56 protein-coding genes, 1 tRNA gene and 1 rRNA gene (1 of these 58 running past the window's edge) are annotated in these 56,288 nt (G+C 63.4%); 32 read left to right on the forward strand and 26 right to left on the reverse strand.

The window, feature by feature from the left end; translation table 11 throughout:
- Positions 1-6 precede the first annotated feature (6 nt).
- The 19 genes from rrf (at position 7) to der (ending at position 17,247) form a co-directional block, all read left to right on the forward strand.
- Positions 7-124: ribosomal RNA gene (gene rrf / locus HMA55_RS02945) — 5S ribosomal RNA — on the forward strand.
- Positions 125-991: 867 nt separating this feature from the next.
- Positions 992-1,483 carry a hypothetical protein gene (locus HMA55_RS11530; RefSeq protein ID WP_181191601.1) on the forward strand — a complete coding sequence of 164 codons (492 nt, stop codon included), beginning with the start codon at positions 992-994 and terminating at the stop codon, positions 1,481-1,483.
- Entirely contained in the window at positions 1,402-2,076 is a 675-nt protein-coding gene (locus HMA55_RS11535; RefSeq protein ID WP_181191602.1) for a tetratricopeptide repeat protein, read from the forward strand. The genes HMA55_RS11530 and HMA55_RS11535 overlap by 82 nt, the downstream gene beginning before the upstream one ends.
- A gap of 4 nt (positions 2,077-2,080) precedes the next feature.
- Complete coding sequence (locus tag HMA55_RS02960) at positions 2,081-3,064, forward strand: HAD-IIA family hydrolase (RefSeq protein WP_181191603.1); 984 nt, start codon at positions 2,081-2,083, stop codon at positions 3,062-3,064.
- A gap of 5 nt (positions 3,065-3,069) precedes the next feature.
- Complete coding sequence (locus HMA55_RS02965; RefSeq protein ID WP_181191604.1) at positions 3,070-3,240, forward strand: hypothetical protein; 171 nt, start codon at positions 3,070-3,072, stop codon at positions 3,238-3,240.
- Between the two features lie 35 nt (positions 3,241-3,275).
- Positions 3,276-4,100, forward strand: a complete 825-nt coding sequence (locus HMA55_RS02970; RefSeq protein ID WP_181191605.1) for a TlyA family RNA methyltransferase — start codon at positions 3,276-3,278, stop codon at positions 4,098-4,100.
- The gene (locus HMA55_RS02975) at positions 4,101-5,021 is read left to right on the forward strand and encodes an NAD kinase (RefSeq protein WP_181191606.1); all 921 of its coding nucleotides are present in this window, start codon (positions 4,101-4,103) and stop codon (positions 5,019-5,021) included.
- Between the two features lie 29 nt (positions 5,022-5,050).
- The gene (gene recN, locus HMA55_RS02980) at positions 5,051-6,787 is read left to right on the forward strand and encodes a DNA repair protein RecN (protein ID WP_181191607.1); all 1,737 of its coding nucleotides are present in this window, start codon (positions 5,051-5,053) and stop codon (positions 6,785-6,787) included.
- 52 nt (positions 6,788-6,839) lie between these two features.
- Positions 6,840-8,072, forward strand: a complete 1,233-nt coding sequence (gene steA, locus HMA55_RS02985) for a putative cytokinetic ring protein SteA (protein ID WP_181191608.1) — start codon at positions 6,840-6,842, stop codon at positions 8,070-8,072.
- A gap of 9 nt (positions 8,073-8,081) precedes the next feature.
- Complete coding sequence (locus tag HMA55_RS02990; RefSeq protein ID WP_181191609.1) at positions 8,082-8,924, forward strand: copper transporter; 843 nt, start codon at positions 8,082-8,084, stop codon at positions 8,922-8,924.
- Between the two features lie 19 nt (positions 8,925-8,943).
- A complete protein-coding gene (locus HMA55_RS02995) occupies positions 8,944-9,606 on the forward strand; it encodes an NUDIX domain-containing protein (protein WP_181191610.1) in 663 nt (220 codons plus the stop codon).
- Positions 9,596-10,516 carry a site-specific tyrosine recombinase XerD gene (xerD, locus tag HMA55_RS03000; protein ID WP_181191611.1) on the forward strand — a complete coding sequence of 307 codons (921 nt, stop codon included), beginning with the start codon at positions 9,596-9,598 and terminating at the stop codon, positions 10,514-10,516. Before HMA55_RS02995 ends, xerD begins: the two co-directional genes overlap by 11 nt.
- Positions 10,517-10,579: 63 nt before the next feature.
- Complete coding sequence (locus HMA55_RS03005) at positions 10,580-11,632, forward strand: hypothetical protein (protein WP_235961707.1); 1,053 nt, start codon at positions 10,580-10,582, stop codon at positions 11,630-11,632.
- Between the two features lie 62 nt (positions 11,633-11,694).
- A complete protein-coding gene (locus HMA55_RS03010) occupies positions 11,695-12,564 on the forward strand; it encodes a ParA family protein (RefSeq protein WP_181191612.1) in 870 nt (289 codons plus the stop codon).
- Positions 12,564-13,385, forward strand: a complete 822-nt coding sequence (locus HMA55_RS03015) for a segregation and condensation protein A (protein ID WP_181191613.1) — start codon at positions 12,564-12,566, stop codon at positions 13,383-13,385. Before HMA55_RS03010 ends, HMA55_RS03015 begins: the two co-directional genes overlap by 1 nt.
- 22 nt (positions 13,386-13,407) lie before the next feature.
- A complete protein-coding gene (gene scpB, locus HMA55_RS03020; RefSeq protein WP_235961709.1) occupies positions 13,408-13,980 on the forward strand; it encodes an SMC-Scp complex subunit ScpB in 573 nt (190 codons plus the stop codon).
- An 11-nt stretch (positions 13,981-13,991) separates the two neighbouring features.
- On the forward strand, positions 13,992-14,921 hold the full coding sequence (locus HMA55_RS03025; RefSeq protein ID WP_181191614.1) for a pseudouridine synthase: 930 nt from the start codon (positions 13,992-13,994) through the stop codon (positions 14,919-14,921).
- Positions 14,921-15,622 carry a (d)CMP kinase gene (cmk, locus tag HMA55_RS03030; RefSeq protein ID WP_181191615.1) on the forward strand — a complete coding sequence of 234 codons (702 nt, stop codon included), beginning with the start codon at positions 14,921-14,923 and terminating at the stop codon, positions 15,620-15,622. Before HMA55_RS03025 ends, cmk begins: the two co-directional genes overlap by 1 nt.
- On the forward strand, positions 15,619-17,247 hold the full coding sequence (der, locus tag HMA55_RS03035; RefSeq protein ID WP_374680584.1) for a ribosome biogenesis GTPase Der: 1,629 nt from the start codon (positions 15,619-15,621) through the stop codon (positions 17,245-17,247). Before cmk ends, der begins: the two co-directional genes overlap by 4 nt.
- Before the next feature lie 48 nt (positions 17,248-17,295).
- On the opposite strand, the gene HMA55_RS03040 is transcribed toward der, so the two are convergent.
- Positions 17,296-18,096, reverse strand: coding sequence for a class I SAM-dependent methyltransferase (locus tag HMA55_RS03040; protein WP_181191616.1), 801 nt, complete (start codon positions 18,094-18,096; stop codon positions 17,296-17,298).
- A 20-nt stretch (positions 18,097-18,116) separates the two neighbouring features.
- On the opposite strand from HMA55_RS03040, the gene HMA55_RS03045 reads away from it, so the two are divergent.
- Genes HMA55_RS03045 through HMA55_RS03060 form a run of 4 tightly spaced genes read left to right on the forward strand, consistent with a single transcriptional unit; the run spans position 18,117 to position 21,588 of the window.
- Entirely contained in the window at positions 18,117-19,055 is a 939-nt protein-coding gene (locus tag HMA55_RS03045; RefSeq protein WP_181191617.1) for an alpha/beta hydrolase family esterase, read from the forward strand.
- Between the two features lie 35 nt (positions 19,056-19,090).
- Positions 19,091-20,056: a diacylglycerol/lipid kinase family protein gene (locus HMA55_RS11490; protein WP_181191618.1), complete on the forward strand. Its 966-nt coding sequence runs from the start codon at positions 19,091-19,093 to the stop codon at positions 20,054-20,056.
- A gap of 60 nt (positions 20,057-20,116) precedes the next feature.
- Complete coding sequence (locus tag HMA55_RS03055; protein ID WP_181191619.1) at positions 20,117-20,653, forward strand: gamma carbonic anhydrase family protein; 537 nt, start codon at positions 20,117-20,119, stop codon at positions 20,651-20,653.
- 53 nt (positions 20,654-20,706) lie between these two features.
- A complete protein-coding gene (locus HMA55_RS03060) occupies positions 20,707-21,588 on the forward strand; it encodes a 3-hydroxyacyl-CoA dehydrogenase (protein ID WP_181191620.1) in 882 nt (293 codons plus the stop codon).
- A 31-nt stretch (positions 21,589-21,619) separates the two neighbouring features.
- On the opposite strand, the gene HMA55_RS03065 is transcribed toward HMA55_RS03060, so the two are convergent.
- From HMA55_RS03065 to HMA55_RS03075, 3 genes are all read right to left on the reverse strand, one after another.
- Positions 21,620-21,693, reverse strand: a tRNA-Pro gene (locus HMA55_RS03065).
- A 78-nt stretch (positions 21,694-21,771) separates the two neighbouring features.
- On the reverse strand, positions 21,772-22,170 hold the full coding sequence (locus HMA55_RS03070) for a YchJ family protein (protein ID WP_257802257.1): 399 nt from the start codon (positions 22,168-22,170) through the stop codon (positions 21,772-21,774).
- A gap of 2 nt (positions 22,171-22,172) precedes the next feature.
- The gene (locus tag HMA55_RS03075) at positions 22,173-23,399 is read right to left on the reverse strand and encodes a bifunctional alpha/beta hydrolase/OsmC family protein (RefSeq protein WP_181191621.1); all 1,227 of its coding nucleotides are present in this window, start codon (positions 23,397-23,399) and stop codon (positions 22,173-22,175) included.
- Positions 23,400-23,509: 110 nt separating this feature from the next.
- Here HMA55_RS03075 and secA2 point away from each other — a divergent pair, with 110 nt between their 5' ends.
- The 5 genes from secA2 to HMA55_RS03100 all read left to right on the forward strand — a co-directional run bounded on the left by secA2 (position 23,510) and on the right by HMA55_RS03100 (position 28,331).
- Positions 23,510-25,801 (forward strand): accessory Sec system translocase SecA2, encoded by a 2,292-nt coding sequence (gene secA2 / locus HMA55_RS03080; protein WP_181191622.1) that lies wholly within the window; start codon positions 23,510-23,512, stop codon positions 25,799-25,801.
- A gap of 87 nt (positions 25,802-25,888) precedes the next feature.
- Positions 25,889-26,314, forward strand: coding sequence for an oxoglutarate dehydrogenase inhibitor Odhl (odhI, locus tag HMA55_RS03085; protein ID WP_181191623.1), 426 nt, complete (start codon positions 25,889-25,891; stop codon positions 26,312-26,314).
- A 20-nt stretch (positions 26,315-26,334) separates the two neighbouring features.
- Positions 26,335-27,087, forward strand: a complete 753-nt coding sequence (gene ftsR, locus HMA55_RS03090) for a transcriptional regulator FtsR (protein ID WP_181191624.1) — start codon at positions 26,335-26,337, stop codon at positions 27,085-27,087.
- Positions 27,087-27,647: a bifunctional nuclease domain-containing protein gene (locus HMA55_RS03095; RefSeq protein ID WP_181191625.1), complete on the forward strand. Its 561-nt coding sequence runs from the start codon at positions 27,087-27,089 to the stop codon at positions 27,645-27,647. The genes ftsR and HMA55_RS03095 overlap by 1 nt, the downstream gene beginning before the upstream one ends.
- Before the next feature lie 117 nt (positions 27,648-27,764).
- Positions 27,765-28,331, forward strand: a complete 567-nt coding sequence (locus tag HMA55_RS03100; protein WP_374680585.1) for a MerR family transcriptional regulator — start codon at positions 27,765-27,767, stop codon at positions 28,329-28,331.
- A gap of 78 nt (positions 28,332-28,409) precedes the next feature.
- Here HMA55_RS03100 and HMA55_RS03105 read toward each other — a convergent pair whose 3' ends face one another.
- Genes HMA55_RS03105 through gndA form a run of 6 tightly spaced genes read right to left on the reverse strand, consistent with a single transcriptional unit; the run spans position 28,410 to position 35,996 of the window.
- Positions 28,410-29,834, reverse strand: a complete 1,425-nt coding sequence (locus HMA55_RS03105; protein ID WP_181191626.1) for a VWA domain-containing protein — start codon at positions 29,832-29,834, stop codon at positions 28,410-28,412.
- Between the two features lie 48 nt (positions 29,835-29,882).
- Entirely contained in the window at positions 29,883-30,743 is an 861-nt protein-coding gene (locus HMA55_RS03110) for a 3-methyladenine DNA glycosylase (protein ID WP_181191627.1), read from the reverse strand.
- The gene (locus HMA55_RS03115; RefSeq protein ID WP_181191628.1) at positions 30,743-31,795 is read right to left on the reverse strand and encodes a hemolysin family protein; all 1,053 of its coding nucleotides are present in this window, start codon (positions 31,793-31,795) and stop codon (positions 30,743-30,745) included. Before HMA55_RS03115 ends, HMA55_RS03110 begins: the two co-directional genes overlap by 1 nt.
- Positions 31,792-33,162 carry a hemolysin family protein gene (locus HMA55_RS03120; RefSeq protein WP_181191629.1) on the reverse strand — a complete coding sequence of 457 codons (1,371 nt, stop codon included), beginning with the start codon at positions 33,160-33,162 and terminating at the stop codon, positions 31,792-31,794. The genes HMA55_RS03115 and HMA55_RS03120 overlap by 4 nt, the downstream gene beginning before the upstream one ends.
- 17 nt (positions 33,163-33,179) lie before the next feature.
- Positions 33,180-34,484 carry a DEAD/DEAH box helicase gene (locus HMA55_RS03125; protein WP_181191630.1) on the reverse strand — a complete coding sequence of 435 codons (1,305 nt, stop codon included), beginning with the start codon at positions 34,482-34,484 and terminating at the stop codon, positions 33,180-33,182.
- A 42-nt stretch (positions 34,485-34,526) separates the two neighbouring features.
- Positions 34,527-35,996, reverse strand: a complete 1,470-nt coding sequence (gene gndA / locus HMA55_RS03130) for an NADP-dependent phosphogluconate dehydrogenase (RefSeq protein ID WP_181191631.1) — start codon at positions 35,994-35,996, stop codon at positions 34,527-34,529.
- A gap of 52 nt (positions 35,997-36,048) precedes the next feature.
- On the opposite strand from gndA, the gene HMA55_RS03135 reads away from it, so the two are divergent.
- Entirely contained in the window at positions 36,049-36,498 is a 450-nt protein-coding gene (locus HMA55_RS03135; RefSeq protein ID WP_181191632.1) for a PaaI family thioesterase, read from the forward strand.
- Here the strand turns inward: HMA55_RS03135 and HMA55_RS03140 are convergent.
- The 5 genes from HMA55_RS03140 to HMA55_RS03160 all read right to left on the reverse strand — a co-directional run bounded on the left by HMA55_RS03140 (position 36,495) and on the right by HMA55_RS03160 (position 42,610).
- Positions 36,495-37,565 (reverse strand): magnesium and cobalt transport protein CorA, encoded by a 1,071-nt coding sequence (locus tag HMA55_RS03140; RefSeq protein ID WP_181191633.1) that lies wholly within the window; start codon positions 37,563-37,565, stop codon positions 36,495-36,497. The two genes, HMA55_RS03135 and HMA55_RS03140, sit on opposite strands and share 4 nt — an antisense overlap.
- A 184-nt stretch (positions 37,566-37,749) precedes the next feature.
- Complete coding sequence (gene pflA, locus HMA55_RS03145) at positions 37,750-38,625, reverse strand: pyruvate formate-lyase-activating protein (RefSeq protein ID WP_181191634.1); 876 nt, start codon at positions 38,623-38,625, stop codon at positions 37,750-37,752.
- A 3-nt stretch (positions 38,626-38,628) separates the two neighbouring features.
- The gene (gene grcA2 / locus HMA55_RS03150) at positions 38,629-38,880 is read right to left on the reverse strand and encodes an autonomous glycyl radical cofactor GrcA2 (RefSeq protein WP_181191635.1); all 252 of its coding nucleotides are present in this window, start codon (positions 38,878-38,880) and stop codon (positions 38,629-38,631) included.
- 42 nt (positions 38,881-38,922) lie between these two features.
- A complete protein-coding gene (locus tag HMA55_RS03155) occupies positions 38,923-40,974 on the reverse strand; it encodes a pyruvate formate lyase family protein (protein WP_181192028.1) in 2,052 nt (683 codons plus the stop codon).
- Positions 40,975-41,272: 298 nt separating this feature from the next.
- Complete coding sequence (locus HMA55_RS03160) at positions 41,273-42,610, reverse strand: NAD(P)/FAD-dependent oxidoreductase (RefSeq protein WP_181191636.1); 1,338 nt, start codon at positions 42,608-42,610, stop codon at positions 41,273-41,275.
- 134 nt (positions 42,611-42,744) lie between these two features.
- Here HMA55_RS03160 and HMA55_RS03165 point away from each other — a divergent pair, with 134 nt between their 5' ends.
- The gene (locus HMA55_RS03165) at positions 42,745-44,073 is read left to right on the forward strand and encodes a class I SAM-dependent methyltransferase (protein WP_181191637.1); all 1,329 of its coding nucleotides are present in this window, start codon (positions 42,745-42,747) and stop codon (positions 44,071-44,073) included.
- 135 nt (positions 44,074-44,208) lie between these two features.
- Here HMA55_RS03165 and HMA55_RS03170 read toward each other — a convergent pair whose 3' ends face one another.
- Positions 44,209-44,919 (reverse strand): YceI family protein, encoded by a 711-nt coding sequence (locus tag HMA55_RS03170; protein ID WP_257802258.1) that lies wholly within the window; start codon positions 44,917-44,919, stop codon positions 44,209-44,211.
- A 7-nt stretch (positions 44,920-44,926) separates the two neighbouring features.
- A complete protein-coding gene (locus HMA55_RS03175) occupies positions 44,927-45,274 on the reverse strand; it encodes a hypothetical protein (protein ID WP_257802259.1) in 348 nt (115 codons plus the stop codon).
- A gap of 119 nt (positions 45,275-45,393) precedes the next feature.
- Here HMA55_RS03175 and HMA55_RS03180 point away from each other — a divergent pair, with 119 nt between their 5' ends.
- Positions 45,394-45,771 (forward strand): RNA polymerase-binding protein RbpA, encoded by a 378-nt coding sequence (locus HMA55_RS03180; protein WP_181191638.1) that lies wholly within the window; start codon positions 45,394-45,396, stop codon positions 45,769-45,771.
- Between the two features lie 82 nt (positions 45,772-45,853).
- On the opposite strand, the gene HMA55_RS03185 is transcribed toward HMA55_RS03180, so the two are convergent.
- From HMA55_RS03185 to HMA55_RS03205, 5 genes are read right to left on the reverse strand one after another with little or no spacing between them, the layout of a single operon-like run.
- Positions 45,854-46,894, reverse strand: a complete 1,041-nt coding sequence (locus HMA55_RS03185; RefSeq protein ID WP_181191639.1) for a polyprenol monophosphomannose synthase — start codon at positions 46,892-46,894, stop codon at positions 45,854-45,856.
- Positions 46,851-48,428 carry an apolipoprotein N-acyltransferase gene (gene lnt, locus HMA55_RS03190; protein WP_181191640.1) on the reverse strand — a complete coding sequence of 526 codons (1,578 nt, stop codon included), beginning with the start codon at positions 48,426-48,428 and terminating at the stop codon, positions 46,851-46,853. The genes HMA55_RS03185 and lnt overlap by 44 nt, the downstream gene beginning before the upstream one ends.
- Positions 48,429-48,965, reverse strand: coding sequence for an FxsA family protein (locus tag HMA55_RS03195; RefSeq protein ID WP_181191641.1), 537 nt, complete (start codon positions 48,963-48,965; stop codon positions 48,429-48,431).
- A 26-nt stretch (positions 48,966-48,991) separates the two neighbouring features.
- On the reverse strand, positions 48,992-49,726 hold the full coding sequence (locus tag HMA55_RS03200; RefSeq protein ID WP_181191642.1) for an SDR family oxidoreductase: 735 nt from the start codon (positions 49,724-49,726) through the stop codon (positions 48,992-48,994).
- Positions 49,719-50,834 (reverse strand): M24 family metallopeptidase, encoded by a 1,116-nt coding sequence (locus HMA55_RS03205; RefSeq protein WP_374680586.1) that lies wholly within the window; start codon positions 50,832-50,834, stop codon positions 49,719-49,721. The genes HMA55_RS03200 and HMA55_RS03205 overlap by 8 nt, the downstream gene beginning before the upstream one ends.
- A gap of 23 nt (positions 50,835-50,857) precedes the next feature.
- Here HMA55_RS03205 and HMA55_RS03210 point away from each other — a divergent pair, with 23 nt between their 5' ends.
- On the forward strand, positions 50,858-51,427 hold the full coding sequence (locus tag HMA55_RS03210) for a trypsin-like serine peptidase (protein WP_181191644.1): 570 nt from the start codon (positions 50,858-50,860) through the stop codon (positions 51,425-51,427).
- Here the strand turns inward: HMA55_RS03210 and HMA55_RS03215 are convergent, their stop codons facing one another.
- The 4 genes in view from HMA55_RS03215 to HMA55_RS03230 are tightly spaced (at most 36 nt apart) and all read right to left on the reverse strand, a layout consistent with a single transcriptional unit that may run on beyond the window.
- Entirely contained in the window at positions 51,428-54,190 is a 2,763-nt protein-coding gene (locus HMA55_RS03215) for a DEAD/DEAH box helicase (protein ID WP_181191645.1), read from the reverse strand.
- 5 nt (positions 54,191-54,195) lie between these two features.
- Positions 54,196-55,197 (reverse strand): twin-arginine translocase subunit TatC, encoded by a 1,002-nt coding sequence (gene tatC, locus HMA55_RS03220; protein ID WP_235961715.1) that lies wholly within the window; start codon positions 55,195-55,197, stop codon positions 54,196-54,198.
- Positions 55,198-55,206: 9 nt separating this feature from the next.
- Positions 55,207-55,470 carry a Sec-independent protein translocase subunit TatA gene (gene tatA, locus HMA55_RS03225; RefSeq protein WP_181191646.1) on the reverse strand — a complete coding sequence of 88 codons (264 nt, stop codon included), beginning with the start codon at positions 55,468-55,470 and terminating at the stop codon, positions 55,207-55,209.
- Between the two features lie 36 nt (positions 55,471-55,506).
- Positions 55,507-56,288 carry the 3' portion of a helix-turn-helix transcriptional regulator gene (locus HMA55_RS03230; RefSeq protein ID WP_181191647.1) on the reverse strand. 187 nt of this gene lie beyond the right edge of the window, so 782 of the gene's 969 nt are visible here — the last part of the coding sequence; its start codon lies off the right edge, out of view; it ends in the stop codon at positions 55,507-55,509.

Consider the following 56,288-nt stretch of genomic DNA (forward strand, 5'->3'; position numbering starts at 1 on the left):
AGGTGTGTCGGTGGTTGATAGCGGCGGGGAAACGCCCGGTCCCATTCCGAACCCGGAAGCTAAGCCCGCCCGCGCCGATGGTACTGCCCCCGGGAGGGAGTGGGAGAGTAGGTTACCGCCGACCCAATAACTTCACACTTATGCACCCGCCCACACCATGTGGGCGGGTGCTTTTTCATTTGCGTGCAACCGCAACCGGGTCACCCCGCAAGCAATCAGCAGCCAGTAATGGGCTGCGTGTGCGGCGGCGCTGATTGTGTGGTGAACGTCGAGTACCCCAGGTCGAGCACACGCGTGGTCCGGGCCGTACTCGACCACCACGCGACGCGGCGGGCCCGCACCACCCCGCCCGCGCACGATCTGACACTGGGCCCAGAATCAGGCCGTGTTCCCCCAGGACAGCATTGGTGACATGCCACATCATGCGCACACCCATCATGACGGTGCTTCCTGGAAGTCGAGTACCCCACGTCGAACACACCCCACCACCCGTGCCCTACTCGACAAGCATAACCCGCACCACCACACCGCAATCAACAGCGGGACTCTGCCTATCGACAGGAGGCCACATACGCCGCGGTGGCAGGATCCGCACCTACGATGACGCCTGCTGTGGCGAAAGTCGAGTACCCCGGGTCGAGCACACCCCCGTACAGCCACGGACTCGACCACCACCACTCGACCTCCGCACCCGACACAGCGGCCCGCACCACCCCGCCCGCGCACGATCTGACACTGGGCCCAGAATCAGGCCGTGTTCCCCCTGGTCGCCATAGGTGATATGTCAGATCATGCGCACACCACCCGGACAACCGCACTGCGTCCAACCACCGTTTATTGCTGGAGGTTGAGTACCCCAAGCCGAACACACCCCCAAAACCCGGATGAGCTCGACCACCCGCACCCGAACACCCGAACACCCGGACACTAACCGGGACATATCCGCGGGGATGCGGGACGGGTCTGACTCGCGGTGGAAGGCTTTCCTATAATGATCGAGATTGGAAACGGAGGTCCCTTATGTCAGGAGTGGACGAAGGAGTCGGTCAGGAGCGTTCGTTCGGAGACGGAGCGCAACGTGACTCTGGTAGCCGCGGCGAGAAGACCGCGCGGGGTCACCGCGAAAACGCCGCCCGCGAAGAGCGCGACCCCCGCGGGCGCGCAGGCCACCGCCGAGATGGTGGCCGTGGTGACGGGCGAGGTCGTGGGGAGGGACGCTCTGAGGGCCGAGGTGGCCGTGACCGGCGTGGCGATAGTCGTGCGCGAACTGGTGGTCAAAATGGTGGTCGAGGTGGCGGCCGCCATGGTGAAGACCACGGTCAGGGCGGCGATCGGCGCGGTCGCGGTGGCGTGCGGCACGATCGTTCCAACCCACGCCGGGAAGGCTTCCGCGAGGACCGGATGGCGCAGAAGGAGCTGGAGCCGGATCTGCCCCAGGACTTGGAGGTCTCGGATTTGGATCCGTCGGTCCTTCAGGATTTGAAGGTGCTGTCGAAGGACAACGCGGAGCGCGTCGCTAAGCATATGTTGATGGCGACTGACCTGCTTTACGACGACCCGCAGCTGGCCCTGCGACATGCGCGCGCGGCGAAGAACCGTGCTGGTCGTGTCGGTGTCGTGCGTGAGACGAATGGCGTGGTGGCGTACCACGCGGGGGAGTGGAAGGAGGCGCTCTCGGAGCTTCGCGCGGCGCGTCGAATCTCTGGCGGGCCTGGATTGCTCGCTGTTATGGCGGATTCAGAACGTGGCTTGGGCCGCCCGGAGAAGGCTCTTGAATTGGGCCGCAGCCCGGAGGCCCGGGACCTGGACCGAGACGCGCAGATCGAGCTTGCGATTGTTCTCGCTGGTGCCCGCCATGATTTGGGTCAGCACGAATCGGCTGTGGCGCAGCTGCAGCGTTTGAACCCGTCCCTGGACTCGGAGGGTTTTGCGCAGGCGCGTTTGAGTTACGCGTACGCGGATGCGCTGCTGGCTACGGGTGATCGGGCCGAGGCGAAGCGGTGGTTTGAGCACGCGGCGAAGATTGACGTCGACGGCATGACAGACGCGGCCGAGCGTGTGTCCGAGCTGGGTTAAACGGATGCGCCTGACGGACGAACACGACGGTCTGCTGCTGGATTTGGACGGAACTGTCTGGTCCGGCGGCGAAGGCATAGCTCATGCAGTGGACGCCATCCAGGCCTCCGGGCTGCCCGCCATGTACGTGACCAACAATGCCTCCCGCAGTGCATCCGATGTTGCGGAGATGCTGCGCAACATCGGGCTTACCGCGCACGAGAGCGATGTGCTGACCTCGGCCATGGCGGCGGTAACTATGGCGGGCCGCTATCTTGAGCACGGCGACGCGGTCTACGTGGTTGGCGCGCCGTCGTTGCGTAAGTTGGTCAGGGATGCTGGCTACGAGCTCGTGGAAAGCGCCGACGGTGATCCGAAGGTAGTGCTGCATGGTCACAACCCGGATACCGGGTGGCGTGAGCTTTCGGAAGCAGCGTTGAGTCTGCAGCGTGGCGCCAAGTATTTGGCCACCAACCTCGATACTTCTTTGCCGATGGAACGCGGGCTGATGGTCGGCAACGGTTCGATGGTCGCGGCTGTGACGTCGGCCACCGGTGTGGTCCCGGAGGCCGCGGGAAAGCCGGAGCCGGCGATGTTTGAGCAAGCTGCTTCTTTGCGCGGGATGCGGCGGCCTTTGGCGGTCGGAGACAGACTTGACACGGATATTGCCGGTGGTGTGGCTGCGGGGATGCCCACACTTCATGTGCTCACGGGTGTCTCCGGGCCGCTCGCGCTACTAGAGGCGCCGCCCGCGCACCGTCCCACGTACATCGGCGCCGACATGCGCGCCCTTGCTGAGGATCCGGATGCGCTTGTCCCCGGTGCCCAGGAGGGCTTCGTGGCTCGTCTCGACGGCTCCGCGGTTGTTCTCACCGGCGGTGCTGCTGGCGCCTCGAGTGTGGGGGCGTTGCGCACTGTGCTCGAGGTGGGGTGGGCGGGAGCAGACGCTCCGGTAGAGGTTCGAGCTGAATCCGAGGCCGCGGAAGCAGCAGTCTCGGCGTGGCGGTGATGCGCGTGGCTCCCGCTCCCATTCCACGCGATCCCCGGGCGGCGAAGATCAGTGCAGACGAAGTCTCTCGGCGTGTCGAGTCCATCCTGGCTGAGCCCGTTGAAGACCTTGCGGCCGAAGTTGATGCGCTGGCCCGTGCCCATTCGGTGCTGCGCGAGGCCCTCACCGATAACTAGCTATCCCGACAACGCAGGAAAGGGGACACACCTCAGTGGCTCCGAAACGTACGCGGCTCGACGCCGAGTTAGTCCGCCGGAAGATCGCCCGTTCGCGCGATCAGGCACAGACGTGGATCAAGGAGGGCCGCGTTCAAGTCGGCGGTTTCGTGGCTACTAAGCCTGCGACGGTGGTGGAGCCGGAAGCGTCCATCAAGGTCAACACCGAGGATGTGGACAACTGGGCGTCGCGTGGCGCTCACAAGCTGTTGGGAGCACTCGAGGTGTTCGCAGCGGGTGGGCTCGTGGTGGAAAAGCGCAAGGCGCTCGATGCTGGCGCGTCCACGGGCGGTTTTACGGATGTGCTGCTCAGCCGCGGCGCCAGCGAGGTGGTGGCCGTGGATGTCGGGTATGGCCAACTGGTGTGGCGGCTGCAAAACGACGAGCGGGTGCGGGTGCTCGACCGCACAAACATCCGCCACCTCACTCCGGAGATGATGGGCGGGCCTGCAGACCTTATGGTGGGGGATCTGTCGTTTATTTCATTGCAGCTGGTGCTTCCTACTCTCGTGGAGTGCATGGAGGACGGGGCGGACATGTTGCCGATGGTGAAGCCGCAATTCGAGGTGGGCAAGGATCGCCTCGGTAGCGGCGGGGTGGTTCGTTCACCGGAATTACGCGCCGAAGTTACGTTGGATGTCGCTCGCTTCGCTCAGTCCCTGGGCTTATCGGTGCGCGGTGCGACCGCCTCCCCGCTTCCAGGGCCGAGTGGAAACGTGGAATACTTTTTGTGGCTGGTGAAAGACGGCGGGGCGCAGAGGCTCGATGACGGCGCGCTGACCGATCTGGTGAACCGGGCGATTGAGGAAGGACCGAAGTAGATGGGTGGATCGACACACCGCGAGATCTTGCTGGTGCCCCACCTGTTCAGGGCCTCAAATATCGACTCGGCGGCGCGCGCGACTGAGCTTCTGCAGGACGCCGGCATCGCGGTTCGGCTCTTAGAACAAGAGCAGATGGACGTTATCGAAACCAACCCGGTGCTTTGCGGGCTATCCCGGGCGGCCTCGAACGGCGATGCCGCGGCTGGCTGCGAATTGGTGCTGGTCCTCGGCGGCGACGGAACTTTCCTGCGCGCGGCGGGTTTCGCTCGCGCGCAGGACATTCCGGTCCTGGGAATAAACCTGGGGCACGTTGGATTCCTGGCGGAGGGGGAGGCCGCGAGCTTGGAGAAGGTCATCGGGCAGGTCATCGACCGCTCCTACCGGGTTGTCGAGCGTATGACGCTGGACATAGCGGTTATCGGGGAACATGGAGATGTGCTGGGGCGCGGGTGGGCGCTCAACGAGTGCAGCATTGAAAACTCGGACCGCTCCCGGGTGTTGGATGCGACGCTGGAGGTGGATTTCCGCCCGGTGTCCTCTTTCGGCTGCGACGGCGTGCTCATTTCTACCCCGACGGGCTCAACCGCATACGCGTTTTCTGCCGGCGGGCCGGTGATGTGGCCGCAACTCGACGCGATTTTAGTGGTCCCGAACAATGCCCACGCCTTGTTTGCGAAGCCTTTGGTGGTTGCTCCGACCTCCACCGTGGCGGTTGAGTCGGAGCGGCAAACCACCCAGGCGACGGCGGTGATGGACGGCCAGCGGCGCTTGACCGTCCCGTCCGGGTCGCGTGTCGAGGTGGTGCGGGGCGAACGTCCGGTTCGCTGGGTACGCTTGGACGACAGGCCGTTTACAGACCGGTTGGTGGACAAGTTCCAGCTTCCGGTTTCCGGGTGGCGCGGCCCGCGCGGCTCGTAACAAGCCAACGAACACAGGGAGGCACGTTTTTGCTCGCTGAGATCTCTATCTCCAACCTTGGCGTAATTCGCCACGCCTCCGCGGAACTTTCCCCTGGGTTGACGGTGCTCACCGGCGAAACGGGCGCGGGTAAGACGATGGTGGTCACCGGGTTGCGCTTGCTTACGGGTGGGCGCGCTGACGCATCTCGGGTCCGATCTGGGGCCGATGGTGCGGTTGTGGAAGGCGCGTTTGGTACGCAGGCACTGTCTGAGGAGGCGCGGAATGCCGTGTCCGGAATCGCTTCCGGCGCGGGCGCGGACGCGGACGAGAACGGCGAGTATGTTGTGTCGCGCTCGGTGAAGGCGACCGGTCGCTCTAGTGCACATCTTGGAGGACGGAAGGTGCCTGCGGCGACACTCGGCGATCTCGCGGGGCACCTGTTGACGATTCACGGGCAGAACGACCAGTTGCGGTTGATGGCGCCAGAGCAGCAGCTGGCGGCACTCGACCGTTACGACCCCGCTATACGGGCCAGGCTCGATGCGTACCGTGATGCATACACTGCCTGGCGGGCGGCTTCCAAGGACCTCAAAGACCGCACGGAGAAGCGCTTGGAGCTTGCTCAAGAGGTTGACCGCCTGCAGTTCGCCATCGAGGAAATCGACGCGGTTGCCCTCCAGGCCGGAGAGGACGACGAGCTGGTGGCCACCATCAACCGTCTCCAGGATGTCGATGCGCTACGTGAGGCGGCGGAGATTGCGCTTGTGGCTATCGACGGTGCCGATGCCGTCGGCGGGGTCGGCGGGGTCGGCGGGGAGGAAGAGCCGGCTTCAGATCTTGTGGGAAGGGCGCAGGCGGCGCTCGAAGGCGCGAGCGACCAGGAGCTCAGGGATTTAGGGGCACGCCTCGGCGACGTGGCCGGGGTGCTTTCCGACGTCTCGGCGGAGCTGGGCAGCTACATGGGGAGTCTTCCTTCCGACCCTGAGGAGCTGGAGCGCCTCTTGCAACGCCAGCAGGAGATCAAAGCGTTAACGCGAAAATACGCTCCTGACGCGGCAGGGATTGTGGCATGGCGTGAGAAGGCTGGGGCGAGGCTGGCCAGGATAGATACGTCCGAAGGTGCCGTCGAAAAGCTGAAGGCGAAGGTAGCCGAACTCGAACGCGGTATGAAGCAGCGCGCTGGCGCACTCACGAAGGCACGGGTTAAGGCTGCGGCAGAACTGGGTGCCGCGGTGACTGAGGAGTTACACGGGTTGGCGATGCCAAAGGCACAGCTCACTGTCGAGGTAGCGGAGGCGCCGTACGGCCGAGACGGTGCGGATGCGGTAGAGATCCTGCTCGCGCCGAACGCATCGCTGGATCCGAAGCCGCTGGCAACCAGCGCGTCTGGCGGTGAGCTCTCCCGAGTCATGCTGGCGCTCGAGGTGATCCTCTCTGAATCCTCAAGCGGCGCCACGTTGGTCTTCGACGAGGTCGATGCGGGCGTGGGCGGGCGTGCGGCCGTGGAGATCGGCCGGCGCCTCGCCAGGCTGGCTCGCGGCAACCAGGTCATCGTGGTCACGCACCTGCCGCAGGTGGCGGCGTACGCTGATACGCATTTGCACGTGTCCAAAGACGTCGGCGATGAGGCGGTGACATCGGGGGTTGCGGTCCTCGATAACGAGGCGCGTATCGAGGAGCTTGCCCGCATGATGGCGGGAATGGACGACTCGGATACGGGGCGCGCCCACGCGGCGGAGTTGTTCGCTCGTGCGCAGAGCGAGATCGAGCAGTTACGCGGCTAAACCCCCGCGCGCCTCCCCGGTTTAAGCAGGTCACCGTTGCACAATGATGCGCATGACTGTTGCACCCTCCGCCGTAGAACCCACGAAGGAACCGCCCTCGGCTGAACTGCGCGGTACTTTGCGTGACTGCACGCCGCAGGGCAAAGGACTGGGCAAGTTAGGTGAGGGCGACATCGTGTTTGTCGATTCCCCCGACATGCAGCGCCGCCTCGCCGAGCAGATCATCTCGCACCGCCCGGCGGCCGTCGTCAATCTTGCCCCGTACTCGACCGGTACCCTGCCCACATTTGGTCCGCATTTGCTTCTCGACGCAGGCGTTCCGCTATTCGAGGCGGCGGGTACCGAGATGCGCGCGAAGATCCGCGACGGCAAGAAGGTCACGGTCTCGTCGACCGGTCAGATTACCGTCGGCCGCAAGGTTGCCGGCCAGGCACAGCCGGTGAGCCGAAGCGAGGTGGACGCGACGTTCGCACAAGCGCAGCGCGGACTGGTGGAGAATATGGAGGCCTACTTCGGCAACACTATCGAGTTCATCCACTCCGAGGCGGCACTGCTCATCGACGGGGTGGGAGCGCCCGAGCTCGGCGACGTGATGGCTGACCGGAAAGTTGTCGTCGTCTCTCCAGCGCCGGATACACGGCAGCGGTTGACAGAGCTGAAGAACTTCATGCAGGAGTACACGCCCGTGGTCATTGGCGTCGGCTCCGCTGCCGACACGCTCGCAGACATGGGGTATGCGCCGGACATCATCGTTGGGGACCCGACAGATGTGGCCGCGGAAAACCTGCGGTCTGACGCACGGGTAATACTGCCGGCTGATCCGGACGGCTACGCACCGGGGCTTGAGCGCATCCAAGATCTGGGAGTGGGCGCGATGACGTTCCCGGCGGCCACGGATTCCCCCACGGACTTGGCCATTTTGTTGGCCACTTTTCACGATGCGGAGATGATTGTGACGGTGGGGCAGCCCGTGGAACTCGACCGCATCTTCGCGGACTCGGCGACTACGGCTGGCACCCCGGTGACGGAACCCGCCGCGTTGCTGGCGAGGCTGAAGGCCGGGCGCAAGATCGTGGATTCAAGCGTCATCACTAACCTCTACGCCGTGGAATCCGGTGCTGGAGTGGCGTGGGCTTGGGCGATTCTCGGCGTGTTAGTGGCAGCCGCCGTTGTAATCCTTATCGCAGGCTTGGGCGGCGATGGCAACTTCGCCGGCAATCTCGTGGATACGTGGAACACGATCGTATTGACGGCGCGCGACTGGTTCAACGGCTTGGGCAGCTAGGAGGCATTGATGGCAAAGACGAAGGGCAGGGCTGGACTCATTGCTGCGGGTCTGGGCTGGGGGCTGGCGCTCGGTGTCGCTCTGGGTGCGTTAGTTTTGGCTCCCGCCATGCCGGGTTCGGTGGACTTGGGGTTTTCCGAGTTCAAGCCCGAGGCGAAGGCGAATGTCGATGAGGAAGCCCTCGCCGCGGCGGAAGCGCGCGCGGAGGAAGCCGACGATCTGCTCGCACAGGAGTCCGGCTCAATCGTGTCTGGGGCGCTCAAGGACGTTGCAGTCACCATCGTGCGCACTGCCGAGGCTGACGCCGACGATGTCGAGTCCGTGCGTTGGCTGCTTAACGCCGCTGGCGCTTCTGATTCGGGCGAGCTCACGCTTACGGAGCGTTTCACCGACCAGGCTGGTGCGGATGAGCTGTCCACCATCGTGGCAAACACCTTGCCCTCAGGCGCGCAGTTGTCGGTCCAGGACCGCTCACCGGGCACGCACGCCGGGGAGTCGCTCGCCGCAGTGCTGCTCAGCGACGGCGCCTCCGGTGAATCCAAAACTTCGCCCGAAGACCGCACGCTAGTGCTGGAAACGCTGCAGCAGGCTGGATTTATTGAGTTCAGCGGATCGCTCGTTCCCGCCGAGGCAATCGTCATTGTGGACGGCCCCGAGCGCAGTGGGGAATTCAGCGCGAAGCTTGTCAGCGACTTTGCCAAGGCAATTGGGGCGCAGGGCAGGACGGCGCTGGCCACGCAAGGTGCCCGCCCCGCCCTCATTGACGGTGTGAAAGTTGTAGGCGGTGTGGACCGCGAAGCCGGGCGTATCAAGACCGTGCTAGCCGTGTCCAGCGGCGCCCCCGAGATGTAAAACTCGTAGGGTAGAGCCCATGAGCCACGAATTCAGCGTTACTGAGTCTGAGGTCCTGCTTGACGCACCGATAATTGCGGTGCGCCGCGACCAGGTTGTCATGCCGGGCGGTACCGAGGCTGCCCGCGAGATTGTGGAGCACTTCGGCGCGGTCGCTGTCGTGGCTCTCGACGACAACGGCCGAGTAGCCCTGGTGGAGCAGTACCGCCATAGCGTGGGGGAGCGGTTGCTCGAGCTGCCTGCCGGTTTACTGGATATGCACGCAGAGGACGAGCTGACCTGTGCGAAACGTGAGCTCCAGGAGGAGGCTGGCCTGGCCGCCGACGAGTGGGGTGTCCTGGTGGATCTTGTGACGTCGCCGGGGTTCGCGGAGGAAGCCGTGCGTGTGTTTATCGCCCGCGGTTTGACGGACGTGGACCGGCCGGAGGCGGAAAACGAGGAGGCCGACATGGGGTTGCTGTGGATGGACCTCGACGAGGCTGCAGACAACGCGCTCGCGGGTGCCATCGCGAATTCGATTGCGGTCTCGGGCATCCTCGCTGCCGCCCGTCTCGTCGCCCGCGGGGATAGGCCCCGGAGCGTGGGGGAACCGTTCCACTTCCGTCCGGCGTCGTTGGCGGACCGACGGGCGAGGCAAGGCATCGTGCCGGATATGAAGCGGATTTCTACGGGTGGACGCTGATTCGCTGGCGCAGCGTTGGCTGACCCATCTTGCGGTGGAGCGAGGGGTCTCACCCCACACGCTGAGCAACTATTCCCGTGATGTGCGCCGGTACACCGCTTGGCTCGCCGGTGCGGGCCTGCACGACCTGACCCAGGTCACGCCCACGGACATTGAGGCGTATGTCGCCGATCTCCGGCGCGGCGTGGATGGGGCGCGGCCGCTCGCGGCGTCATCTGCGGGTCGCGCTCTGACTGTTGCCCGCGGGCTGCACAAGTTCGGGGTTGAAGAGGGCGTGCTTCCGGCAGACGCTGCTGCGGATGTTTCCCCGCCGTCGGCAGGCGAGCGGCTCCCGGATACTCTCAGCATCGACGAGGTCGCTGCGCTTCTCGACGCCTGCCCAACCGAGACGCCGTCAGGTTTGCGCGATAAGGCGTTGTTAGAAACCCTCTACGCCACAGGTGCCCGCGTCTCGGAAGTGCTGGGTTTGAGCGTCGACGATGCAACTGCAGCGTTGGACGGCGAGCACGGCGGCGTACTCGCCGTCACGGGCAAGGGCAACAAGCAGCGCCTGGTGCCTCTCGGGTCGAAGGCTCAGGAAGCGTTGCAGGCGTACCTGGTACGAGGTCGCCCAGCGTTTGCCAACGGATCATCGCACGCGCTGCTACTGAACAAGCGCGGGGGTCCGTTATCCCGCCAGAGTGCATGGAACGCGATCAAGCACGCGGCCCAGCGCGCGGGCATTGACAAAGAGGTCTCCCCACACACCCTGCGGCACTCCTTTGCCACGCACCTGTTAGAGGGCGGAGCTGACGTTCGCAGTGTGCAGGAACTCCTCGGCCACGCTTCAGTTACCACCACGCAGATTTACACCCACATCACAGCGGATAACCTGCGCGAAGTTTGGCGCAGTACCCACCCGCGTGCGTAGACTCGTCCTCTTAACTTGGGCATCGCTGTCTGCCCCCTGTTCCGGACGAGAGGACCTCAACACATGCGAACTACCATTCGGCGCCCGCGGATGATCGCTGCAGCGACGCTGCCCGCCGTCGCGCTTCTAGCAATGCCGCTGCACCCGACAGCCAGCGCGCAATTGCCAGAAGGCTTGAGCCCGCAACAGGTGCAATCGATGCTGCCCGGGGAGATTTCGGTACCAGCAGGGCAAAGCACGACGGTGGATGTGGGCGTGCCAGTCAACGTGAATTACTCATCGGGCGGCTGGACCGTGACGTCGTCCGGGACGTCCGTGACGGTGAGTGCTCCCGACCAGCCCGGGGCCACCGCCGCAGTACCGGCGAGCGCCGGTGGCTATACGGCGACGGTGAACCTCGTGGCCGTCGGCGACGCAGCCGCAGATACCGGGTCGGATCCCGCGCCGCGCGGGGCGGACCCCGCACCGGAGGGTAACAGTAGCTCCGCAGGAAATGGTGGAGCCGCAAATAGCACGCCGGACGGAGGGGGTAAAGACGCTGGCAGGGCAGGCGGCAGCGGTGTAGCTCCTGCACCCAAGGTGTCCCACCCGCAACGATCCAGGGCTGAGCCTGCAGACAGCACAGCCGCCAAGAAGCTTTACTTCGACGGTGAGATACGGGGCAACCAGCTAGTTGTGAAGGTGCCGCTCAGTCGAGTGAAAGATCTGCTGAAGTACGCGAGCTACGACACCGAGGGGGCCACGCTTCGCTACCTGGACGTCAACGGACACATCATCGAAGGTGTCGAGCGCAAGGTGGACAAGACGAGCCGGACGCTGACCCTCACGTATCCGGAAGGCGAGACGCCGGATAACCCGTTCATCATGGAGATGGTGCGGGACGGCAAAGCGGAGTTCGTGGTGGTGGTCACCGCAACGAACGCAGCAGTTGAGCGAGCGGAAGGGGACGACTCCGAAAGCGAGTCCGGCGCATATGCCACGGAGAATCAAGGACGTGGGGTTGACGGGACGTCGTCGAGAAGCAGTGTGCTGCCGCTGGTTGTCGCCGGAGTTTCGCTGCTTGCGGCTCTTGCGCTCTTGATCGCCCTGCTGCGCAGGAGGCGCGGGCGGGCGTAATGACAACGTTGTAAGATGACGTAAGTCAAGGGTTTGGACGTGATTGATGGAAAGGGCAGGCCATGGCGGACGAGGCGCTGTTTGACGCTGCGGACCAGAAAACGTTTCTGACCGGGCGGCCGTGGCGTGAGTTCGCCCAGCCGAAAGAACTGGACAAACACGGGCCAGCCACCGTGATTTCCATGGTGAATCAGAAGGGTGGTGTGGGTAAAACTACCTCGACGATCAACCTGGGGGCGTGTTTAGCGGAGCAGGGGCGCAAAGTCTTGCTGGTGGACCTCGACCCGCAGGGAGCGCTTTCTGCCGGGCTCGGCGTCTCGTACGAGGAAGAGCAGGTCACGGTCTACGACCTCCTGTTTGACACCACGGCGAGCATTCACGCCGCGATTCACAAAACGAACGTCTCCGGGCTCGACGTGGTTCCGGCGAACATCGACCTGTCCGCAGCGGAAATTCAGCTGGTCAACGAGGTTGGCCGCGAACACACGCTTGCCAGAGCACTGCGTCCTGTACGGGGAGAATACGACTTCATTATCCTCGATTGCGGGCCGTCTCTCGGCCTGCTCACCGTCAACGCGCTCGCCTGTTCGCAGGGCGTGATCATCCCGATGGAGTGCGAGTACTTCTCCCTCCGCGGCCTGGCGCTCTTGACTGACACGGTGGAAAAGGTGCGCGACCGCATCAATTTCGACCTAGACATTGTCGGCATCCTTGTCACCATGTTCGACCGGCGAACCACTCACGCCCGAGAAGTGATGGACCGGGTTGTCGAAGTATTCGGCGACCGTGTTTTTGACACTGTTATCACCCGTACCGTCCGCTTCCCGGAGACGTCGGTGGCCGGCGAGCCGATCATTACGTGGGCACCGAATTCCCAGGGTGCGCAGCAGTACCGCGACTTGGCCCTCGAGGTTTTGGAGCGCACGAGCTAGTGGGCGACAACGCCCCCGAGCGTTACCAGCAACCCGAGATCACCGGGTTTACGCTCGCGCTGCAGAATTTCGAGGGGCCATTCGATCTGCTGCTCAGTCTCATTCAGTCGAGGAAGCTGGATGTTACTGAGGTGGCGCTCGCCGAAGTCACCGACGAGTTCATCGCCTATACCCGGGCGCTGGGTGAGTCGGAGGCGCTAGATGAGGTCACGGAGTTCCTCGTGGTGGCGGCGACACTGCTCGACCTGAAAACCGCGCGTCTGCTTCCTGGCAACGACGGGGACAGCGTCGAGGATTTGGAACTGTTGGAAGCCCGTGACCTGCTGTTTGCAAGGTTGCTGCAGTACCGCGCGTACCAGCGCGTAGCCGACCAGTTCGCCGAGTGGCAGCAAAACGCAGCACGTCGCTATCCGCGCGCCGTGTCTATGGAACCGAGGTTTGTAGATCTGCTGCCTCCGGTCGAGTTGGCGCATACGCCGGCGAGTTTCGCGGAGCTTGCAGCCAGCGTGTTTCGCCCCCGTCCGCCGGAAGAGGTCCGGACGGACCACCTGCACGCGGTGGCGGTGTCCGTTCCCGAACAGGCCGGCAAAATGCTCGACACCTTGAAGCTTGCCGGCTCAGGGGCCTGGCTGACGTTTGCGGCGCTCACGCGCGACTGCACCCGTTCGATGGAAGTGGTGGGTCGCTTCCTTGCCCTGCTGGAGCTGTATAAGGCCAAGGCGGTGGAGGCGGAACAAACCGAGGCGCTTGGGCGGCTGGACGTGTCCTGGACTGGCCTGGACGTCGACCCAACGGTGGTGGCAGCGTCGAACTGGACATAGGGCCCCGATACACTGCGCAACCATGGAAAGCTTGCCCATGGTCTCTCAACTGCGCTCCCGCATCGAGTCCGTGCTGCTGGTCGTTGACGCGCCCGTAGCCGTGGAACAGTTGGCAAGTGCGCTCGGCGCAACGGCTGAAGAGGTCTCCGAGCAGCTACGCGGGTTCTCCCGGGAGCTGGATGCGCGCGGTTCCGGCATGGACTTGCGCGAGACGGTGGAGGGCTGGCGGCTGTACACCCGCACGGGTAACGCTGAGGCCGTGGAGGCGTTCCTGTTGGACGGCACCCAGAAAAAGCTTTCCCGTGCGGCTATGGAAACACTCGCTGTGGTGGCCTACCGTCAGCCAGTGACGCGTGCAGAGGTCGCGGGTGTTCGCGGGGTCAACGTGGACGGCGTGATGCGTACGTTGGTGTTACGCGGGTTGATTGCAGAGGTGGATCCCGGCGAGGTCGGGCAAGAGGCAGGCGACCACGGCGCGCACCGCTACGTCACCACCGAGCTGTTTCTGGAGCTGCTCGGCATCGACTCGTTGGAGCGTTTACCGGAGCTGGCCCCGCTACTTCCGGACATCGATTCTATCGAGGACGCCTGGTAGGCTCGGCAACCATGACTCCACCCGCTCGCCGAGACGGCACACCGGAAAAGCGTGAGAAGGACGACCCGTTCTACATCTCTTACGCCAAGCCGGCGAAGAAACAGAATGTCCGTTTAAACAAGCGGCGCGAAAATGCCGCGAAGAATGAACCCAGCCCGTTGGATGACAACTGGTGGGACGAAGACCCCGACGCAGCCAAGGCGGCTACCGAGGGGGTGCGCCTGCAAAAGGTGTTGGCCCAGGCGGGGGTCGCGTCCCGCCGTCACGCGGAGGCCATGATCGAGCAGGGCCGCGTTGAGGTCAACGGCTCCATCGTCACACGCCAGGGTATGCGTGTTAACCCGAACGTGGACATCATCCGCGTTGACGGCGCGCGCATCAACGTCAACGAGGAGCATGAATACTTCGCGTTTAACAAACCGCGCGGGGTCCACTCCACGATGAAGGACGAGCTGGACCGCGTGTCCGTTGGCTCCTATTTGTCCGAACGAACCGCCTCCGGGCAGCGCCTGTTCCACGTTGGCCGCTTGGATGCGGACACGGAAGGGCTGCTTTTGCTCACCAACGATGGTGAGATGGCGAACCGTTTGACGCACCCCAAGTACGAAGTGGCTAAGACGTACCTGGCCACGGTGCTGGGCGAGGCGAACAACACCCTGGTCAAGGAGCTCAGGCAGGGCATTGAGCTTGACGACGGCCCCGCGAAGGTCGACTACGCCCAGATTGTGGACGTGCACAACGGCCAGTCCATTGTGCGCGTGGAATTGCACGATGGCCGCAAGCACATCGTACGTCGCATGCTGAAGCAGGCGGGGTACCCGGTGCAGCGGCTGGTCCGCACGAAGTTCCACACGGTGCAGCTGGGGGACATGAAGCCTGGATCCATGCGTGCATTGAACTCATCGGAACTCGCTTCGCTTTACAAGGCGGTGGGGATGTAATGGCTGCGCAATTTTCGAACATGCCGCACGGTGGGCTGATCGTGGCTGTCGACGGGCCTTCGGGCACCGGCAAGTCCACCATGTGCCGCGCCTTGGCAAAGCGTCTAGACGCAAAGTACGTGGATACCGGGGCAATGTACCGAGTGGCCACCTTGGCTGTGCTGCGCGCGGGTGTCGACCCGGCCGACACCCCCAGGGTGATCGAGGCGACGGCTGAGCTTCCCTTGGAAGTATCCGACGACCCGGATTCCACCCAGGTGCTCCTCGGAGGCGAAGATGTGAAGGCGGAAATCCGCGGTGCTGAGGTCACGCGCCACGTCTCTGCGGTGTCGGCAATCCCCGAGGTGCGCACGAACCTGGTTGAGCTGCAGCGCAAGCTGGCACGTGAAGCGGGTCGAGCAATTGTGGAGGGGCGGGATATCGGCACCGTCGTTCTGCCGGATGCGCCGGCAAAGGTGTTTATGACCGCCAGCGCTGAGGTACGAGCAAAGCGCCGGTTCGAGCAAGATGTCGCGGCCGGGCGGAAGGCAGATTTCGAGGCCGTGCTGGCGGACGTGCAGCGTCGTGATGAGGCGGATTCCTCCCGCGCTACCAGCCCACTGAGGCCTGCGGAGGACGCTGTGTTGGTAGACACCTCCGAGATGACCCCGGACGAGGTCCTCGCGGCCCTGACCGAGGTCGTGGAAAGGAGCGCACGATGAACGAGCGCAATGACAACATCGGTGGCAGCGGGGAGCACCTAGAGCCTGAAACCGAGTTCATCCAGCCGGGAATCGACGCGTCCGGCTACGGCGAGATGGAGGCCTACGAAGTCGGTGCCGACGATGCGGAGTACTACGAAGACAAGGACTTCGACGCGGAGGAAGACCTGGATGGGTTCGACGACACCGACTTCGGCGAGGCCGACTACGGCGACGGCTACGCCAGCGACGGCGAGCTGACCGAGGATGAGTGGGCTGCACTCGAGGCTGAGTACGGCATCGCGCAGCCAGATGTGGTCACCGAGGCGCTGCCGACGGTGTCTATTGTCGGGCGCCCGAACGTGGGCAAGTCCTCCCTGGTCAACCGTTTCATTGGCCGCCGCGAGGCCGTGGTGGAGGACCACCCGGGCGTCACCCGCGACCGCGTCAGCTACATCACCGACTGGGGTGGGCGCCGTTTCTGGGTGCAGGACACGGGCGGCTGGGACCCCGACGCGAAAGGCATCCACGCCGCGATCGCCCGCCAGGCCGAGGCGGCCATGGCCACCTCGGACGTTATTGTGATGGTGGTCGACGCGAAGACGAGCGTGACGGAGACCGACGCTGTGATGGCGCGAAACCTCCAGCGCGCCGAAGTGCCTGTGATCTTGGTGGCCAACAAGTTCGAGTCGGACAGCCAGTGGGGCGACGTGGCCGAGTTCTACTCGCTGGGTCTGGGAGACCCATGGCCGGTTTCCGCGCTCCACGGCCGCGGCGGCGCCGACGTGTTGGACGAGATCCTGCGCCTGTTTCCGGACGAACCGCGCATGAAGGAATCGATTACCGGCGGACCCCGCCGCGTGGCGCTAGTGGGCCGCCCGAACGTGGGCAAATCCAGTCTGCTGAATAAGCTGACCAAGTCCAACCGTTCGGTGGTGGACAACGTCGCTGGCACGACCGTGGACCCGGTGGACGAACTGGTGCAGCTGGATGACGACCTGTGGACGTTCATCGATACCGCAGGTCTGCGCAAGAAGGTGAAAAACGCTCAAGGCCACGAGTACTACGCGTCGTTGCGCACACGCGGCACGATCGAGGCCGCCGAGGTGTGCGTGGTGCTTATCGACGCCTCCGAGGAAATCTCCGAGCAGGATCAGCGAGTCATCTCCGTGGTGCTCGAAGCCGGCAAGGCGATGGTTATCTGCTTTAACAAGTGGGACCTGATGGATGAGGACCGCCGGTACGACTTCGACCGCGAGTTCGACGAGACCATGGGCCAGCTCAAGTGGGTGACCAAACTCAATATTTCCGCGGACACCGGCCGTGGCCTGCATCGCCTCGAGCCGGCGATGAAGGAGGCGCTGGAGAATTGGGACGAGCGCATTTCCACTGGCCAACTGAACAACTGGCTGCGTGACGCGATCGCGGCGAATCCGCCGCCGATGAAGAACAACCGCCTACCCAAGCTGCTGTTCGCCACGATGGCCAGCACCCGTCCGCCGACAATCGTGCTGTTTACCACCGGCTTCCTGGACGCCGGTTACCGCCGCTACCTAGAACGCAAGTTCCGCGAGCAGTTCGGCTACCACGGCACACCGGTGCGCATCGCGGTGCGCGTACGCGAGCGCCGTGGCAAGAAGGGCTAACGCGCTGCGCCAGCGCACGGTGGGGCGGGCTGGGGCGCACCTATGCCCTCACGATCCCACCCGGACGGGTGAGCGGGAGTAGACGAACGCGTCGGTACGGTACGGCAGGGGAACGGTGTCGCCGGGGTCGAAACCGAGGCGTTCGTAGAGGTACCAGCTCAGGTTGGTTTCCATCTTGGCGCGGGTGCGGCCGTTCGCCTTGAGCCAGTAGGAGCGGGTGGCCATAAGCTCGAAGCAGTCTTCGACGGCGATGGGATGGAACCATTCCTCCCGCATTTCCCTCTCGAGCTGCCACGGCGCGGCAACACGGGGGTAAAAGCCTTCTCGTTGCACGTCCCCGGAGTGCATGATGCGGCTCAGCCGCAGTACCCAGGGGTGCCGCACTGCCAGGGTGTTCCAGCAGAGCACGAGGCGGCCGCCGGGGCGGATCACGCGGTCGGCTTCGGCGCTGGCGGCGGCCGAGTCCACCCAGTGCCACGACTGGGCGCAGGTGAGTACGTCCATGGAGTTGGAGGAGAGGCCCGTTGCCTCGGCGGTGGCGCGCCAGACGGGCACGCTGGGCAGTTCGCGGTGGAACACCCTGGCCATGTCCTCGCTGGGGTCGCATGCGTAGACGGAACGTGAGCCGTCGATAAGCAACTGTGTGAACTTGCCCGTGCCCGCTCCGACGTCGCACACGATGCCGGGGCCCACGAGCTGCGCAAGGGACGCGGGGTAGGAGGGACGGGCTGCGTTGTAGCGCACAGCATCTCGGGCGAACGCCTCAGCGGCGCTGCTTCTGTGCGAGGGGTCTTTGAACGTCGGCCCGGCTTTCCGGCTCGGTCCTGGCTGTGTTCCGCTCGCGTGCACGATAGTCTAATCTACCTTCCGTGTTGGACCGCCCCGTGATTCGCGTAGCCTTAGCTGTCGGCCTTGCGGTGAGCTGCTTCAGCGTGGCCGGGTGCTCTGGAGATCCGTCACGGCTGCGCACCGCCATTTCCACGCGGCCGGAGGCCCCGGAGGACGTGGTGCGGGAGGTGGAGCCGTGGTCGGACCCATCCGTGGAGCGGCGCCAGATCACCTCCGCAGGGTTGAAGCGGGACTACGTGCTGTCGGTGCCGAAGGGCGCCCGGCAACGTGAGCGGCTGCCGCTGATTCTCGTATTCCACGGCTACCGGGAGGATGCCCAGAGGATGCGGGAACACACCCAGCTGGATAAGGCGGACGCAGTGGTCGCATTCATGGACGGAGTGGACAACGCTTGGGCGCCAGCACCGTACGCGACAACAACGGGGCAGCAGGACCTCACGTTTGTGGATGACGTGGTTTCGCAGCTGGAGGAGGAGTTCTCCATCGACCGGGCGCGGGTGTTCGCTGCCGGTTTCTCCAACGGCGGCGGGTTCGCGGCGTTTGTGGGTTGCCAGCGGCCGCAGGAATTTACGGGTGTGGCCACGGTTGCGGGTGCGTTTTACCAGCGGGTATCCGAGGGGTGCTCACAGATCCCCATGAAACACATCGACTTCCACGGCACTGCGGACCCGGTGATTTCCTACAACGGTGGCGAGCGCCATGAGACGGTGTACGACTCTACACACGACATGCTTGTGGAGGCGGCGGTGCGCAACCACTGCGCCCGTGAGGAGGAAATTCGTCTCTCGGACACGGTCGTGCAGGCCACCTGGGACGACTGCGACGCCGCACTCGAGCACTACCGCATCGAGGGCGGATCGCACGTGTGGCCGGGCGGCACCGCTGATACCTCTGCGTCAGTTTCTTCCGGGTTTGCAACCCGCGCAGTGTTGCGGTTTTTCGGCGTCGGGGTTTCGTAGGGCAGGTTACGCAGGGCGCAGCTACGATATGCGCCGTGAGAGATGCTCCACCCCCGCAGGTCACGGTTGTGTATAACCCCACGAAGGTCCACGTCGGCCGCTTGCGGCGTGCTGTGGAGCGCTATAGCTGGCCGGGCGCAAGCGTCACTTGGTCCGCAACGACTGCGGAGGGGCCCGGTTTTACTCAGGCATCCCGCGCGCTGGAAGAGGGAACGGATTTGATCATTGCGGCCGGCGGCGACGGAACCGTCCGCATGGTGGCCCTCGCCGTCTCGGGCTCGCACGTCCCGATGGCCATTGTGCCGGCGGGCACTGGCAATATGCTCGCGCGAAACTTGGGCGTGCCGCTATTGCTGGAATCCGCGGTGCAGCGGGCGTTTAGCGGGGGTGACCGGCTCATCGACCTCTGCCGAGCCGAACTGACCTACCCGGACGGGCACACCGAGCACTCCGGTTTCGCAGTGATGGCGGGCGTCGGGGTAGACGCCGGCATGATCCACCGGACGCGCGAGAGCCTGAAGGCAGCCGTGGGCCCTTTGGCCTACGTTCCCGCGGTGTTGCAGTCCCTCGGCGGCGGCAACAGTATCGACGCGAGCATTACGCTTGATGACGAACCTTCGGTCATCACCTCGTTGCACTCATGCATCGTTGGAAACTGCAGCGATCTGGTCGGCCGTATCCCGTTGCTGCCCGAGGCGCGGCCGGACGACGGCATTCTCGACGGCGTAGTGCTGCGCGCCGAAGATGTAGCAGACTGGGCGGAGATTGGCGGCAAACTCGCTGTAGACACCGTCCGCGGCGGGATCAACGCACTACTGCCCGATGAACTCCCCGCGCGCGAGCCCGCCCGTCTGCCGAGGGCGATGCAGTATTTGGAGGGAAGACGTATCACCTTGGAGTTCACGGAGCCCGAGCACCTCGAACTCGATGGTGACGGCGCCGGCGCAGTCAACGCGGCGACGTTTGTTGTGATGCCCGGCACGCTGCGGGTGGTGTGTTGACGGGCAGCGACGCTGCCGACACCCGCACGCCCCTGGATCCGCGGAGGCACAATGGGGCGCATGATGTACAGCTTCGAAGGCAAAACACCAAGCATCCACCCATCAGCGTTCGTCGCTGACGAGGCCACCATCATCGGCAACGTCACTATCGGCGAGGACGCCAACATCTGGCCGGGAGTGGTCATCCGCGGCGATGTGGGAGCGATCCGCATCGGCGACCGCGTCAACGTGCAGGACGGATCCGTGTTGCACGTGGACACAGATGGGGAGACCGTGCTTGAAGACGATGTGACCATCGGCCATCTGGCCATGGTGCACGGTTGCCACATCGAACCGGGATGCTTGATCGGCATGAGCTCGACGGTGCTCTCGCGCTCGCGGGTGGGCAGGGGCAGCATCGTCGGCGGCGGGGCAGTGGTGCTGGAGGGCCAAGAGCTACCCGCGTTCTCCCTCGCCGCCGGCGTGCCTGCAAAGGTTAAGCGCACCCTCGAGCCGGAGACCTACGAGGCGCGGTTGAAGCACGCGGCGTATTACGTCGAATTGGGACGGCGCGCGAGGAGCGGCTTGGTGCCGGTGGCCCGTGCGGATCTGATGTGAATATCACAGGAAAACCGCCCCGTGGTCGCAAATACAGGCGTAGTGTGACGGCCATGACATTCAATAACGTAACAGTACTTGGTGCAGGTGTCCTGGGCGCACAGATTGCTTTCGTGTCCGCCTTCGCGGGTAAGAAGGTCGTATCCTACGACATCAACGAGGAGGCCCTCGCAGCCGGCAAGCAGCGGTTCAACGCCATAGGCGAGCAAATGAAACAGGAGCTGGAGACAGCGAACGACGATTCCATCGCGGCGGCGCATGCCAACCTCACACAAACGTCCGACCTGAAAGAGGCGTTGGCGAACGCGGATCTGGTCATCGAGGCCATCCCCGAGAACTTGGAGCTCAAGCGCAAGGTTTGGTCGCAGGTTGGGGAGTACGCTCCGGAGACCACGGTGTTTGCCACCAACACCTCCACGCTCATGCCGAGTAAGTTCGCCGACGCCAGCGGGGCCCCAGAACGGTTCCTGGCGCTGCACTTTGCAAACCACATCTGGATTCAGAACACCGCCGAGATTATGCCGCACGAGGGCACCGACCCGAAGTACGTCGAGCAGCTCGTCGAGTTTGCAGAGCAGATAAACATGGTGCCTGTGCGGTTGAAGCGGGAGCAACCGGGCTATGTGCTCAACACCTTGCTCGTGCCGCTGCTCAGCGCAGGCATGTACCTGCTGCACCACGACATTGCAGACCCCACGGACATCGACCGCGATTGGTGTAACTCCACCGGCTCGCCGCGCGGGCCCATCGAAATCATGGACCTCGTCGGCGTGCGCACCCTGGTCGCAGTGATCGAGTCCAACGAAAACGCACCCGAGTGGCAGAAAGACTTTGTCGAGCAGACCCTGAAGCCGATGATTGCCGAGGGCAAGACAGGCCTTGAGGCCGGCCAAGGCTTCTTCACGTACGACGCGAACGGCAAGGTCGTCTCCTAACCGGGTGCCCCCCGCCCCAGAGAGTGCTTTGTCGGACTGACAGGATTTGAACCTGCGACCCCCACACCCCCAGTGTGGTGCGCTACCAAACTGCGCCACAGCCCGATCCGCTACCGAAACGGTAACTCGGAAAATATTACAGCACTGTCATACGTGGCCAAAACCGGCTGGTCACCCGCCCGGTCACCGAATGACACCGTCGACGTAGACCCACCGTCCGGCGCGGCGTTCGAAGTGGGAGCGCTCCCGCATCACCCCGCCGGGGTAGTGGGCGGCGAATTCCACCACGCCCTGGGCGTCGAAGGGGCCGCCGCCGGCGGTGTCCAGTATTTGGAGCTGGGTGAACGGCTCGCCGGACGCGTCCACAGCCAGATCAGCGGGTCGGGTCTCCTCGGCCCAGGTCGACGCCACGTAATCGCCCGCGCCGCGCACGTACGCCGTGAACCGCGAGCGCATCAGTGCCTCGGCAGTTGGTGCGTTGGAACCGCCGGAGATGTAGCGGCCGCAGCACGCCTCGTACGGCAAGCCCTGCCCGCACGGGCACAAGTCCCGCCAGCCCGCCTGCTGCCTGGATGCGCCCACCACTACTTGCCCAGGCGCTCCGCGCGGTGGAGCTTGTTCTGGCGGCGGCGCCGCTCCAGCGAGGCTGTTTCAACGGTTGTTTCGATCTCGCCCTTCTTCACGTAACCGTCCACGGTGGAGGCGGCGCCGGCGGCGCGTAGCGTTTCCACCTCGTCTTCAGACAGGTCGCCGTAGAGGGTGATCAGGCGGGTAAACGTGCCGTCGCCGTTGTGGTTGACTTCCACGCGGACGTCGTCAAGCGACATGCGCTTGGCTGCCTCACGCACTGCCTGAGAGCAACTAACCGCGAGCGCGGACATGTACAGGCCGGTCGACGTGACACCCTGGCCCTTGCCGCCGGTGTTTTTGGAACGGTCGGTGGTAATTGCGACGTCGGAGGTGCGCACCACGTCGCCGTACTTCGTCCCGCGGGCGGAGTAGGACACCGCGTTGGTGTCGGTCGTCTTCGCCGGGACGAACAGCGGCTGGATGTATTGCACCGCCCAAGATCCGATGATGTCTGCGGCACGCTGCGCGGTTCCCTGGCGGGTGAGCAGGTGGTCCGCCTTGTCCAGCGCCATCAGCGACTTGGGGTAGCGGGCCAGGGAAAAAATGTTCTGGGCGTTGTCGATGCCGACGGTGACGTCGATAGGCGAGTGTACGAGCAACAGCGGCTTGCGCAGCTTGGGCAGGTATTCCTCAGGGTTGGTATCCGCGAGGTCCTCGAGGAACTCGCGCGAGATGGTCAGCTCGCGCCCGCCGAGCACCACGCCGACGGAGCCGTTCGCATCGGCCTCGCCGATGGCGTGGGCGTAGTGCAGTACTGAGTGCGCCGGATCGAAGGGCGCGCCGACGGTGGCTACGGCTTTGATCATCTTTTTCAGCTCGGGGCGGGTAGCTGCCTTGAGTGCGGCCGCGCCGCCGAGGGAGTGGCCCATGAGTAGCTGCGGCGCCTTGTAGTTCTCTTCGAGCCACTGGGCGGCAGCGACGATGTCGTCGACGTTTTCGGAGAACGACGTGTTCCTAAACTCGCCCTCAGACTGGCCCAGGCCGGGGAAGTCGAAGCGCAATGTCGCAATGCCGTGCTCCGTTAACTGCTTCGAGATGCGCGAGGCGCCCGGGGTGTGTCGCGAGCCCGCGAAACAGTGGGCGAAGATCGCGTAGGCCTGTGCGGGTCCGTCCGGGCGGTCGATGGTGCCGGCCATCATGTGGCCCTTCGACGACGGGACTTTCACGTTCATTGACAGCATTGGTAGCCGTTTCCTCCTGCGGCTCGGCGCAGTGCGCGCCACGGTTACTTTCGCTGCAAGACTAATCGTCGCACCAACCGTTTGGCACGTTGGCGTTATTCTTTCCATTTATGGGCAAGTTTGAGTGGTTCTGGAAGGCCATGGGCTCCACCTCGGAGCGCAACAACAAAAGGTCGAAGGCCGTGGTGGCGAACGCGCATGGGCTCATTGAGGAGCTGTCGCTTCTCGACGACGCTTCGCTCGCCTCCACCGTCCGATCCACTGTGCGCGACGGGGCGGTAGCCGATAAGCCGCGCTTTCTCGCAGGGCTTTCCGTGGCGTCCCAGCGCACGTTGGGGATGACCCCCTTCGAAGTGCAGAACCAGGCTGTGCTGCGGCTGCTCGAGGGCGACGTGATCCAGATGGCTACTGGCGAAGGCAAGACGCTCGTCGGCGCGATGGCCGCGACCGGCTTCGCGCTGCAGGGCAAGCGGGTCCATCTGATCACGGTGAACAATTACCTGGCCGCGCGAGATGCGGAGTGGATGCGTCCGTTGGTGGAGTTTTTCGGATTGCGGGTGGCGGCGGTCACGGAGGCGTCGACACGCGATCAGCGCGTGGCAGCGTACCGCTGCGACGTGATCTACGCGCCCGTGACCGAGATCGGCTTTGACCACCTGCGTGACAACCAGATCACCTCCCGCGATCAGACAGTGCAGGTGCCGGCAGACGTGGCGCTGGTGGACGAGGCGGACAGTGTGCTCGTGGACGAAGCGCTCGTGCCGCTGGTGCTCGCCGGATCTGAGGGGTCGAAGCAGGCAACCGGCCAGATCACGGAGGCCGTTTCCCACCTACAGGAGGGACGGGATTACACCATTGACGCCGAGGGCCGCAACGCCTTCCTCACCGATGAGGGCGCGTCGAATGTCGAGCGCCTGCTGGGTATCGAGTCGCTTTACTCCGACGAACACATCGGCACCACGTTGGTCCGCGTCAACCTGGCGCTGCATGCCAAAGCGCTTCTCATCCGGGACGTGCACTACATCGTCGAAGACGGCAAGGTCGCGCTGGTGGACGCCTCTCGGGGGCGCGTTGCTGAGTTGCAGCGCTGGCCGGACGGGCTGCAGGCTGCGGTGGAGTCGAAAGAGGGACTGGACGTGTCGGAGGGTGGTCGGATCCTGGATTCCATCACCTTGCAAGCGTTGATGCGCCGCTACCCGCTGGTCTGCGGCATGACCGGCACCGCGGTGGAGGCGACCGACCAGTTGCGCTCGTTTTACGGCCTGCATGTCTCGGTGATCGACCGTGCCAACGAGCTGCAGCGTTTCGACGAGGCGGATCACATCTACGCGACGATGGAAGAGAAGAACGCCGCCATAGTCGAGGAGATTGTGCGCATCCACCAGACAGGCCAGCCCGTGCTGGTGGGCACGCACGATGTGGCCGAATCTGAGGCGCTTGCGGGCGCGCTCGGGCAGCGCGGCATCGCAGTGAACGTCTTGAACGCGAAGAATGACGCGGAGGAGGCCCGGATTGTTGCCGAGGCGGGCGATGTGGGCCGGGTGACAGTGTCTACCCAAATGGCCGGCCGCGGCACGGACATCCGTCTCGGCGGGGCAAACGAAGCCGACCGCGAGGATGTTGCGGCCCTAGGCGGTCTGGCCGTGCTGGGAACGGCCCGCCACCGAACCGCCCGCCTGGATAATCAGTTACGCGGACGGGCAGGCCGCCAGGGTGACCCGGGCACGAGCGTCTTCTTCGTTTCACTCGACGACGACATTGTCACCACAGGCGGGGACGGCGAGCAGTTCACCGCGCAGCCCGATCCCGACGGGCGAATCACCGGCAACAGGGCGCAACACTTCATTGAGCATTGCCAGCGCGTCACCGAAGGGCAGCTGCTGGAGATTCACTCCCAGACTTGGAAATACAACAAGCTGTTGGCGGATCACCGTGACATTTTGGACGAGCGTCGCGCCACACTGTTGGACACTGACACAGCCTGGCGCGAGCTGGCTGAGCGGGCTCCGCAGCGCGCGTCGGAACTATCCCACCTGCCCATACCCGTCCTCCAGCAGGCAGCCAGGGACATCATGCTCTTCCATCTCGATGCGGAATGGTCTGAGCATTTGGCGCTCATGGACGACGTTCGCGAATCCATCCACTTACGCGCCATCGCGCGCGAGACGCCTATCGACGAGTACCACCGCATCGCCGTTCGAGAGTTCAAAGACCTGGCCAACCGTGCCGTTGCTGCCGCGGTGGAGACGTTCAACACCGTGGATATCGACGAGGACGGGGCGCATCTGGAAGACGCGGGGTGGAAGCGCCCAAGTGCCACATGGACCTACATGGTTTCTGACAACCCGCTCGCAGGTTCCGGGAATTCTGTCATTTCCGGTATCGGAAATATTTTCCGCTAGCCATTCTCCGGTAGCCGCACCCGCGGACGGGGCGGGCGCTATTATGGCGGGAGATCTCAACCACGACTCGAAAGTCAGGAGTTACCCATGAGCGACAACACGCCGCAGAACCAGGTCGAAACCACCTCGGTGTTCCGCGCTGACCTGCTCAAGGAAATGGAGTCTGGGGCCGCATCCTCAGTGGACTCGGCTGCCGGTGCGGACCAGCTTTCTGAAGGGGAGGCGCTGTTGGTGGTTAAGCGTGGCCCTAACGCAGGCGCACGCTTCCTGCTGGATCAGGAATCCACTACGGCAGGCCGCCACCCGGAGGCGGACATCTTCCTGGACGATGTGACTGTTTCTCGCCGCCACGCAGAGTTCCGCCGCAACGAGGGCGGCTACGAGGTCGTGGATGTCGGGTCCCTCAACGGCACCTACGTGAACCGTGAGCCGCGTAACTCCCAGGAGCTGACCAACGGTGACGAAATTCAGATTGGTAAGTTTCGTCTCGTCTTCATCACCGCCGGCAACTAGTTAGAGGAAAGTTCGATCACGTGAGCGCAATCCGTCAGACGGCACCCGCCGCCACAGCTGCGAAGCCTGGCAAGGCCATCAAACCTGCCAAGACCATGTCTATCGGCGTGGTGTTGGAGCGCCTACGCACCGAGTTTCCGGACGTGACGGTCTCTAAGATCAGGTTCCTCGAGTCTGAGGGCCTAATCACCCCTCAGCGAACCGCCTCCGGGTACCGCCGCTTCACTGACGAGGACGTTGAGCGCCTGCGCTATATCCTGGTGACCCAGCGGGACAACTACCTCCCGTTGAAGGTCATCCGTGAGCAGCTTGAGGCCATGGATTCCGGCCATGTCACCGCGATTCTGAGCGCGGGTGAATCCGAACCCATGATCTCTCCGGAGAATTTCCGGGCACCGTCGGCAACCCAGCTCACCGACACGGACGTGGCTGAGCAAGCGCAGGCCGATCCCGAAACGATTGCCCAGTACATCGAGGTCGGGCTAATTTCCCCGGATGCCGCAGGGCTTTTCACGGCTGACGACGTACGTACCGTGACCACCGCGTTATCCCTCGCCGAGTTCGGCTTCGACGCGAGGCACCTGAAGTCATTGCGTACCGCGGCGGCACGTCAGGCGGACATGATCAACCAGGTTGCGGAACCGGTGGCGAAATCCGGAAAGATCACCGCGAAACAAAAAGCTGAAGAGATCGCCCAGCAGATGTCCGCTCTGGTGGTTTCCCTCCATGCGTCCTTGGTGAAGAACGAGCTGCGTAAGCAGTTGGGGAGCTAATGGAGGCGGTTAGTCTTCTCGGCGTTTTCCCGGTTGGGCCAGAGGATTTTCTCTGCGCGCTCCTGCAGCGCTCAACGAACGGGCGGTGCATTCCGGTGTGGTTGCCACCCATGGAGGGATCTGAGTTGGCTGCCCGCCTCGATGGGTGGGCACCGAACCGTCCCCGCCCAACAGACGCGCTGGCGCAGCTTATCGGCGGTGTCACCGCTGGCGTTGAGGCGATCGAGCTCTCCAGCTACCTCAACGGAACGTTCATGGCTACCTTGACGCTCGTCGGCGGTACGGAGATCGATCTGCGCGCCAGCGATGCGCTGCTGTTGGCTAGTGAGATTGATGTGGAGCTGACTGTGGACGATGCAGTCGCCGCTCAAGCCTCGGTGTTCATTTCCGAAGAGGACGCGATGCGCTATTTGGAAACCGAGATCGACACCGGCAATATGCCGGACCAATCTGCATCCGCCAGTGGCGACGCGCAGGCTGACGCAGACTTCGAGGCGCTGATGCGCAGCCTGGGGGTGCAGGACTCGGATTTGGGGGAGGGCGACCCCGAGGAGGGGTAAAACCCTCAAGTTTTCCTTGAGAGTTTCGGCGTGTTACGCATGTGACTATTGACCAGCTGCGTATGCTGGCCTTTAATAGCCACTAGGCGCACAGCTAACTTTCATGGGAGTAATTACATGAGCATGATCGAGGACAACCAGGACGAGCAGCTTGGTGCAGTACAGGAATCGCTCTTCGACGTTGGCCCGTCGGACGAGGTGGGCTACCGGGTGCCAATTGCCTGCCAGGTTGCGGGCATCACGTACCGCCAGCTCGATTATTGGGCGCGCACCGGTTTGGTGCGCCCCTCCATCCGCGGTGCCAAGGGATCCGGTTCCCAACGCTTGTACTCGTTTAAAGACATCCTGGTCCTCAAAATCGTCAAGGGGTTACTGGACACCGGAATCTCTCTGCAGAATATCCGCCTCGCGGTGGACAAACTGCGCGACCGCGGCGTTTCGGACATTGCCGAGATCACCCTCGTCTCCGACGGAGTCACGGTTTACGAGTGCCGCTCCAACGAAGAAATCATCGACCTGCTAGGTGGTGGGCAAGGGGTGTTCGGTATTGCCGTCCCTCAGATCATGAAGGAGCTCACTGGCACCATCTCGGCTTTCCCATCTGAGCGTGTGATGGACGAGGACGCAGGTAACGTCATTGGTTTCGACGAGCTGGCCGATCGCCGCCGCCGCAAAACCTCCTAGTCACCCGCGTCGAAGCCCGGGCTGGATCCACTCCCTTCCAGCCCGGGCTTTCGCGTACGCACTCGCTAAAGCGGGAAGCTACAGCCCCACCACCGTGTTGAGCGCACCCGCGATGTCTCCGGGTTCCTCGGCATCGGCGGTATGTGCCGCCACGGATTCGAGCGCGTGGTCCACCTCACCGCCGCCGACGCGGACAACGGTGATCTCCACCTTGTCGCCCGCGGCACCTCGCACCGCGTCCAGGAATGCCTGGTCGTTGCCTGCATCGGCGGTGCCCGTAGTCACCACTACCACGCGAGTGGTCGTTTCCAAACCGCCGTACACGCCTGCCGCAGCTTCCACAGCCTGGCGGGTCTGCGGCACACCCCCGGTGAGGAACCTGCGCACCGCAACGGCCACCGAGTCGGCATCGGGGGAGACGGTGATGTTCTGGCGGTAGCCGACCTGCACGCCTGGATTCAGAGGCGAGGAGTAATTCCACAAGCCAACCTGCTTACCCTGAGCACCAAGCTCGACAGCAGCATCCGCAATGGCGTCTTTTGCAGCCTGGAGATACGGGGCCATGGCGTCTGAAGTGTCGAGAAGAAACAGCGTGTCCGCAGCTGCCAAGGAGCCGGCATGGTTCGCCGGGTCCGCGCCGTCGGAGTCACTGCCCTTCTGCGCTGTGTCCCCGGTGATGGCCTCCCCGCCTGCGGGTAGCGCGGCCGCCCACACCAGGTCGGAGATTACGGGTTGATCCTTTTCAGAACCATCGAACTGCTCGGCTGCGACCCGTGCGAAGTCTTGGCCAGCTCGGGCCTGGTTCTCGTCCACACGGTCGCTTTGATTCAGCGGAAAAGCGACATATACCGCCTTCGCACCAACCGGCGTAAAGGTCGAACCCTCCGGGACGGTGGTTTCCGTCGTCGCTAAGACCTTGCCGTTCGCCGCGTCGAAGTTCGCGGCGGAATCAATCCGCTGCGCGGTGAGTGCCTGGACCGCAGCGTTATCATTGCCCGCCACCTGGGAAGCAACGAGCGCGGATGCGGTGGGATTGTCCCGCACGGGAAAAAGAACCTTGTCTACTGTCAGGTCTTCGAGCTTGACTTCGCCCTTCCCGGCCACGCCGACGGCCTGGCTGGATACGGGCTTCGGATCAGATACGGCGATGCTCCGCCCGGCGCTGTCCAGTATTTGACGGGACACACCGGTGTCGGGGGCGAGGTACACCGCGGCGTCAGTGACATCGTCTACGAGTTCAGCTCGGACGCAGTAGTCCCTGACAACTGGGTGGGTTTTCCCGTAGGCGTCGATAAGCGAGTGTCCCGCTTCCGTGTCTGCAGCTGCGATGGGGAGCGTGAGCTCGCCCGCGACACACTCTTGTGCCTGGCTCTCCTGGTTCTGACTCCCGCGGCCGGCGACCCACCAAATGGCAACCGCGATGAAAAGCGCTAGCGCAACAATGACGGCGATCGCGCCCCCCGACAGCTTGTAGTTATTCTTGCCGTTTGCGTGCTTTGCCATCGGAACCGCCGCCTTCTCAATCGACCGAGTGGAAACCTTCTGCCGAGTCTAGCCCTCGTGCACGTCATCGAGGATGGCGACAAGCCGTCGACGCAACGGCTGCGCGCGTCGCGTCAGCTCGCGTTGTCGGGCCACGTACTGTGCTTTGCCCTCGGGGGTTTCGACGGCCACCACGTCGAACCCAAGGCCGCGGCAATCGTATGGCGAGGCCTCCATGTCCAGCCTGCGCGCGTCCGCCGCTAGCTCAAAGCAATCCAGGAGCAGCTCGCCGGGCACCAGCGGCCCAAGCTTCATCGCCCACTTATATAAATCCATGCTCACGTGCACGCAGCCAGCCTGGTCGTTGGCAGGCTGACCCTCGCGCGTCAGTACGGTGAGGTTCAGCGGACGGGCAGCGGGCGTAAAAAATCGGAACGCATCGAAGTGCGAGCACTTCACCGTGTGCGTTTCCACCACGGCGTTCGTGCCCTCCGCACCGAGGCGAAGGGGGAGACTGTGACGAGGGGAATCAGTGCGGTAGACCATCGCCCACTCATGCATGCCGAAGCAATCGAAATGGGCCTCGCGCTTATCGACGGACCGAAGGATCGCCGCCGCCTCCTCTACGTCTCCGCGGCGATGGTCGAGGAAGCGTTGAACATCGAGGCGCACAGTTCCGTCGCCATCGGTCACGTAGTCTCGCCAGCGAGTGTGCGGGAGCGATTCTGCATCCGTGAGGCAGACGCCCGCCCCGGGATGCCAACGCTTAAGGTGAGAGGGCCGCTGTGGGTAGTAGTCGAAGAGGAAATCCCAGACTGGGTGGTATTCGCCCCTCGCCCTCCGGGCGACGCGTGGCCCCGCCCACTTCTCCGCGCGTGCCTCGTGCGCGGCGATACGGGGCAGGTACTCCTCCGGGGTGAGGACCTGCATCAGTCGTCCTCGTGGGTCCAGTCCGACACTGTGCCCACATACTCCTCAATGAGGTCCTCCAGAGCCACCACGCCCACGAGCATGCCGTTGTCGTGGACCTCGGCCATGTGCGCGGAGCGGCGGTGAAGCTGGGCGAGCGCGTCGTCCATGGACTGGGATCCCTCGATCGTCGTTAGCGGACGGATCCGCTTCAGCGACACACGGGGGTCGCCCTGCGGGAACTCCATGAGATCCAGGATGTCCTTGACGTGGACGTAGCCGGCGAGCGAGCTGGCATCAATCCGCACCGGAAAGCGCGAGTACCCCGTCTCTTGGACGGCCTGCTCGATCGCAGAAAGCCGGATGCCGCGCGGATCGTACGGGATGGTCTTCAACTGATCGAGCGGAATCATCGCCTCCTTCAGCTGCCGCGAGTCCTGACGCAGGGCCTTGGCGAGTCGGACGGTTTCTTCGGCGTCGAGCAGCCCCTCCTCCCGAGACTCCTGGATCATGCTGGCGAGTTGCTCCTGGTCAACGGTTGATTCCAGCTCGTCGCGCTGCTCGATGCCGAACAAGAGCAGCGTCTTTCGGGCGATCCAGTTGAGCAACTCTATAACGGGGCGGGTGATCTTCATCCACACCGTCATCGCGGGCGTCAACCACATCGCCATCTGCTCGGGACCAGCGATGGCGAGGTTTTTCGGCACCATCTCACCGAACAGAATGTGGAGGAATGAAATTATCAACAGTGCGAGGACAAACGACACCGGGTGCAGCAGGTCGTCGGGCAACCCGAGTGATTCGAACGGAGCCTCGATGTAGGCGGCGATCGCAGGCTCGGCTACCTTGCCGAGTACAAGGGACGCCACAGTGATGCCGAACTGCGCGCCGGCAAGATAGATCGAGAGGTGCTCCGTTGCGTAGAGCACTCCCTCCGCCTTCGTCTTTCCTTGGGCGAGCAAAGACTCAAGGCGATCCTTCCGGGAGGAGACGAGCGCGAACTCGACGGCCACGAAGAACGCGTTCACGGCGAGTAGGGCAATGATGAGGAGCGCGGCTATCCAGATACTCATTTCGCCTCCTCCGGCGGGATTGGGCGAAGCATGGCCCGGTCGATACGGCGGCCATCCATCTCGCTGACCTGTGCCAGCCAGGCGCCGGCGCCTCCAGACTGAAACTCCTCCTGGAAACTGGACACGGCCGCGTGCAGCACAACCTCGTCGCCAAGTTCCGGAATCCGGCCGAGGGTGGCCATGATCAAGCCGCCAAGCGTCTCGTACGGCCCGTCCGCGGCAGCGAAACCGGTCCGCTCCTCTAATTCGTCCAGTCTGACAAGCCCGGATACCTCCCAGGATGTGCCGAAGCGGGTGAAGTCCTTCTCGCCTTCCTTGTCGTCGTACTCGTCGTAGACCTCGCCGAGGATTTCCTCCACCAGGTCCTCGATGGTGACCAAACCTTGAGTTCCGCCGTACTCGTCGGCCACCAAGACAACCTGGGAACCAGCGGAACGCACGCGGTTGAGCACCGAGTCCCCGTCGAGGGTGCCTGGCACGAACGGCACCCTGCGGGCGAGGGAAGCAAGCTTCGTCGACCCGCGATCCTCGTGGGGCACCGAAAAAGCATCCTTGATGTGCACCACGCCGAGGGTGTCATCCAAGTCGCCGCGGCGAACAGGGAATCGGGAGTGCCCCGTTTGCCGGGCGAGAGTGATCAAATCGGCAACAGTGTCGTCTGCATCCAGCGAGTCAATGGTGGAACGCGGTGTCATCACCTCTTCGGCGGTGGTTTCGCCGAAACGCAACGAGCGGTCGATCACGGCGGCGGTTGCCGCGTCCAACCCGCCGGCCTCCGCAGAGCTGCGCACCATCGCCCCCAGCTCTTGGGAGGAGCGGGCGGACGCGAGCTCGTCTGCAGGCTCGATACCCATCTTCCGCACCACCCAGTTCGCCGAGGCGTTGAGGAAATTGATGAACGGCTTTGCCACCATATTGAAGTAGTGGACCGGAGGCACCACAGCGCGCGCGGTGTTCAGCGGGTCGGTGATGGCCACGTTCTTCGGCACCAGTTCGCCGAACACCATTGACAGCAACGTCGCCACGACGAGAGCGAGGACGAGTGCGACGGTTGACGAGGCGTTTGCAGGCAAACCAACGGCTTCGAGCGCGGGGGTGAAGAACCTGCCCAACACGGGCTCAGCAAGAAAACCGGCAGCGAGCGTGGTCACCGTGATGCCCAACTGAGCGCCGGAGAGGACGAAAGACAGGTTGGAGTGGTCGCGAGCTACAGCCCGCGCGGTGCTGTCACCGCGATCTTTCACGTGAGCGTCGATCGTTGATCGTTCGAGCCCGGTCATGGCGAACTCGATGGCAACAAAGAGTCCAGTTGACGCGGTGAGTACCACAAACGCCAGGAGGGCGAGGATGGAGAACAAGAGGTCCATGGGTGGTGGTCTGTGCCTTAGCGGCCGTTACTCCTTCGACTTCGGTTCGCGCGATGCGCGCGGTTGTTGCTGCGGTTCCGGTTATTGCCCGCCCTACGGCTACCGGAGCCAGTGCCCGTTCGTCCTTGCTGGGGCTGGCCCGGCGGGGGAAGGGGCGCACCCTCCGGCGTGCGTGCACCGGTGATTGTAACCAAGGTCTCCGACATGGGAGCCACCTTTACTTCGGGTGCGTCCACACCCGCCTTACGTAGCAGCTGAGCGACGTCTTTCGCCTGCTCATCCATGACGAGCGTTACCACCGTGCCTGAAGTGCCGGCGCGAGCGGTGCGGCCAGCGCGGTGCAAGTAGGCCTTGTGCTCGGCGGGCGGATCCACGTGCACAACGAGCGAAACGTCGTCGACATCGATGCCGCGCGCGGCGATGTCAGTGGCCACGAGGACGGGAGTGGAGCCGTCAGCAAATCCCTCGAGCGCGCGGGTCCGGGCACCTTGGCCCTTGTCGCCGTGCAGCCCCTGGGCGGGAATCCCTACGCGGCGCAACTTTTTTACCTGGCGGTCCACACCGTGTTTAGTGCGCATGAACATGATGGTTTTGCCCTCGCGGGCGGCGATTTGCAGCGCGATGTCGTTGCGCTGCTCCCGTCCGCCGACCATCAAGCGGTAGTGCTCCATGGTGTCCACCGCGGCCTCAACCGGCGCGGTGGAGTGAGTGACTGGGTCGTGCATGTAGCGCTCAATGAGTTTTTCCACGTCACCGTCTAGGGTGGCGGAAAAGAGGAGACGCTGCCCGTTTGTAGGGGTGCGGTCCAGCAACTTGCGAACTTGGGGGAGGAACCCCATGTCCGCCATCTGATCCGCCTCGTCCAGCGCGGTAATCTGCACCGAATCAAAAGAGAGCTTCTTTTGGTTAATCAGGTCCTCGGCGCGGCCAGGGGTGGCCACCAACACGTCGACGGGGGCAGCAAGCGAGCGAATGTGGTGGTTGATGTTGACACCGCCAACTACGTCAAGCACCCGTAAACCGAGCGCCGCAGCCGGGTCGTCGAGACGCTCCCGGATCTGCGTCGCGAGCTCCCGCGTTGGTGCGAGCACCAGCCCCCGCGGGTGGCCGGGAGTGCTTGGAGCTCCAGCGAGCCGGGCAAGCATAGGGAGGCCGAATGTGAACGTCTTACCGGAGCCCGTCGGGCCGCGACCGAGCACGTCTTCGCCGGCGAGTGCATCAGGGATCGCCGCCTCCTGGATAGGGAAAGGTTCGGCAATGCCCTGTTTTTGCAAGACAGAGACGATGGCGTTGGGCAGACCAAGGTCGGCGAAAGTAGTCATTCAGCGCAGTCTACGCGGTCGCCTACCAGGCGACTAGCTGAGCTAGTAGCTCAATTCCTCCCGCTCTCCTGACCACGTGGTGTGGAAGGTGCCTTCCATGTCGACGCGCCTGTACGTGTGCGCGCCGAAAAAGTCGCGCTGGCCCTGGATGAGTGCAGCTGGCAGACGCTGGGCACGCAGAGAGTCGTAGTACGACAACGAGGATGCGAAAACCGGCACCGGAAGTCCAAGCTGGGTTGCGGCGACCACCACGCGGCGCCACGAGTCCACCAGACCCTTGTCCAGCTCACCCTTGAAGTAGGGATCTAACAGCAGCGACGGCAGCTGCGGGTCATTTTCATAGGCCTCGGTGATGCGGTCTAGGAACTTCGCGCGGATGATGCAGCCACCCCGCCAAATGCGCGCGAGATCGCCCGGCTTGATGTCCCAATTGTGTTCCTGCGACCCGGCATTGATCTCGTCAAAGCCCTGCGCGTAAGCGACAAGCTTTGAGGCGTACAAAGCCCTGCGCACGTCCTCGATGAACGATTGCTTGTCGACGCCTAACGTCTCCCACGTCTGGGTCTTACCCGACGGCAGGGTGGTTGCCTGCGCCGCCTCGCGCTGCGCGAGGGCAGAGGAAAGCGCACGTGCGAACACGGCCTCGCCAATCGCGGTGGTGGGCACACCGAGGTCCAGTGCCTCCTTGACCGTCCAGCGGCCCGTGCCCTTCTGGCCGGCCGCGTCGACGATGATGTCGATGAACGGCTTGCCGGTGCGCGCGTCTACCTGCCGTAGCACCTCAGCGGTGATCTCTATGAGGTAGGAGTCCAGATCGCCCTTGTTCCACTCGGTGAAGATGTCCGCGATCTCCGCCGGATCCAGACCGGCGGCGTACCGCAGCAAGTGGTACGCCTCGCCGATGACTTGCATGTCCGCATACTCGATGCCGTTGTGGACCATCTTGACAAAGTGGCCGGCTCCGTCGGGTCCGATGTGGGTCACGCACGGGGTGCCGTCGACTTTCGCGGCGATGTCTTCCAACAGAGGACCAAGAGTTTCCCAGGACTCCACCGGGCCGCCAGGCATGATCGACGGGCCGCGCAACGCGCCTTCCTCACCGCCGGAAATGCCCGCGCCTACAAAGTGGCGACCAGCCGCTGCGACCTCGCGTTCGCGGCGAATGGTGTCTGTGAAAAGGGAGTTACCGCCGTCGATGATGATGTCGCCGTCATCCATGGCCTCTACGAGCTGCGCGATGACCGCGTCCGTTGCCGCGCCGGCCTGAACCATGATGACGGCCTTGCGCGGGCGCTGAAGCGACGCCACAAAATCCTCGATGGTCTCCGCCGGGAGGAAATCGCCCTCCGCGCCGAATTCCTCCACCACTGAGCGTGTCTTTTCCGGCGAGCGGTTATAGATGGCCACCGTATGGCCCTTGGAAGCGAAATTGCGGGCGAGGTTAGAGCCCATCACCGCCATGCCGACAACACCGATCTGAGCAAGCTGGTCACCGTTGCGTTCTGCAGTCATACGCCGAATTCTACGCGGACGCAGCCCCGCGGCGGACGTATCATCGACGGGCATGAAACTGGAGAAGAATCTGCGGTTGTACCAAGAGGTCATCGACCCGCCGATGACGCAGGCCGAACTCGACAACATAAACTCAGCGCAGTTCGACTTCGCCCAAACTCTGGGCTTGAAACTCACGTACTGCGCTAAGGACCGGCTCGAGGGCGAGCTGACGGTGGAGCAGCGCCACCTTCAACCGACCGGTATTGCCAATGGGGGAGTGTACTGCGTCATCGGGGAGACCCTCGCCTCCCTTGCTGCCGTGGCCGCATGCGGCAAACCGGCAGTGGGCATGAGTAACTACACGGACCTTCTCGGCAGTGTGCGCGAAGGGGAGACTATCCGCGCAGTGGCGAAGCCGGTGCACGTCGGTAAGCGAACGCACCTCTGGCGCGTGGAAATGAGTGCGGGCGGCAGGCTCGCCGCCGTGACCAACCTTAAGCTGATGGTGATGGACAGCTAAAGCCAGTGGTTCTTTCGGAACCACCACCACATCGCGGAAATCGCCGCGAGCATGACCAGCAACGCAGCTGGATAGCCGTAGCGCCAACCCAGCTCCGGCATGTTTTCGAAGTTCATGCCATAAATACCGGCGACCAGCGTCGGCACCGCCGCCATCCCCACCACCGCGGAGATGGTGCGCATGTCGGAGTTCTGCTGCATCGTCACCTTGGCCACGGATGCGTCGAGAAGCGAGGTGAGGCGCTCGTCGAAGCCGGAGAGGCGGTCGCTCACGATTGTCGCGTTGTCTTGCACGTCGCGGAAGTACGTGCGCAACGCTTTACGCAGCAAGTCCTTGTTGTTGTTCAGACCGTTGCGCAGCGCGGGTGCCAGCGGATCGATGGCGTGACGCATCTCCAGGATCTCGCGCTTGTAGGTGTAGATCTTGTCAATGTTGATAGTGCGGCGCGGGGTGAAGACCTCGTTTTCCAAGTCATCCACATCGTCTTCGAGGAGGTCCGTAACCTTGAGGTAGTTATCCACCAGGTAGTCGGACACTGCCCATGCCACAGCTGTCGGACCAAGGACCGCAAGTTCCTGCTCGTCCTCAAGTTTCGCAGTGAGGTCCGGCAGGCGGGCACCGTGGCGGATGGTGATGGCAAACTTCTCGCCCACGATCATCTGCACTTCACCGGTAGAAATGATCTCGCGTGCATCCGCGACCTCTTCGTCGTCACGGTAGGACACCGAACGCACGACCATGAACAGTTGCTCGTCATGGCGCTCGATCTTCGGCCGCTGGTGAGCGTCCACGACATCGTCGACGACCAAGTCCTCGATATCAAAGATCTCGGCGATCTTCTCCATCTGCTCGTTTGAAGGTTCCTTCAGGCTCAACCACACGAAGGCGTTCTCGTAACGCTCTACTACCTCGAGCGCGTGCCCCATGCGGACGTTACCGGGCTGGCGCTTTCCGTCCACAAAGACGCGGCAGAAGTCGATCTGGCGCTCGAGTGGGACGGGGATGCCGCCAGTGGGGGGCTGTACCTTCTTCGGTCGTTGACCCGGCATCGGAATACGCGGCGGCATAGCTCAAGCCCCCTTTCACTCGTGCGAGGGCCGCAACGTGGCAGCACCGCTGCGTTGCTGGGGTCCTCCGGCGGAGAGCGCACCCGGGGGCACGCTGGACAACTTAGGTGATATTACGCTCTAGTGGTCGGTTGTCTAACCGGGGTAGAGAACGGGACAACCCCGGTACTAGAACGCTAGAACGCTAGAACACGGTCAAGCCTCGACTGCAGAAAATCTCGCGGGCGTGTTCAACAGCCTCGGGACTCGGGGGAGTGACCCCCTTCAGCTCGTAGTCCAGCCCGATCTTGTCCCACTTGTCTTCACCCATGTTGTGGAAGGGAAGAACTTCGACGCGTTCCACTGTGCCTTTCCACCGCGAAACGATGTCCGCGACGTTGCGGATGTTCTCCTCGCTATCCGTCAGACCGGGAACGACCACGAAGCGCACCCACACGGGTTTACCCTTCGCGTGTAGCCGGTCGCCGAAATCGATGGTCGGTTGCAGCTGGCGGGCAGTGACGTGCTCGTAGGTGTCCGGGTCTCCCGACTTCACGTCGAGGAGGAAGAGATCGATGTTGTCCAAATCCTCGTCAGTGAGCCGAGCGCCAAGGAAGCCAGAGGTGTCTACGGTTGTATGGACACCGGCATCGTGGACCGCATGAAGCAAACGCCGCGTGAAGGCGATCTGGAACAGTGGCTCCCCGCCGGAGAGCGTGAGCCCGCCGCCGGTGGCGTTAAAGACAGTTTTATAACGCAGCACGCGACGAACCACGTCGTCGATACGTTCGAGCGTGCCTTCCTTCATTTCCATCGTGTCCGGGTTATGGCAGTACTTGCACCGCAGCGGGCATCCGGAGAGGAAGATGGTCATCCGCGTGCCCGGCCCGTCCACAGCAGTTACGAGCTCCCACGAGTGGATGAGTCCAATCTCGCCTGTGCGGCGGGCCTCAAACAGCTCGGGGCGCGTAATCTCCAGGTCGTCGGTGGACAGTCCGCCTAAGCCGGCAGCGACGCCGCGCACGCGATCGCCCTGCTCAGGCGATAACGTGACGACGCCGCTGGTTCCGTCTTGGGCCATAGACTATGCGCCCTGGTGGAAGGTACGGGAAATGACGTCGCGCTGCTGCTCCTTCGTCAGCTTGACGAAGTTCACGGCGTAGCCGGAGACGCGAACGGTGAGGTTCGGGTAGTTCTCCGGGTGCTCCATCGCGTCCTCCAGCGTGGACTCATCCAGCACGTTGATGTTGGCGTGGTACAGGCCGGCCTCCATGTTGTTGGCGGCGCGGGATGCCTTCATGGAAGCGAGGCGCTCATCGAAAGTAGGGGTAGACATCGGGTGCTCCTTCAGAATGGGTAGATGGGGTAGGGGGTCTGGTTAGGCTGGGTGGATTGCCACATCGGCGTTGTCCATGATGAAACCGGCGTCGAGGACACCGACGAGGTTGGCAACCTGTTCTTCCTTGTTGCGGCCCAAGCCCGACGGGGTGATCGTGTTGGTCAGCGAGATGCCGTCCAGCGCATCGTTGTAGTCGAGCTTGCCCACGGACAGCATCGAGGCGACCATGCCGTGGTTGTCCGCACCGTTTTCGGGGTTCGCACCCGGAGCGAACGGGGTGCCGGCTTTGTGGCCGGAGGGGAAAGAGCCGGTGGCTTTGCCGTAGACCACGTTGGAGGTGATCGTCAGCACCGACTGGGTCGGGATCGCGTCGCGGTACAGCGGGATGGCCTTGATCTTCTGCATCACCGTGTGCACCACCGTGGCGGCGATGTCATCAGCGCGGTCATCGTCGTTGCCGTAGTAGGGGAACTCGCCTTCCGTGATGTAGTCGACAACTAGACCGGACTCGTCGCGCACCGGGGTGACCTTGGCGTACTTAATGGCAGACAGGGAGTCGGCGACGATAGACAGGCCCGCGATGCCACAGCCCATGGTGCGGACGATGTCAGAGTCGTGCAGCGCCATCTCAATGGACTCGTACGCGTAGCGGTCGTGGCAGTAGTGGATGATGTTCAGGGCCTCAACGTAGGTGCCGACAACCCAGTCCAGCATCTCTTCGTACTTCTCCCAGACCTCGTCGAAGTCCAGCGGGCCGTCGCCTTCGATCGGCGTGTGGTCACCGTCGGTGATCTGCTTGCCGCTGACCTCGTCGCGGCCGCCGTTGATGGCGTAGAGCAGGGCCTTTGCGGCGTTGACTCGCGCGCCGAAGTATTGCATCTGCTTGCCCACCTGCATCGGGGACACGCAGCAGGCGATGGCGGCATCGTCGCCCCACTTGTCTCGAATCTGCTTGTCAGACTCGTACTGCAGGGAGGACGTCTCGATGGAGATGGCGGCGCAGAACTCCTTGTACCCCTCCGGAAGTGCCGGATCCCAGAAGATGGTGATGTTCGGCTCCGGGGCCGGGCCGAGGTTGCGAAGCGTCTGCAGGAGGCGGAAAGCGGTCTTGGTTACCTGGTGGCGGCCGTCCTCGGAGAAGCCAGCGTCTGTCCAAGTCGCCCAGTACGGGTCACCGGAGAAGATCTGATCGTAGTCCTCGGTGCGCAGGAAGCGAACGATGCGCAGCTTAATCACGAGCGCGTCAATGATCTCCTGAGCTTCAACCTCGGTGAGCGTGCCGTTGGCCAAGTCGCGCTCGAAGTAGGCGTCGAGGAAAGGCGACAGGCGGCCGATGGACATCGCGGCGCCATCCTGACTCTTCACGGAGGCGAGGTAGCCGAAGTAGGTCCACTGCACGGCTTCCTTCGCGTTAGTAGCCGGTCCGGAGATGTCGAAGCCGTAGTCCTCGGCCATCTTCTTCAGCTTCTTCAGCGCCTTGATCTGCTCGGAGTGCTCCTCGCGGTAGCGTGCCCAGTGCTCAGAGAACCCCTTCTCCAGGGAGGCATCCTTCGCCTGCTGCTTCTCCTCAATAAGAAAATCCACGCCGTAGAGGGCCACACGCCGGTAATCGCCGATGATGCGGCCGCGGCCGTAGGCGTCCGGCAGGCCCGTCACAATGTGGGAGGAGCGCGCTGCACGGATGCGCGGGGTGTAGATGTCGAAGACGGCGTCGTTGTGGGTCTTGCGGTACTGCGTGAAGATCTTCTTCACATCAGGGTTGACCTCTTTACCGGCTTCCTTAATGGCCTGTTCGACCATGCGCCACCCGCCGTTGGGCATCATGGCGCGCTTCGTCGGAGTGTCCGTCTGCAAACCGACAATGACGTCATCGTCCTCCGAGATAAATCCCGGCTTGAATGCGTCGATGTCGGCGGGTGTTTCGGTGTCTACGTCGTAGACACGGCGTTCACGTTCGACTGCGAGGTAGTTCTTGTCTAGGTAGTCCCAGAGGCGCAGTGTCTTTTCGGTCGCGCCTTCAAGGAACGAAGCATCCCCGTCGTAGGGGGTGTAGTTGCGTTGGACAAAATCGCGGACGTCGATGCGTTCCATCCACGGTCCCGGCGTGAAACCTTCCCACGCGCGGTTTTCGGTTTGCGGCTCTGTAGAAACAGTCACAGTTGCACGGTCCTTCGGTGATAAATCTTTGAGGATCTCCGGCGGCTGCGCTTGCCCATCTAACTCACACACGTATTTTCAAAGCGCTCGCCGCTCGGTCACCATTGTAGGGGAGCGTCGGTTACTTTAGGTAGTACGTTTGAGGTGATCTTTGGCACGTCCGCCAAAAAGGCAACCCCCGGCGCCAGGACCGAATTCGGCCTTGACACCGGGGGATGGCTGCTTGAGAAAGCTACTTCTCGTCCTTCGTCTGCGGGCCGTCCAGCTGGCCCTCCGTCACTGCCAGGTTGTGGCGGGTGCGGGAGAAGGCGTTAATGGTCCATTCGTTGGCTGCGACGAGGCGGTTGCGACGGCCTGTGAGGAACGACAGGTGCACACCGAGCCACATCAGCCACCCGATGAAGCCCGTGATTTCCACCTTGCCCATCTTCACCACGGCGTTGAAGCGGTTGATGATAGCCATCGAGCCCTTGTCGAAGTAGCTGAATGGGTCGCGCTGCTCCGGCGCGACATCATGCTCGACCTGCTCCTTGATGGTCTTGCCCACGTAGGAGCCGGACTGGATCGCGACCTGCGCCACACCCGGCAACTTGTCGCGGCTCATCATGTCGCCGATGATGAAGACATTCGGGTCGTCGCCCACGGTGAGGTCGGCGTTCACCGGCACCTTGCCGGAGCGCTCCGCCTCGACCCCGAGCTGATCGGCCACCTGCTTGCCCAGCGGGGAAGCGGCCACACCGGCGGACCAAATCTTGGTCGGGGTGTCGATGGTGTTTTCCTGCTCAGTCTTCATGTCCTTGTAGGTCACAGACTCTGCATCGACGTTGGTCACCATCGCGTTCAAGATGACAGTCACACCCGCCTTCTCGAGCTCACGCTGGGCCTTCTTGCCTAGGCGCTTACCGAACGGGGGGAGCACCTGGGGCGCGCCGTCCAGGAGGTAGATCTTGGATTGCTCGGTGCTGAAGGAGTAGCGGCCCGAGGTGAATGCGCGGTGCGCCATCTCAGCCACCTGGCCGGCAAGCTCAACACCGGTCGGACCAGCGCCAACAATGACGAAGGTCAGCTCGCGCTCGCGCTCCTCAGGGGTCTCGGCGAGTTCAGCTCGCTCGAAAGCGGCGATGAGGCGAGCGCGGATTTCGAAAGCGTGATCCAGCGTCTTCAGGCCCGGGGCGAACTCGGCGAAGTGGTCGTTGCCGAAGTAGGACTGGCCGGCGCCGGCAGCAACGATGAGGGAATCATACGCGAAGGTTGATTCCTTGCCTCCCTCAACGGAGGTGACCGTCTTGGCCTCGACATCCGCGGACTCCACATTGCCGCGCACGACCCGTATGTTCTGCTGGTCCGCAAACATCTGGCGCACGTCGCCGGTAATTTCACCGGAGGACATCAGACCAGTCGCCACCTGGTAAAGCAACGGCGGGAAAAGGTGGTGGTTGGTGTTGTTGATCAGCGTAATGTCGACGTCCGCGTCTGCGAGCTCTTTCGCCGCGTTCACGCCGCCGAAGCCAGCACCCACGATGACAACGTGGTGGCGGTTGCCATCGGGACGGTACACCTGAGAGGCCATGAGAGATATCTCCTCGGGTCAATGACGTTGGTTTTCGGAACGGCATACATATTACGCGCCCAGACGAGATCTGCGAGGGTGGCCTCCGACGTGGCATCCCATCTACGAACCTGCTACCCGCTAGCATCCGGAGAATGCCCGAACACACCTCAGCCAGCCTTCCGGCTCACCTCAAACCGATTGACGCGGACGCCTGGCCGGGGGTGGCATCTGTTCCGCAGGCAAGCCGGTTACGTACAAAGCGCGCGGAGGCGGGTTTCGCTCGGGCGTGCGCGTCGGCCGGACTGCGTCTCGACGGGGAGGCTGGACACACCGCGGACGTTACCGTGGAGCGTGCCGAGGTCTTTTCTCGCATCGCCGCAGGTGGATGGGTGGGTCTTGCGGAAGGGTACATGGCAGGCGAGTGGTCCACCCCGACATCGCAAGAGCTTGTCGACGTCCTCACGGCCCTCCTGCGCACCGGTTACCGCCCCCGCACCCAACGTGTAGATGCTCCACGGCCCGCAATGGCAGGGGAGTTACCGCCGGATCTGGTGGGGCATTTTTCCGGCGACGGCATAAGCGCCTTCCAGGGGCATTTTGCTACCGGAGTGGCCACCACCGAACGGATCCGCGTGAAGTCGCACACGCAAGGAGCGGGCCGCGGGTCCGAGCCGGGTCACCATTTCGTATCGGTGACCGAAATCGGGGCCCCGTTGGGGTCAGACCGCGCTGACCTCGCCGACGCGCAGCGGCGCAGTGTAGAGACCATCCTGGATGCGGTCGGTGTGACCGGCGGCACCCACCTGCTGGACTATCCCGCAGGGGGCGGCACGGTCGCGTTTGCGGCGTCCAAGCGGGGAGCTACGGTCGACGCCGTAGCCCGAGACGCGCCGATGTACGCAGCGATGCGGGAGCGCCTAGTCATGGCAGGCTCTGACGGATCCATATCCGTCGATCGTGTGTCGGAGGGGCCCGCAGCGCTCGCACGCCAACGCCCCGGATCCTATGACGCTGTAGTGAGCATGGAATCGCTGGAAACACTCGCCGCGCGCCAGCAGCGTCAGTACCTACGGGCAATTGACGCGCTGGTAGCTCCCGGCGGGCGTGCAGGACTGCAGACCATCGTCCGAACCGCCGCATACACCCGGGCGGCAGATTTCGCTGCGGAATCGTTGCGGGCGTACATCTGGCCGGACCTGCACTTTGCTAGCGCAGATCAGATTGCCAAGATTATCGACCGCGAGACGGACCTGCGGGTGGTTGCGCAGACCACCGCGCCGGATCACCTCGCGGCATCGCTGCGATTGCAGCGGATGACATTCGACGGCAATTTGCGCGATGCGGCGGCGGACGGATACGACGCGGTGTTCCGCAAGTTGTGGACGTGGCAATTCGCGTTGCGGGAGGCGATGGCGCGGTTGGGGATGATCGACCTAGCGCAGATCACCTTGGCACGGCGCAATAGGAGGGGCCGACGCTAGGGCGCCGAAACGCTACTTGACATAATGTACATTATCGGACAATCGAATGGCCTGATAAGAAGACGGCGCGGCGTGCGAGCAGCACACCGCGCCGGCCACGTCGAAGCTTTTCGTAACGTGATGTAATGAGCGTGGCTACTTGGTCAGGTTGACGCGGACGTTCACTTCGCCTTCTTCGGCAATTTTCGCCGCGACGAGCTCCGGTGTCTCCACGCCGTAGTCCAGGCGGTTAATCGGAATATCGCCCGCAACGATGAGGCGGTCGCCCGAGCGCGCTACGTCGAAACGGTGCGTGATCCGGTTGGTCGTTCCGTGGATGGTGAGGTCACCTGTCAATTCCACAGTGCCGATTGTGCCGTCCTCGGGCACCCCGGAGACGTCCGCTGGCTGGGTCACGGTGAAGGTCGCGTCCGGGTAGTCGTCGGTGTGGAAGATGCGCCTGCGCACCGACGAATCTCGCTTATCGCTATCTGACGACAAGTGCCGCATATCAACCGTGATTTCCCCGGCGGTGATTGTTCCGTCCGCGATCGTTGCAAAACCGGTCACGCCCTGCGTCGACGCCGACGTGCTGCGCCGCTCGCCTGGCAGCACCTCCTCAAACGTGAAGCCCGCTGAGGTTGCATTGCTTCCCGGGCGGTTGGTTACCGTCCATTCGCCGTCGAGCTCGGTGGACGACGCGGCTACACGCCCCGCGTCGATACCCTCGGTTTTTACCCCGCCTCCCATGAACAGTTTCATCATCAGCGGAACCATGGCCACCAACACCGCAATAACGATAAAGATGGACACGGCAACAATCAGGATCGTGCGCTTTCTCGCGCTAGGTGCCGCGTTAGTCTCCACGTGCAAATCACCTCAGCCTTTCAAGTTGCTGGGCCAATCCTACTAATTCGTCACACAACGGAGCCAAATCGTCAGCGCTGGCTCCCTCGGCGCTCGCAGTCCGAATATCTTCGGCGGCGCACCGCAGCGCATATAGGCGGTCGCGAATCTCAGCGACGCGATTTCGGTTGAGAATCACGGCGTCTTCATCAATTGACGTCCCGGCCAGCATGGTGCGCTGCTCATATGCGCGCTGCTTGCAGGACGGGCCACAGTATTTACGCTTCCTGCCCCGCCCGTGGTTGACAGGGATTTCTTTCCCGCACCATGCGCAAGCGGGCTGCTTCTTGGCAAAGGAACGCACGTTATCCGTCACAGCCCTCTACTATATTACGACTGTCTCATTGGAGAAAGCGGCGGGGGAACAATTCCCAACTTGGCACCGTTATACTGGAGCGACTGAACACAAACGGGTTGAAAAGGATGGTGAGTGCCATGGCTGATCGAGTTCTCCGCGGAAGCCGCATGGGTGCAGTCAGCTACGAAACGGACCGCGACCACGATCTCGCTCCGCGCCAAATGGCGAAGTACCGCACGCCCAACGGCGAAGTTTTCGAGGTGCCGTTTGCAGACGACGCTGAGATTCCCGAAGAATGGATGTGCAAGAACGGTCAGGTGGGCACCCTTATGGAGGGCGAGGGTGTTGAGTCGAAGCCCGCGAAGCCGCCGCGGACCCACTGGGACATGCTCCGCGAGCGCCGCTCGATCGAAGAGCTCGACGTCCTGTTGGAAGAGCGTTTGGACCAGCTGCGCAAACGCCGCCGGACCGCCGCCCGCATTGCCAAAGAGCAGCAGCAAGCCAACGAGAGCTAGACGACGGACTTGGGACAATGCCCGAGGATAATGCCCGCCCAGCAAACACCTGCCGGGCGGGCATTCCCCCATGAGGCGCAGCCTACTTGCGCTTGCCGTCAAGCCCGAGCGCGTGCAACGCTTGGCGTGCGGTTTCCTCGGTGAGGTAGATCGCGTCATTGACGCGGCGTGCGGCGTTGGAACGGGCGGCGCCCAGGTTCGCCCCCTCGATCTCGTGCTTCGCTACCGCAGCGAACTCACTGAGAACATTGACAAACTGCTCCGGCGCGTTTTCCGCCTTCTTCCCCCAGTCAGCGAGTTTGGAGTGCTCGGCTGCGTAAGCGATCTGTCGGCCGGTCTCCACCGCCAGATCCTTGACAAAGGTCGCCTTTTCTGCCACTCCCCACTTGGTCACCTCGGCGAGCGAGGTAGCGGCGAAGCTGGCATCCAGCTTGGATTCACCCAGCTTGCGGTCCTCGAACGTGATGGGCACCTCACGCACGTCGTAGCCGAGCTGATCCACCTTGTGGGCGATCTCCACCTGGAAGATGTAGCCCTTGGTGGAGAGCGCATCGAGGTCGAGGGCCTCCAGCACCTCGCGCTTGAACGCACGGTACCCCGCGGTCATGTCTGCCACATCGCTACCGAGCGCTACAGAGACGTACTGGTTGCCTAGCTTGGACAGCAGGAATCGGTTCTTCGGCCAGTTCACCACCTCACCGCCGTCGATATAGCGGGAGCCGATAGCTAGGTCGGCGCCGTTGTCCACTGCGCCAAGCAAACGGTGCAGCTCTTCAGGGGCGTGCGACCCGTCGGCGTCCATTTGCACGATGACCGCGTAATCGCGCTCCAAACCCCAGTTAAAACCGGCGCGGTATGCGGCGAGTAGTCCCTCTTTGCCGGTTCGGTGCAGTACGTTGACCTCGTCGTGTGCCGCCGCCAACTCGTCAGCCTTGGCGCCGGTGCCGTCCGGCGAGTTGTCGTCCACGACGAGAATGTCAACTCCGTCGTTGGCCGCAAGCACGCGTTCGACGATGAGCGGCAGGTTCTGCGCCTCGTTATAGGTCGGGATGATCACCAGGGTCTCATTGGCCACGGCGTTAATTCTCCTCGTAGTTACGCTGTTGTGTTCCCGTAGGAGCATACCCCCGCCTACCAGCGCGCGCGGAGGCGGCTGCAGCGATTATGAGAAATGCGCCCGCGGCGACAAGCAGCCACTCCAAAACACGTCCGAACCGCACGGCCGGAGTTGCACCCTCGCGAAGCGGCAGCGTTTCCACCAGGTGAGCTGGTTCAAAAATTTGGGTCTCCTGCGCCACGGATCCATCAGGACGCACGATGGCCGAAACGCCCGAAGTAGCCACCACGACCACTGCCCTGTCGGTTTCCACGGCCCGCATCCGGCTCATGGCAAGCTGCTGGTAAGTCATGTCCGTGAACCCAAATGTGGCGTTGTTTGTCGGCGTGGTCAGGATCTGAGCGCCGTCGCGCACGGACATCCTGTACGCCTCATCCTCCGCCACCTCGTAGCACGTGGCCACACCGACGGGGATGCCGCCCATGTAGACGACACCTGTGTCGTCGCCGGGCTTGAAATCTCCAGCTAGATCCACCAGGTACGAAAAAGTGCGGAAGAAATCGCGCATGGGCATGTACTCGCCGAATGGTTGGAGGAACCGCTTATTGTGCCGCTCCCCCGGCCCAGTGTCGGGGTCGAACACCACCATGGTGTTGCGCGCGCCCACCTCGTCGCGTGTCAGTGTGCCGACGAGTAAAGGGGTGTTCACGGCGCGCACCGCCACCCCGACCAGTGCCGCCGCTTCTGCGTCAGTGAACGGATTGACGTCCGAGGCGTTCTCGGGCCAGATCACCATGTCCAGCTTCTCGCCAGCGTCCTTCGTTTCCTCGGCCAACTTCAGCGTTTCGTTAACGTGGTTGCTCAGCACCGCGCGGCGCTGCTCATTGAAGTCCAGCCCCATGCGAGGGACGTTGCCCTGCACTGCGGCAACCCGGGCGTCTCCGACGGTGGTGCTCTCCCCACCCACGCCAAGGCCGGCAACCAGGCCGAGCACAAGCGAGAGGGTGACGGACAGGATGGCGGGGCGGCGCGAAGCTGCGTCGATAAGCGACACAAGCCCTACGCCCACATAGACCGCAGCGACGGTGACGAGCGCCGGCCCGCCCCAGGACGAAAGCGCTGCTAGCGGGCCGTTAATTTGGCCCCAGGCGAGACGCACCCACGCGAAGCCGCCGAACGGCCAAGACGAGCGCAGGAACTCGACGGCGAGGTAGATCAACGGGAACGCGAATGCCCCGTAGCGCCAGCGAGCCGCAAGCACCCCGGCGGCACCAGTGAGCAGTGCGTACAGCGCCATGGTCAACGACAGCGCGATGTACGGCATGGCACCAACAAACTCGCCCACCCACGGGAGGAGGAAAAGGCAGCAGAACAGGCTGTGCGTGAAGCCAATCAGCGCTCCGAAGCCAGCGCTGGGACGCTCTTGCGCCTCCCCCGCCATCCCGAGGGCGGCGGTTACGGTCCGCGGCCACGGCACGAGCGTCAGCCACAGTAACGAGATACCTGCAATGCCCGCCCACCACCACCCGACAGGCTCATAGGAGAGGTACACCAGCCAGCCAGAGACGGCTGCCAGGCCGAAGCGAAGGAACGCCGGCATTTAACGCCCACCGCCGGTGGAGTTTGCGCCGTTGGGACCTTCCGGGCCGTCCATTCGGTACCACTGCTCCAGCTCGTCGGCGTCGATGACCGGCTCCTGTTGCCCCGGCTGCCTTCCTCCCGGCTGCGTAAACGAGCCGTAGCTGGTTTGGAACTGCCCCATCGGGGTTGCTTCGTATACCCGCACACCAAGATTTTCCACCGCTGCGCGCGCACGCTTGGTCATGATCTTGCGGATCATATTGCGCGTTGGGCCGAACACCAGCGGCAGGCCGATCAGAGAGGTAACAAAGCCTGGGACCACACTCAGTGTCCAACCGCCAATGAGTAGCGCGGTGTCGCCGGCGAGTTTGCCCACACTCGAGCGCCCATCCACGGCGTCGAGGAGGGTGCCACGCAGTGCCATGCTGGCTGCCGCACCCCCTGCAATCATGAGCAAGAAAATAGCCAGCAGCGCCCAGCCCACGCCGATAGCTTTCGCTACCAGGAAAAACGCGAGCGCTTCTACGAGAAAATATGCGAGGAGAGGGATCGGCATGGAGATGAGGTTACCTGGCCCACCGCCTACCTAGGCATGTGCCTCCACACCGGCCGAGGGACAATCCGCATTACCGCGGCGAGGACGGCAAGCCCCTTCGGGATCCACACTGTGGCGCTTCTTCCCTTCCCCGCCGCTGCCACCACCGCGTCTGCAACGACATCCGGGGTCACGGACATGACCGCCGGCTTCATGCCTTCCGTCATGGATCCGATGACAAAACCGGGACGGGCGAGGATGAGGTTGAGCCCAGTGCCGTGCAGCCGGTCCATCAACCCCTGGCAAAATGCATCCAACCCCGCCTTGGTGGAGCCGTAGACGTAGTTCGCGCGCCGTGCCCGCCACCCGGCAATCGAGGAAAAGGCGTAGATCTCCCCTTTCTCCATTTCATCCGCGAGCACGGTAAGCATGCTCACCTGGGCCAGGTAATCCACGGTAGCGATGCGGGCAGCCTCCGCTTCGTCGCGTTCCGCCAACCCTTGGTCGCCGAGAATGCCGAACGCCACGATAGCCGTCGTGACTTCGCCCGCTTCCCGCACTACCTCGCGATGGGATTCGAGGCTGGTGGCGTCAAATTGCACGGTACGCACGGAGGAGGCACCCGCAGCAAGCAGCCGCTTCTCGACGTCTTCCAGTCCCCTGCCGCCCCGGGCCGCCAACACGACCTCACGGCCCTCGCACACGCGTGCGGCAATCTCGCCGCCAATGTCACTGCGGGCCCCGAGCAGGAGTACCTTGCCAGCGTCGGTGCGCCTAGCCATTGTTGCCGCCGAGGGTGCGTCGAGTGCGGTTGAGCGGCTCCACGCCGTCCGCGGTCATTCTCACGATGTCTTCGATGCGCATGCCCCACTTACCCGGTAAGTAGATGCCCGGCTCGATGGAAAACGCCATGCCTTCGCGCAACACCACGTTGGAACCGGCGATGATGAACGGTTGCTCGTGGCCGGACAGGCCGATGCCGTGGCCGAGGCGGTGCGTGAAGTAGTCGCCGTAGCCCGCGGCATCTATCACGTCACGCGCTGCGGAATCGAGCTCACCAGCGGTAATTCCTGGACGGGCCACCTCGCACGCTGCGCTAAAGGCCCGCTCCAGCACAGCGTAAGCCTCCAGGAAATCCTGGGGAGCCTCGGCGGGCTCGCCCACGACGTGGGTGCGTGTGCAGTCGGACTGGTAGCCGGAAGGCACTGCCCCGCCTAAATCCACCACCACTGGGTCGCCGGCCTCGAGGACACGGTCAGAAAAGTCGTGGTGGGGATTCGCACCGTTCGGTCCGGAGCCGACGATGACGAAGGACACGGATTTGTGTTCCTGGAGGATCAATGCGTGCAGCTCATCCGCAACTTCCCGCTCAGTGCGGCCAGGCTGCAATAACTCGGCGGCGCGCTGATGCACGCGGTCGATGGCGGCACCCGCTTTCGCCAGCTCCGCGAGTTCTTCGGCGTCTTTGACCATGAACAGCTCCGCCACTGCCTCGGCAGCGAGCTCGGTGTGCGGCAGCAACGACTGCAACGGGAAAACGTGGTCTGCGGTCAGGGAGGAACCCAGACCGACCGGGCCCTCCCCGAGACGCTGCGCCACCATCCGGTACGGGTCCTCCCCGTCGCGCCACCCCACGACCTCAACGCCTGCGGCGTCCTGCAGCCCAAGCGACTGAATATCCGTCACCGGTGCAACCACCGCGATCCCGTCAGGTGCAACCACGAGCGCAGTGAGACGCTCGTGCGACGTCGTCCAAGAGCCGGTGAGGTAGGCAAACTCGGGGCCGGTGCCAATAACCAGCCCTCCGAGAGATCGCGCCGCTACCAGCTCAGCAGCCTGCTTCCGTCGCTCGGCGTATACGTTCGAATCGAATGCAGTCATGGGCGACATGGTAGATCGCTACGATCTTCCCCGTGACGTCCGACCTCCACCGCTCCGTGGCTCGCCTCAGCGCGCCAGACGGCAGCTACTGCTCCGGCGCACTCATCGCGCCCGACATCGTGGTCACTTGCGCGCACTTTTTCGCCCGCCACGCAGGGGCACGCCTGGGTGTGCGTATCGACGGCTCTGCCATCGCCCCAACCAGCTTCCGCGTCTCGCACGGCACGGATATTGCCCTGGTGCGTTTGCGTCATCCTGTGGACACTCCGGTGCTGCTGCTGGGGTTTGAACCGCGTCCGTTGAGCAGAACCCTCACCCTCGGCTTCGGAGGTAAGGCGCAGGCCGTGCAATCCCGCCCTGGTGTCTACCTCGGGTCATTGCCGATCTCGTGGTCGCGCAGCGGGGCAACAAAGGTCAGACCCGCGGGGTTGGTGTACACCAACCCGCCGGCGATCAAAGGCGACAGTGGCGGGCCGGTTCTGGCACGTGGCAAGGTGATTGGCGTCCAGTCCCTAATCCTGGACCCGCGCGGAGCGAACCTTCGCGTGGCCACAGTGGCCCTGTGGCCACGCGGCCTCGCACAGGCGGTTCGGAGTTTGTAACTAATTGCCGATGGCGACGACACCGCGGCGGATTGCGTCCACAGCTCGGTTCGCATTGTCGCGGATCTGGTCCGAGTAGCCGGTTTTCTTAATCTGCTCGAGCAAGTCGATCACTTGGCGGCACCAACGGACAAAGTCGCCCGGGGTGAGCTCTGCGCCGGATTCCGCTGCCGCTGCAAGTGCGTACCCGAGGGGCGCGCCCGCCGTCCACTGGTGGATGGAAAGGCAAAAACCGGGGTCCGGCAGGCGGGTTGCCGGGAGGTTGTGACGCTGCTCGTCCGAAACCAACTCCCCGTAGATCCGCATGGTCTCATTCATGGCGCCCGCCATGGCCTCGGTAGCCGCCTCGGGGGTACCGCCGGTGGCGCGCCTGTTTTCAAATACCACCATGGAGGCAACGCCAGCCAGTTCCGCCGGATCCAACTCGTCCCAGATGCCTCGCTTCAGGCACTGCGCGACCAGCAAGTCGGAGACGTTGTGGATGCGGGATAACCGCTCTCCTTCGTCGGTGACCTGCGGCTCTCCGTTGTGGACCTCGATGTAGTCCATCTCCGTAAGCAGGCCCACGATGCGTTCGAAGGTGCGGCCAAGCGAGTCCGTGGAGGTGTCCACCCGGCGCTCGAGCGTGGCTAGGGCGCGCTCGTCGCGCACGATCTCTTCCGCGGTGCGGGCGAGCAGTTCTCGGTCCGCTGCGGGCCACTCGTGGACCGGGTGGTTTCGAATCGCTTCCCGTAACTCGGTGATTTTCTTGGTCGGGCGCACCCTGGATTGCTCACGCAGACGCTTCGGCGCGTTGAAGTGGCCGCGGTGCAACAACTCCGCCACCTTCCTAGCATGCCGGCGTGGCTGGTCCTGCATGTGACGCGGAACCTTCACCCGGCCCACCACCAGCGGGGGGTTCTTAAAGGCTGCAGCGTCGATACGTCCGGACCACCCTCGCTCGGTGGTTACCCACGGCCGAGGGTCGTGGGGTTTGGCTGCCGGCTGGACCACCGCGGCAAGCTCCGGTTTGTGCTTGCTAGGCAGAGCGATGACTTGGCCCACCTGCAGGGAGCCGAGGATCTTCTTGGTTTCGGTGTGGCGGCTGTCTAGGTGGTCTCGACGGGCTTGCTTTTCCTCATCGGACAGGTCGCGGCGCAGCTGTGAGTACTCCACCAGCTCGGCGGCCGCGTCGTCGCTAGGCGGAGCGAACGCGGAGATGTCCCGCTCGAGCTTCGCGCGTAGGGAGCGCACCTTCTGCTGTAGCCGTTCGATGTCGCGCACCTCGCCGACTACCGAGCGGTCCGTTTGGAACTGGGCGAACGATTGCTCGATCAAGCGGATAGAGTCCTCGTACCCGTTCATCGCCAGCATGTTGATGGCCATGTTGTAGCCGGGCTGGAATTGGGAAATCAGCGGGTACGTGCGTGTAGAGGCAAGGCCCGCTACCTGGTGGGGATCCATCGCGGGCGCCCACTGCACCACCGCGTTGCCGATGTGGTCGATGCCGCGACGGCCCGCTCGGCCGGTGAGCTGGGTGTACTGGCCCGGGGTGAGGTCCACATGCGCCTCGCCGTTGAATTTGACCATCTTTTCCAGCACAACGGTGCGGGCGGGCATGTTGATGCCGAGCGCCAAGGTCTCGGTGGCGAAAACAACCTTGACCAGGCCACGGACGAACAGCTGCTCCACGATGTGCTTGAAGGCGGGCAGTAGACCCGCGTGGTGCGCAGCAAATCCGCGCATCCAGGCGGTGCGCAGCTGGCGGTAGTTCAACACCTCCAGGTCTTCCTCCGGGATGCCCTCGACGCCGGCGTCGACGATCTTCTCGATCTCGGCGCGCTCGTCCGGTGTGGTCAGCTCTTTCCGCGAGCGAAGGCACTGAAACAGGGCGCCATCGCAGCCCGCCCGGGAAAAGATGAACACGATCGCCGGGAGCATGTCCTGGCCTTGCAGGGCAGTCACAACCTCGGGCCGGCCAACCGGGCGGACCTTGTCCTGGCCGCGCGTTCGCCCGCTGCGGGAGCGGGACCGGAAGCCTCGCCCCTCTTCGAAATCCTTGCGCCCCTCGTCGGAAGATCCGGCCTCAATACGTTCGATGGCGTGCTCAAGGCTGCGGTTGACCCGCCCGCCGGTGCCCGGCTCAAACAGCGGGAACATCTTCCGGCCCACCATCATGTATTGGGATAGTGGCACCGGGCGGTGCTCGGAAACAATCACCTCGGTATCGCCTCGCACTGCGTCGAGCCACTCGCCGAACTCCTCGGAGTTGGACACAGTGGCCGACAACCCGATGAGACTGACCGAATCGTCGAGGTTGAGGATGATCTCCTCCCACACTGCACCGCGATCCCTATCGGCCAAGTAGTGGATTTCATCCATCACTACGTGGCTCAGCCGATCCAGCTGAGGTGATTCCGCGTAGAGCATGTTGCGCAGCACTTCGGTGGTCATCACCACAATCTCGGCGGAGCCGTTAATGCTGGTATCTCCAGTGAGCAGGCCAACCGCATCCTCGCCGTGCTCGGCAACAAGGTCGTGGTACTTCTGGTTGCTCAGCGCCTTGATTGGCGTGGTGTAAAAGCACTTCGTGCCGCGGTGAAGCGCGAGAGCAACAGCGAACTCGCCGACGATGGTCTTGCCGGACCCCGTGGGAGCACACACGAGCACACCCCGATCCTGCTCCACCGCCTGGCAGGCCTGAATTTGGAAATCGTCGAGGGCAAATGTCTTTGAGTCAGCGAATTCCCGCAGGAAGGAAGTACCAGGTTCGGGCGAAAACATGCCCCCTACAGTACGTCGCCGAAATCCGTGTTGCCCCCAAAGCCCCGCTGGGAGGCGATGTTCCGGCGTTCAGCCGGGCGCTGCACTGGTTGCGGCTGTTCGATCGCGTCGGTAGCGACGCCAGACGTGCCGCCAATGGGTGCTGGCGCCTCGATCGGACCTGAAGCTTCTTCGTCGCTCAGATTCATCCACTCGGGCCGCTCACGGTCGTGCTTGCGGTCGTTCCACCTGCAGAACTGAAACGCCAGCTCGACCAGGATATTGATGGACAGTGCCAGCGCCACCATGGAGAACGGGTCCTGGCCCGGAGTCATTACCGCGGCGAAGGCGAAGATGCCCACGATTATCAGGCGGCGCTTGTCCTTGACATGCTCGTAGCGCAGGATGCCCAACATGTTGAGCATGATGATGATCAGAGGCACCTCGAAGCTGACACCGAAGATGACAATGAGAGCGAGGAGGAAGTTGTAGTACTCCCCTCCTGAAAGCGCCGCAATCTGGACCTCGGAGCCCATAGATATGAGCACATACAGGCCCTTATCCAGCACGAAGTACGCGAGCAACGCACCGGAGACGAACAGGACAACCGCGATGGTGACAAAGCTGAACGTGTAGCGCCGCTCGTTTTTGTGCAGGCCCGGGGTGATGAAGTTCCAAATCTGGGTCAGCCATACCGGTGATGCGAGCACGAGCCCGGCAAGCGCACCGACCTTCAGCCGTAGCATGAACATCTCGAAGGGGTTGGTGGCCAGCAGGCGGCATTCGCCATCGCCGGTGAAATCCGCGCGCAGTTCAGGCGGCAGGTTGCAATACGGGCCGCGAATAATTTCCCCCAGCGGCATCATGCCGAGCGGGGCAGTTTGATACCAGATAAACCCGACGATGGTGCCCACCACGACAGCGGCAAGGGCGACGATGACCCGCTGGCGAAGCTCCTGGAGGTGCTCCACCAGCGTCATCTCTCCGGTCGGGTTTTTCGGCCTCTTTGGTCGTTTCGTGCGTGCCATCAGGCGTGACTAGCGTGGCTGGTTCTCCGGGCGGTCCCAGAAGTCTGCCTTCTGGGCGGCGCTGCGCGTCTCCTGTACCGGTGCGGACTCGATCTGGCGCTGTTGCGTAGGAGTCGCGGCCTCGTCCTCGTTCCGCATCTCCTTGACCTCGGACTTGAAGATGCGTGCGGAACGCCCCATGGATCGTGCCAGATCCGGCAGCTTATTTGCGCCGAAGAGCAACAGCACAACGAAGAGGATGATAATGAGTTCGGTCCAACCAATGTTTGGCATTGGGCTTCCTTTCCGGAAAACGGTGTAACGCGCAGATCAGTCTAACGCGTCGATCGCGCGCTGCGCGCGCGACTTGGCCTCGACGGCAAGTTTTGCAGGTTCGACGATGCGCACGCGGTCGGACTGGCTCAGGCAGAAACGCACGAGCCAGTCCTCGCTGCCGTACCGCATTGTCGCGGGGATCCACTCGCCTGGCTCCCGCGGAACCTCGACGGTATTTCCCTCCTCATCCACGGTGGTTGGGGCTGGCTCTAGCTCAATCTCCCAGTAGTCCGCCAGCCAGGTGGCGTCAGGGTGGACAAGCAACCTTGCCTTGGCCCTGCTTGCAAGGCCGAACGGGTCCGCGGGGTCGAAGTCTGAGATGGTGGCGGCCGAAGGGGCGTCGAGAAGCTGGGCGCTTTGAATTCTGTCCAGGCGAAACGTCCGCATCTCACCGTTGTACTCGGCTTGCAGGTACGTGGCGCCGGCCTGGTGGAATAGGCTGGCGGGCGCTACCTCGCGCTGCGTGACGCTATCAGAAGATGCGGAGAAATACGTGATGCGCAGCTGGCGTTTGGTGGCCAATGCCTCTGCGACGGTGCCAGCGACGCCAGCCTCGCTGTCGTGTTCGGCATCGCCCACTGCTTGCGATGTTGTCGCCGCCCGGATCTTTGCGGCTGCGGAGCGAACGGCTCGAGCGTCCACGAGCCCAGGCATGGTCTCCAGCGAGTCCAGCAGAATCAGCAGTGCGCTGGCCTCCGCGGGCGACAGCCGCAGAGGTGTAGTCATGCCTTGGTCGTCCTTGATGTCCACGCCCTTCCAGGAGTACTCAAGGTCGA

Source organism: Corynebacterium wankanglinii (genome assembly GCF_013601005.1).
GTDB lineage: Bacteria > Actinomycetota > Actinomycetes > Mycobacteriales > Mycobacteriaceae > Corynebacterium > Corynebacterium wankanglinii.

Excerpts from the sequence above, each read along its gene's own strand:
- cmk (WP_181191615.1), top strand. The coding sequence starts at position 14,921 with ATGGCTGCGCAATTTTCGAACATGCCGCACGGTGGGCTGATCGTGGCT.
- HMA55_RS03180 (WP_181191638.1), top strand. The coding sequence starts at position 45,394 with ATGGCTGATCGAGTTCTCCGCGGAAGCCGCATGGGTGCAGTCAGCTAC.
- HMA55_RS03200 (WP_181191642.1), bottom strand. The coding sequence starts at position 49,726 with ATGGCTAGGCGCACCGACGCTGGCAAGGTACTCCTGCTCGGGGCCCGC.
- HMA55_RS03155 (WP_181192028.1), bottom strand. The coding sequence starts at position 40,974 with ATGGAACGCATCGACGTCCGCGATTTTGTCCAACGCAACTACACCCCC.
- HMA55_RS11535 (WP_181191602.1), top strand. The coding sequence starts at position 1,402 with ATGGCGCAGAAGGAGCTGGAGCCGGATCTGCCCCAGGACTTGGAGGTC.
- HMA55_RS03185 (WP_181191639.1), bottom strand. The coding sequence starts at position 46,894 with ATGCTCCTACGGGAACACAACAGCGTAACTACGAGGAGAATTAACGCC.
- lnt (WP_181191640.1), bottom strand. The coding sequence starts at position 48,428 with ATGCCGGCGTTCCTTCGCTTCGGCCTGGCAGCCGTCTCTGGCTGGCTG.
- HMA55_RS03105 (WP_181191626.1), bottom strand. The coding sequence starts at position 29,834 with ATGGCAAAGCACGCAAACGGCAAGAATAACTACAAGCTGTCGGGGGGC.
- HMA55_RS02975 (WP_181191606.1), top strand. The coding sequence starts at position 4,101 with ATGGGTGGATCGACACACCGCGAGATCTTGCTGGTGCCCCACCTGTTC.
- HMA55_RS03160 (WP_181191636.1), bottom strand. The coding sequence starts at position 42,610 with ATGGCCTCTCAGGTGTACCGTCCCGATGGCAACCGCCACCACGTTGTC.
- HMA55_RS03125 (WP_181191630.1), bottom strand. The coding sequence starts at position 34,484 with ATGACTACTTTCGCCGACCTTGGTCTGCCCAACGCCATCGTCTCTGTC.
- HMA55_RS03005 (WP_235961707.1), top strand. The coding sequence starts at position 10,580 with ATGCGAACTACCATTCGGCGCCCGCGGATGATCGCTGCAGCGACGCTG.
- HMA55_RS03115 (WP_181191628.1), bottom strand. The coding sequence starts at position 31,795 with ATGAGTATCTGGATAGCCGCGCTCCTCATCATTGCCCTACTCGCCGTG.
- scpB (WP_235961709.1), top strand. The coding sequence starts at position 13,408 with ATGGAAAGCTTGCCCATGGTCTCTCAACTGCGCTCCCGCATCGAGTCC.
- tatC (WP_235961715.1), bottom strand. The coding sequence starts at position 55,197 with ATGGCACGCACGAAACGACCAAAGAGGCCGAAAAACCCGACCGGAGAG.
- HMA55_RS03195 (WP_181191641.1), bottom strand. The coding sequence starts at position 48,965 with ATGCCGATCCCTCTCCTCGCATATTTTCTCGTAGAAGCGCTCGCGTTT.
- HMA55_RS03055 (WP_181191619.1), top strand. The coding sequence starts at position 20,117 with ATGATGTACAGCTTCGAAGGCAAAACACCAAGCATCCACCCATCAGCG.
- der (WP_374680584.1), top strand. The coding sequence starts at position 15,619 with ATGAACGAGCGCAATGACAACATCGGTGGCAGCGGGGAGCACCTAGAG.
- HMA55_RS03100 (WP_374680585.1), top strand. The coding sequence starts at position 27,765 with ATGAGCATGATCGAGGACAACCAGGACGAGCAGCTTGGTGCAGTACAG.
- HMA55_RS03165 (WP_181191637.1), top strand. The coding sequence starts at position 42,745 with ATGCCCGAACACACCTCAGCCAGCCTTCCGGCTCACCTCAAACCGATT.
- HMA55_RS03140 (WP_181191633.1), bottom strand. The coding sequence starts at position 37,565 with ATGCCGCCGCGTATTCCGATGCCGGGTCAACGACCGAAGAAGGTACAG.
- HMA55_RS03110 (WP_181191627.1), bottom strand. The coding sequence starts at position 30,743 with ATGCAGGTCCTCACCCCGGAGGAGTACCTGCCCCGTATCGCCGCGCAC.
- HMA55_RS03215 (WP_181191645.1), bottom strand. The coding sequence starts at position 54,190 with ATGTTTTCGCCCGAACCTGGTACTTCCTTCCTGCGGGAATTCGCTGAC.
- HMA55_RS03095 (WP_181191625.1), top strand. The coding sequence starts at position 27,087 with ATGGAGGCGGTTAGTCTTCTCGGCGTTTTCCCGGTTGGGCCAGAGGAT.
- HMA55_RS03205 (WP_374680586.1), bottom strand. The coding sequence starts at position 50,834 with ATGTCGCCCATGACTGCATTCGATTCGAACGTATACGCCGAGCGACGG.
- pflA (WP_181191634.1), bottom strand. The coding sequence starts at position 38,625 with ATGGCCCAAGACGGAACCAGCGGCGTCGTCACGTTATCGCCTGAGCAG.
- HMA55_RS03060 (WP_181191620.1), top strand. The coding sequence starts at position 20,707 with ATGACATTCAATAACGTAACAGTACTTGGTGCAGGTGTCCTGGGCGCA.
- HMA55_RS03135 (WP_181191632.1), top strand. The coding sequence starts at position 36,049 with ATGAAACTGGAGAAGAATCTGCGGTTGTACCAAGAGGTCATCGACCCG.
- HMA55_RS03010 (WP_181191612.1), top strand. The coding sequence starts at position 11,695 with ATGGCGGACGAGGCGCTGTTTGACGCTGCGGACCAGAAAACGTTTCTG.
- HMA55_RS02960 (WP_181191603.1), top strand. The coding sequence starts at position 2,081 with ATGCGCCTGACGGACGAACACGACGGTCTGCTGCTGGATTTGGACGGA.
- HMA55_RS02995 (WP_181191610.1), top strand. The coding sequence starts at position 8,944 with ATGAGCCACGAATTCAGCGTTACTGAGTCTGAGGTCCTGCTTGACGCA.
- HMA55_RS03025 (WP_181191614.1), top strand. The coding sequence starts at position 13,992 with ATGACTCCACCCGCTCGCCGAGACGGCACACCGGAAAAGCGTGAGAAG.
- HMA55_RS11530 (WP_181191601.1), top strand. The coding sequence starts at position 992 with ATGATCGAGATTGGAAACGGAGGTCCCTTATGTCAGGAGTGGACGAAG.
- tatA (WP_181191646.1), bottom strand. The coding sequence starts at position 55,470 with ATGCCAAACATTGGTTGGACCGAACTCATTATCATCCTCTTCGTTGTG.
- HMA55_RS03075 (WP_181191621.1), bottom strand. The coding sequence starts at position 23,399 with ATGCTGTCAATGAACGTGAAAGTCCCGTCGTCGAAGGGCCACATGATG.
- grcA2 (WP_181191635.1), bottom strand. The coding sequence starts at position 38,880 with ATGTCTACCCCTACTTTCGATGAGCGCCTCGCTTCCATGAAGGCATCC.
- steA (WP_181191608.1), top strand. The coding sequence starts at position 6,840 with ATGACTGTTGCACCCTCCGCCGTAGAACCCACGAAGGAACCGCCCTCG.
- HMA55_RS03120 (WP_181191629.1), bottom strand. The coding sequence starts at position 33,162 with ATGGACCTCTTGTTCTCCATCCTCGCCCTCCTGGCGTTTGTGGTACTC.
- gndA (WP_181191631.1), bottom strand. The coding sequence starts at position 35,996 with ATGACTGCAGAACGCAACGGTGACCAGCTTGCTCAGATCGGTGTTGTC.
- HMA55_RS02990 (WP_181191609.1), top strand. The coding sequence starts at position 8,082 with ATGGCAAAGACGAAGGGCAGGGCTGGACTCATTGCTGCGGGTCTGGGC.
- odhI (WP_181191623.1), top strand. The coding sequence starts at position 25,889 with ATGAGCGACAACACGCCGCAGAACCAGGTCGAAACCACCTCGGTGTTC.
- secA2 (WP_181191622.1), top strand. The coding sequence starts at position 23,510 with ATGGGCAAGTTTGAGTGGTTCTGGAAGGCCATGGGCTCCACCTCGGAG.